47 protein-coding genes, 2 tRNA genes and 2 pseudogenes (1 of these 51 running past the window's edge) are annotated in these 57671 nt (G+C 57.8%); 34 read left to right on the top strand and 17 right to left on the bottom strand.

The genetic code is table 11. From position 1 onward, the window contains the following. Nucleotides 1-471: pseudogene (locus LAP85_10480) on the top strand (site-specific integrase) (it extends 410 nt beyond the left edge of the window). Beyond that, nucleotides 471-1645: pseudogene (locus LAP85_10475) on the top strand (IS91 family transposase). Before LAP85_10480 ends, LAP85_10475 begins: the two co-directional pseudogenes overlap by 1 nt. A gap of 935 nt (nucleotides 1646-2580) precedes the next feature. Here the strand turns inward: LAP85_10475 and LAP85_10470 are convergent. Beyond that, nucleotides 2581-3117, bottom strand: coding sequence for a hypothetical protein (locus LAP85_10470; GenBank protein MBZ5496817.1), 537 nt, complete (start codon nucleotides 3115-3117; stop codon nucleotides 2581-2583). A 364-nt stretch (nucleotides 3118-3481) separates the two neighbouring features. Here LAP85_10470 and LAP85_10465 point away from each other — a divergent pair, with 364 nt between their 5' ends. Continuing rightward, entirely contained in the window at nucleotides 3482-5203 is a 1722-nt protein-coding gene (locus tag LAP85_10465) for a winged helix-turn-helix domain-containing protein (GenBank protein MBZ5496816.1), read from the top strand. Between the two features lie 633 nt (nucleotides 5204-5836). On the opposite strand, the gene LAP85_10460 is transcribed toward LAP85_10465, so the two are convergent. The 3 genes from LAP85_10460 to LAP85_10450 all read right to left on the bottom strand — a co-directional run bounded on the left by LAP85_10460 (nucleotide 5837) and on the right by LAP85_10450 (nucleotide 12599). Next, a complete protein-coding gene (locus tag LAP85_10460) occupies nucleotides 5837-7042 on the bottom strand; it encodes an IS91 family transposase (protein MBZ5496815.1) in 1206 nt (401 codons plus the stop codon). 15 nt (nucleotides 7043-7057) lie between these two features. Next, nucleotides 7058-7951 (bottom strand): site-specific integrase, encoded by an 894-nt coding sequence (locus LAP85_10455; protein ID MBZ5496814.1) that lies wholly within the window; start codon nucleotides 7949-7951, stop codon nucleotides 7058-7060. 466 nt (nucleotides 7952-8417) lie between these two features. After that, nucleotides 8418-12599 carry a DUF1186 domain-containing protein gene (locus tag LAP85_10450; protein ID MBZ5496813.1) on the bottom strand — a complete coding sequence of 1394 codons (4182 nt, stop codon included), beginning with the start codon at nucleotides 12597-12599 and terminating at the stop codon, nucleotides 8418-8420. Between the two features lie 261 nt (nucleotides 12600-12860). Here LAP85_10450 and LAP85_10445 point away from each other — a divergent pair, with 261 nt between their 5' ends. Continuing rightward, nucleotides 12861-13127: a toxin gene (locus tag LAP85_10445; GenBank protein ID MBZ5496812.1), complete on the top strand. Its 267-nt coding sequence runs from the start codon at nucleotides 12861-12863 to the stop codon at nucleotides 13125-13127. Beyond that, on the top strand, nucleotides 13108-13404 hold the full coding sequence (locus tag LAP85_10440; protein MBZ5496811.1) for a hypothetical protein: 297 nt from the start codon (nucleotides 13108-13110) through the stop codon (nucleotides 13402-13404). The genes LAP85_10445 and LAP85_10440 overlap by 20 nt, the downstream gene beginning before the upstream one ends. Nucleotides 13405-13521: 117 nt before the next feature. Here the strand turns inward: LAP85_10440 and LAP85_10435 are convergent, their stop codons facing one another. Then, nucleotides 13522-14784 (bottom strand): hypothetical protein, encoded by a 1263-nt coding sequence (locus LAP85_10435; GenBank protein MBZ5496810.1) that lies wholly within the window; start codon nucleotides 14782-14784, stop codon nucleotides 13522-13524. Between the two features lie 1365 nt (nucleotides 14785-16149). Between LAP85_10435 and LAP85_10430 the strand changes: the two genes are divergently transcribed. From LAP85_10430 to LAP85_10415, 4 genes are all read left to right on the top strand, one after another. Beyond that, nucleotides 16150-18423 carry a tetratricopeptide repeat protein gene (locus LAP85_10430; protein ID MBZ5496809.1) on the top strand — a complete coding sequence of 758 codons (2274 nt, stop codon included), beginning with the start codon at nucleotides 16150-16152 and terminating at the stop codon, nucleotides 18421-18423. A gap of 58 nt (nucleotides 18424-18481) precedes the next feature. Then, complete coding sequence (locus LAP85_10425) at nucleotides 18482-19093, top strand: DUF3137 domain-containing protein (protein MBZ5496808.1); 612 nt, start codon at nucleotides 18482-18484, stop codon at nucleotides 19091-19093. A gap of 140 nt (nucleotides 19094-19233) precedes the next feature. Then, on the top strand, nucleotides 19234-19470 hold the full coding sequence (locus LAP85_10420) for a hypothetical protein (protein ID MBZ5496807.1): 237 nt from the start codon (nucleotides 19234-19236) through the stop codon (nucleotides 19468-19470). A gap of 28 nt (nucleotides 19471-19498) precedes the next feature. Then, complete coding sequence (locus tag LAP85_10415) at nucleotides 19499-19687, top strand: hypothetical protein (protein ID MBZ5496806.1); 189 nt, start codon at nucleotides 19499-19501, stop codon at nucleotides 19685-19687. 51 nt (nucleotides 19688-19738) lie between these two features. On the opposite strand, the gene LAP85_10410 is transcribed toward LAP85_10415, so the two are convergent. Then, a tRNA-Val gene (locus tag LAP85_10410) sits at nucleotides 19739-19814 on the bottom strand. Nucleotides 19815-19877: 63 nt separating this feature from the next. Here LAP85_10410 and LAP85_10405 point away from each other — a divergent pair. From LAP85_10405 to LAP85_10395, 3 genes are all read left to right on the top strand, one after another. Continuing rightward, entirely contained in the window at nucleotides 19878-20414 is a 537-nt protein-coding gene (locus tag LAP85_10405; GenBank protein ID MBZ5496805.1) for a hypothetical protein, read from the top strand. 360 nt (nucleotides 20415-20774) lie between these two features. Beyond that, the gene (locus LAP85_10400) at nucleotides 20775-21359 is read left to right on the top strand and encodes an energy transducer TonB (protein ID MBZ5496804.1); all 585 of its coding nucleotides are present in this window, start codon (nucleotides 20775-20777) and stop codon (nucleotides 21357-21359) included. Between the two features lie 128 nt (nucleotides 21360-21487). After that, complete coding sequence (locus LAP85_10395) at nucleotides 21488-21964, top strand: hypothetical protein (GenBank protein ID MBZ5496803.1); 477 nt, start codon at nucleotides 21488-21490, stop codon at nucleotides 21962-21964. Between the two features lie 357 nt (nucleotides 21965-22321). On the opposite strand, the gene LAP85_10390 is transcribed toward LAP85_10395, so the two are convergent. The 3 genes from LAP85_10390 to LAP85_10380 all read right to left on the bottom strand — a co-directional run bounded on the left by LAP85_10390 (nucleotide 22322) and on the right by LAP85_10380 (nucleotide 23894). After that, nucleotides 22322-22397: transfer RNA gene (locus tag LAP85_10390), tRNA-Ala, on the bottom strand. A 169-nt stretch (nucleotides 22398-22566) separates the two neighbouring features. After that, on the bottom strand, nucleotides 22567-23472 hold the full coding sequence (locus tag LAP85_10385; protein MBZ5496802.1) for a site-2 protease family protein: 906 nt from the start codon (nucleotides 23470-23472) through the stop codon (nucleotides 22567-22569). Nucleotides 23473-23618: 146 nt separating this feature from the next. Then, nucleotides 23619-23894 (bottom strand): integration host factor subunit beta, encoded by a 276-nt coding sequence (locus tag LAP85_10380; protein MBZ5496801.1) that lies wholly within the window; start codon nucleotides 23892-23894, stop codon nucleotides 23619-23621. A 135-nt stretch (nucleotides 23895-24029) separates the two neighbouring features. On the opposite strand from LAP85_10380, the gene dcd reads away from it, so the two are divergent. The 3 genes from dcd to holA all read left to right on the top strand — a co-directional run bounded on the left by dcd (nucleotide 24030) and on the right by holA (nucleotide 26364). Beyond that, the gene (gene dcd / locus LAP85_10375; protein MBZ5496800.1) at nucleotides 24030-24584 is read left to right on the top strand and encodes a dCTP deaminase; all 555 of its coding nucleotides are present in this window, start codon (nucleotides 24030-24032) and stop codon (nucleotides 24582-24584) included. A 237-nt stretch (nucleotides 24585-24821) separates the two neighbouring features. Further along, nucleotides 24822-25367 carry a hypothetical protein gene (locus tag LAP85_10370; protein ID MBZ5496799.1) on the top strand — a complete coding sequence of 182 codons (546 nt, stop codon included), beginning with the start codon at nucleotides 24822-24824 and terminating at the stop codon, nucleotides 25365-25367. 4 nt (nucleotides 25368-25371) lie between these two features. Next, nucleotides 25372-26364 carry a DNA polymerase III subunit delta gene (gene holA / locus LAP85_10365; protein ID MBZ5496798.1) on the top strand — a complete coding sequence of 331 codons (993 nt, stop codon included), beginning with the start codon at nucleotides 25372-25374 and terminating at the stop codon, nucleotides 26362-26364. Nucleotides 26365-26452: 88 nt separating this feature from the next. On the opposite strand, the gene rpsT is transcribed toward holA, so the two are convergent. Continuing rightward, entirely contained in the window at nucleotides 26453-26731 is a 279-nt protein-coding gene (rpsT, locus tag LAP85_10360) for a 30S ribosomal protein S20 (GenBank protein MBZ5496797.1), read from the bottom strand. 248 nt (nucleotides 26732-26979) lie between these two features. On the opposite strand from rpsT, the gene LAP85_10355 reads away from it, so the two are divergent. The 10 genes from LAP85_10355 to LAP85_10310 all read left to right on the top strand — a co-directional run bounded on the left by LAP85_10355 (nucleotide 26980) and on the right by LAP85_10310 (nucleotide 36916). Further along, entirely contained in the window at nucleotides 26980-27966 is a 987-nt protein-coding gene (locus LAP85_10355; GenBank protein ID MBZ5496796.1) for a PhoH family protein, read from the top strand. Continuing rightward, on the top strand, nucleotides 27947-29083 hold the full coding sequence (locus tag LAP85_10350) for a D-alanine--D-alanine ligase (GenBank protein MBZ5496795.1): 1137 nt from the start codon (nucleotides 27947-27949) through the stop codon (nucleotides 29081-29083). Before LAP85_10355 ends, LAP85_10350 begins: the two co-directional genes overlap by 20 nt. Before the next feature lie 178 nt (nucleotides 29084-29261). Continuing rightward, entirely contained in the window at nucleotides 29262-29507 is a 246-nt protein-coding gene (locus LAP85_10345) for a DUF465 domain-containing protein (protein MBZ5496794.1), read from the top strand. A gap of 102 nt (nucleotides 29508-29609) precedes the next feature. Then, nucleotides 29610-30230: a phosphatidylserine decarboxylase gene (locus LAP85_10340; GenBank protein ID MBZ5496793.1), complete on the top strand. Its 621-nt coding sequence runs from the start codon at nucleotides 29610-29612 to the stop codon at nucleotides 30228-30230. Continuing rightward, entirely contained in the window at nucleotides 30231-31028 is a 798-nt protein-coding gene (gene pssA / locus LAP85_10335) for a CDP-diacylglycerol--serine O-phosphatidyltransferase (protein MBZ5496792.1), read from the top strand. Nucleotides 31029-31177: 149 nt separating this feature from the next. Beyond that, nucleotides 31178-31789, top strand: a complete 612-nt coding sequence (locus LAP85_10330) for a hypothetical protein (protein ID MBZ5496791.1) — start codon at nucleotides 31178-31180, stop codon at nucleotides 31787-31789. Then, nucleotides 31776-32528, top strand: coding sequence for a DNA repair protein RecO (gene recO / locus LAP85_10325; GenBank protein ID MBZ5496790.1), 753 nt, complete (start codon nucleotides 31776-31778; stop codon nucleotides 32526-32528). The genes LAP85_10330 and recO overlap by 14 nt, the downstream gene beginning before the upstream one ends. Nucleotides 32529-32533: 5 nt before the next feature. Then, nucleotides 32534-33442 (top strand): glycine--tRNA ligase subunit alpha, encoded by a 909-nt coding sequence (locus tag LAP85_10320; GenBank protein MBZ5496789.1) that lies wholly within the window; start codon nucleotides 32534-32536, stop codon nucleotides 33440-33442. An 18-nt stretch (nucleotides 33443-33460) separates the two neighbouring features. After that, nucleotides 33461-35539, top strand: a complete 2079-nt coding sequence (glyS, locus tag LAP85_10315; protein ID MBZ5496788.1) for a glycine--tRNA ligase subunit beta — start codon at nucleotides 33461-33463, stop codon at nucleotides 35537-35539. A gap of 60 nt (nucleotides 35540-35599) precedes the next feature. Beyond that, nucleotides 35600-36916: an inositol-3-phosphate synthase gene (locus LAP85_10310; protein MBZ5496787.1), complete on the top strand. Its 1317-nt coding sequence runs from the start codon at nucleotides 35600-35602 to the stop codon at nucleotides 36914-36916. Nucleotides 36917-36989: 73 nt separating this feature from the next. Here LAP85_10310 and ppdK read toward each other — a convergent pair whose 3' ends face one another. Both ppdK and lpxD read right to left on the bottom strand, forming a co-directional pair. Next, nucleotides 36990-39764 (bottom strand): pyruvate, phosphate dikinase, encoded by a 2775-nt coding sequence (ppdK, locus tag LAP85_10305; GenBank protein ID MBZ5496786.1) that lies wholly within the window; start codon nucleotides 39762-39764, stop codon nucleotides 36990-36992. 388 nt (nucleotides 39765-40152) lie between these two features. Then, a complete protein-coding gene (gene lpxD / locus LAP85_10300) occupies nucleotides 40153-41193 on the bottom strand; it encodes a UDP-3-O-(3-hydroxymyristoyl)glucosamine N-acyltransferase (protein MBZ5496785.1) in 1041 nt (346 codons plus the stop codon). A gap of 169 nt (nucleotides 41194-41362) precedes the next feature. Between lpxD and murJ the strand changes: the two genes are divergently transcribed. Together murJ and xerD are read left to right on the top strand one after the other, a co-directional pair. After that, nucleotides 41363-43003, top strand: a complete 1641-nt coding sequence (gene murJ, locus LAP85_10295; protein MBZ5496784.1) for a murein biosynthesis integral membrane protein MurJ — start codon at nucleotides 41363-41365, stop codon at nucleotides 43001-43003. Then, nucleotides 43000-43887 carry a site-specific tyrosine recombinase XerD gene (gene xerD / locus LAP85_10290; GenBank protein ID MBZ5496783.1) on the top strand — a complete coding sequence of 296 codons (888 nt, stop codon included), beginning with the start codon at nucleotides 43000-43002 and terminating at the stop codon, nucleotides 43885-43887. The genes murJ and xerD overlap by 4 nt, the downstream gene beginning before the upstream one ends. Nucleotides 43888-43952: 65 nt before the next feature. Here the strand turns inward: xerD and LAP85_10285 are convergent, their stop codons facing one another. The 4 genes from LAP85_10285 to recN all read right to left on the bottom strand — a co-directional run bounded on the left by LAP85_10285 (nucleotide 43953) and on the right by recN (nucleotide 50286). Then, nucleotides 43953-46289: an LptF/LptG family permease gene (locus tag LAP85_10285; protein MBZ5496782.1), complete on the bottom strand. Its 2337-nt coding sequence runs from the start codon at nucleotides 46287-46289 to the stop codon at nucleotides 43953-43955. Between the two features lie 442 nt (nucleotides 46290-46731). After that, nucleotides 46732-47229, bottom strand: a complete 498-nt coding sequence (locus tag LAP85_10280; GenBank protein MBZ5496781.1) for a bifunctional nuclease family protein — start codon at nucleotides 47227-47229, stop codon at nucleotides 46732-46734. A gap of 13 nt (nucleotides 47230-47242) precedes the next feature. Next, on the bottom strand, nucleotides 47243-48520 hold the full coding sequence (gene miaB / locus LAP85_10275) for a tRNA (N6-isopentenyl adenosine(37)-C2)-methylthiotransferase MiaB (GenBank protein MBZ5496780.1): 1278 nt from the start codon (nucleotides 48518-48520) through the stop codon (nucleotides 47243-47245). 41 nt (nucleotides 48521-48561) lie between these two features. Then, the gene (recN, locus tag LAP85_10270) at nucleotides 48562-50286 is read right to left on the bottom strand and encodes a DNA repair protein RecN (protein ID MBZ5496779.1); all 1725 of its coding nucleotides are present in this window, start codon (nucleotides 50284-50286) and stop codon (nucleotides 48562-48564) included. Between the two features lie 553 nt (nucleotides 50287-50839). On the opposite strand from recN, the gene LAP85_10265 reads away from it, so the two are divergent. From LAP85_10265 to LAP85_10235, 7 genes are all read left to right on the top strand, one after another. After that, on the top strand, nucleotides 50840-51433 hold the full coding sequence (locus LAP85_10265; GenBank protein MBZ5496778.1) for a MotA/TolQ/ExbB proton channel family protein: 594 nt from the start codon (nucleotides 50840-50842) through the stop codon (nucleotides 51431-51433). After that, nucleotides 51433-51855 carry a biopolymer transporter ExbD gene (locus LAP85_10260; protein MBZ5496777.1) on the top strand — a complete coding sequence of 141 codons (423 nt, stop codon included), beginning with the start codon at nucleotides 51433-51435 and terminating at the stop codon, nucleotides 51853-51855. Before LAP85_10265 ends, LAP85_10260 begins: the two co-directional genes overlap by 1 nt. Nucleotides 51856-51865: 10 nt before the next feature. Then, a complete protein-coding gene (locus tag LAP85_10255) occupies nucleotides 51866-52675 on the top strand; it encodes a TonB C-terminal domain-containing protein (protein ID MBZ5496776.1) in 810 nt (269 codons plus the stop codon). Between the two features lie 22 nt (nucleotides 52676-52697). Further along, the gene (locus LAP85_10250; GenBank protein ID MBZ5496775.1) at nucleotides 52698-54038 is read left to right on the top strand and encodes a DPP IV N-terminal domain-containing protein; all 1341 of its coding nucleotides are present in this window, start codon (nucleotides 52698-52700) and stop codon (nucleotides 54036-54038) included. Between the two features lie 139 nt (nucleotides 54039-54177). Further along, entirely contained in the window at nucleotides 54178-54951 is a 774-nt protein-coding gene (gene pal, locus LAP85_10245) for a peptidoglycan-associated lipoprotein Pal (GenBank protein MBZ5496774.1), read from the top strand. A 135-nt stretch (nucleotides 54952-55086) separates the two neighbouring features. Continuing rightward, nucleotides 55087-55956, top strand: a complete 870-nt coding sequence (bamD, locus tag LAP85_10240; GenBank protein ID MBZ5496773.1) for an outer membrane protein assembly factor BamD — start codon at nucleotides 55087-55089, stop codon at nucleotides 55954-55956. 12 nt (nucleotides 55957-55968) lie between these two features. Continuing rightward, nucleotides 55969-56421, top strand: a complete 453-nt coding sequence (locus LAP85_10235) for a single-stranded DNA-binding protein (protein ID MBZ5496772.1) — start codon at nucleotides 55969-55971, stop codon at nucleotides 56419-56421. A gap of 111 nt (nucleotides 56422-56532) precedes the next feature. Here LAP85_10235 and LAP85_10230 read toward each other — a convergent pair whose 3' ends face one another. Beyond that, nucleotides 56533-57417, bottom strand: a complete 885-nt coding sequence (locus LAP85_10230; protein ID MBZ5496771.1) for a DUF58 domain-containing protein — start codon at nucleotides 57415-57417, stop codon at nucleotides 56533-56535. Between the last annotated feature and the right edge of the window lie 254 nt (nucleotides 57418-57671).

Below are 57671 nucleotides of genomic sequence, written 5' to 3'. Positions count from 1 at the left end.
GGCTCCGCTTGTCAAACTGGCTGACATTGACAGTCAGCGCATGATCATCCATATCCGGCAGGGCAAAGGTTCACGCGATCGCGCTCTGCCGATGTCTCCCAAACTTCTCGATGCGCTGCGTGAGTACTATCGTTCGAAGCGGCCGAAGATCTATCTGTTCCCCAGCACCGCAGGACGTCTCGGTGTTGAGAAGCCGATGTCGGACAAAACCGTCTGGCACGCCGTTCGTGGTGCGGCAAAACGCGCGGGCTTGACTAAGACCATCGGTCCGCACACGCTGAGACACACCTTTGCGAAGCGGGAGCCGACCTGAGAACCATTCAGCTTCTCCTGGGGCATTCCTGCCTGAAAGAAACCGCGATCTATTTGCATCTGTCGCAGCGTCATCTTCGTGCGGTTATCAATCCTCTTGAGCAGATCACGCTTCGCAGCCATTCCGAACTGCACTACCCACCGGAGGACAATCACTAATGGCTCGGCCCCTCTGGGAGGTGGCCGATGTCATTCGCATGGCGGGCAGCAAACTGTGGGAGCGCCTCGGGGAGACGCTGAGCTGTGGGGACAGCTCAAGGTGCTCCATGCCATCGTGAGCTGCCGCACCGCCGCTCTTGGTGGGCATCGTGATCGATGTGCCAGTTGCGGGTATCAGGCTATCTCGTTCTTTTCCTGTCGCAATCGCCACTGCCCGAAGTGTCAAGTCAATGCACGCGAGAAGTGGCTCCGCAAACGGCAACAAGAGTTGCTGCCCGTCGGGTACTACGACATCGTTTTCAGCATCCCGCACCGCCTGGTCCCGTTGATCTGGCAAAACAAGAAACTCCTGCTTTCGCTTTTCTTCCAGGCTACCGCGGCTACTCTCCTGGAAGTGGCTTCCGATCATAAGCGTCGAGGTATGGAAATCGGCTTTCTCTGCATTTTGCATACCTGGGGGCAGACTCTACAGAGGCATCCGCACATTCATTGCGTGGTGCCCGGTGGCGGTCTGTCCCCGGATCACAGCCGCTGGATCTCGTCGCATCCCCGTTACTTCGTGCCGGTCAAGGTTCTCAGCCGTACCTTTCGCGACAAGTTTGTGGATGGACTGAGGCAGGCGCATCTGGCAGACAAACTGTCCTTTTACGGAAAGTGCGAGCCGTTAGCCAATGGGGAAGCGTTTGCCGCGTTTTTGAAACCTCTGTCGGAACAGGACTGGGTCGTCTACTCCAAGCCGCCCTTCGGCGGCCCCGAGCACGTGCTTCAGTATCTGGCTCGCTACACCCATCGTGTTGCCATATCCAACCATCGAATCGCCTCCGTTGATGAGTCCCATGTGACCTTTCAATGGAAGGATTACGCCCATAACGGCGTGCAACGCACCAAGACACTCACCCACGAGAAGTTTTTGCGCCGCTTCCTGCAGCATGTGCTACCGAAGGGGCTGCCACGCATTCGCTATTTTGGCTGGCTTGCCAATCGCCGGTGCGGAGAACTGCTGCCGATTTGCCGAACCTTACTCCATCACCCGGCGCCAACGGCCGAACCCGATGAACCGCAGGTTGCCAAGTGCCCTCGCTGTCACGGGACCATGTGCATCATCGAACGTCTGACCGCCGCACAGATCCGGTCCGTGCTAAATAGGATGGAATATGCCGCTGACAGCTCTTGATGTTCGACCCGGCCCGGCCTCGTCTGTGCCGAATGTTCCGTATCTGCCGGAGGCTTGCCCAAACCACGAAAAATCGCCCTTTTCCTGGGTAATTGACCCCGTTTTAGAACACAATTTCTCCGTGCTGTTTATGAAGCACCGCCGAAAAGAGCCAAATCGGAGTTCTCAGCCACGATTTCTTTCATCCCCCGCGATGATAGAAAACCCATAGGGAGCGCCCTGTCGGACGCTGCGCCAGCGGCTCACTTCAAACGTCTCTATCAAAAGTGCTCCGGACGCGACCTCGTGCCACGATCGTGGATTATCCGCCGGAGCACTTCCGATAGAGATCTAACGTTAACCGCCCGCGTGGAACCAAAGTTGCCGCGAAGCTCGTGTATTGTCGTACGCCGTTCTGCACGTTGTAGGCCAGCGAAGCATCAGCACCTCGCTCCGTGGTGCGGTGTGTCCCCTCGTACCACGCTGCCTCAAGGCAGCGCGTTCCTCCCGCTCTGATGAGGTTGCAGTGGGGCGTGGTCCTACTGCAGCAAATTGTCCCTTCCAGTGGGGAGCAAATCCCGACCTCTGGGTCATTGCGTTAGAGCTACACTGGAGCCTTCACTAGAGAAACACCTTAAATACGTCAAAGACCTCGATCCTCCGCCGTTCTACGCGCCCACCCCCCAGAGAGGGTATGGGCCATGCGGCACACCTCCACGGATATGTGCGCAGCAAAACTTTGAACGCGTTCTCCGATGGACGTCTGTCGACAAAGGAGCCAGATCAATGGTTTGAACTGAAAAGGCCGCCCCGAAAAGCGGCCCTCGCCAGTCTGACAGACTCAGCCGACAGAGATGATCTGGATCAAGACCGGCCCTGCCGAATTCGAGTTCCCCGTGTCAGCAACAAGCAGCGGCAGCCCATACGTGGGTTGGCGTTACCTGCATGATTCTGCCCTACTGCTCAAAGGTGATCTCGATCCGTGTCGAATGCAGGGTGCCAGTGAACAGCGGCGTGAACGGGGTGCCATTGGGCAAATAGTACTGTGCGTTCATCGTACCCGTATATTCGTTATCCGAAATGGGGGTGATGGTCCCCCAGAATTTCGCCCAGCCGAACAACTTCCCGGTCTCATCGAAAACCGTCCTCACGGCTGTGAATGCGTACTTGTTCGTGCCGATTCGCACCCAGTTGCCGTGTCCCGAGGCAGTCGTACCCAGCCATCCATTCGCATTCATAGGGTTCGGCATCTTGCCAACTGCGGGGATGGTGCAAATAAACGTGCCTTCGACGGCGCGCCTCTGAGAGTTTGAGGTGAAAGTGTCGAGGGACGGCGTAGACATGGCCGTCGGACTTGTGATCGAAACTATTCCGTACCAAGACCCTTCCATCGAGTAGACCGGTCCGGTCTCCTGAGCGATGGATGCGCTAACCCCGGCGGTGATGAGCACTGCCAGGATGGCGACGGAGAATCGCATGTTTCTGGTCGTCATTCCACACCTCTTTTCTGGTTGCGTAGCCCTTGCGGCCAAGCCCTCAGGGCCGACGTTGGGCTACAAAGTAATTTGCGAATGGGGATCGGCAAGTGTTGGGTAGGATGCGCCCAGCAGTGCCGCCGCCTTAACGTGTTGCACTGCCAGCTGGATTCACAGGAGAAGAACGCGCATCTGAAGTATGTGCCGCTTGGGGCCGTATCCGGCATTCTGCGCTTCATATGGAACGTCTTACCGAGACCGATTTTGCGCCACAATCCTTGGCTGTGATTCTTGTTTCCTTCTTGAATGTTTCTCACGACGCAAGACGATGATTTCAGGAGGCTTGACTCCGGATTGCGGTGGGCGCTATGGTGAATCCACTGTGAGTCAGGCAAAAACCCGTGTCAAACGGTTTACCTTCGGCCCCTACAAGGTCGATGTGCCTGCGGGTGAGCTGCGTAAAAACGGCCTGCGGATCCAAGTCCAGGGCAAATCTTTCGAGGCGCTCGTGGCACTGCTGGAGCATCCCGACGAACTTGTGACGCGCCAGGATTTGAGGCAGCGGCTCTGGCCGGACGGCGTTTCCGTCGACTTCGACAACAGCCTGAACAGCGCGGTGAATCGGTTGAGGGATGCGCTTCGGGATGGTGCCCGCAAACCCAGGTATATCGAGACGCTGCATCACCGTGGCTATCGCTTCATCGCGCCGGTCGAGCAGGTGCTCATCGTTCCACCCAGGCTCGCAGTGCTGCCGTTCGAGAATCTGAACCGTCATCCGGAACAGGATTTCTTCGGCGACGCTGTGGCCGACGCGCTGACCACGGAGCTGGGAAACGTGAGCACGTTGCGCGTGATTTCCCGCCAATCCGTGCTCCATCTCAAGGGCACGCGCAAGACGCTTGCGGAAATCGCCTGTGATTTAAAGGCAGACCTTGTCGTCGAGGGATGCGTGCTCGTGGATGGGGACAGCATCCGCATTACTGCCCAGCTCGTGCAAACCATGCCCGAGCAGCACCTCTGGTCCAAAGCCTACTCATGCCGGATGGGTGACATCCTCACTATGGAGGGGCAGGTCGCGCGGGACATTGCTGAGGCGGCGCAGGTGACCTTGAGCACGGCCGAGGTCGGGCGGCTCTCTCGCCAGCGCCCCGTGAACCCGGAAGCACAAGTAGCCTATCTCAAGGCCCGCCATTACCTGGGCCAGCGCTCACTGGACGGGTTTCACAAAGGCCTGCAATGTCTCCACCTGGCGCTGGAAAAGGATCCCACCCACGCACCGGCGTATGCTCACATGGCCCTATGCTACTCTCTCCTGGGCTTCTGGGGACACCTGCCCGGCCCCGAGGCCTATCCCCGGGCCCAGAAGGCGTCCCTGAAGGCCATCGCTCTGGATGATGCCCTGAGCGTTGCTCATTGGGTTCTGGGGTGGGTCAGTTGGCTGCACGATTGGGACTTGGCCACCTGCAAGGCGGAGACCCTCCGCGCCATTGACTTGAATCCGAGCGATGAAGGCGCTCACGTAAACTATGCCGTGTTTCTGGCGATAGTCGCGGGAGATCGTGCCAAAGCTATTGCGGAGGCGAAGCTTGCCTTGGATTTGGATCCGCTATCTCTCGACGTCAACGCGGATGCGGCTTGGATCCATCTGTTTGTGGAGGAGTACGAGTGGGCCCGACAACAGGCACGCACCACGCTGGATCTGTTCCCGGACGCTCTCCAGGCCTGGTACGTCCTGGGGTGGTCGGAACTGATGCACTCACGATTTGACTCGGCGGTTCAGGCTTTCGAAAAGGCCGCTGCGATTTCCCCGGATGCGCTTTCCATTGGATATCTGGGACATGCGCACGCCAGGGCGGGCCACCTGGACACCGCGACCTCTATGCTCCACGGGTTGCTGGCGAGACTCGAGCGGGGATATGTGCCGGCAAAAAGCCTAATCTGCATGTACGCAGGCCTCGGAGAACGAGACCGGGTCATCGACTGGCTGGAGAAAGCCTACCAGGATCGCGACCCCCAACTCTTCTTTATGGGGGCGGTTCGCATCTTTGGGCCACTGGCGGAACTGATTCAGACCTGGACCCGGGAGCGGCTTCCGCACCTCTGAATTCCGGTCGTCTGGTCAGCAAAGTAATGCTTCACATTGCACACAGATGGTACGGGTCTGTGTCGCCATGGACATTTACATCCGCTATCAACATCCGCGTCCGCACTTCATTCGAGGAACTTGAAGATAATCTATCCTGACGGAGGACTGAAGTCAAAACAGACGATGAGCAACATATTCGGCATGTCCTTTGAAAAGCTGAATTCATATCCCCAGATATCCGGCATCAGCGCAGAAATTTCCGCTCATGTCGGCCAACAGAGGAGAGGTTTTTAGAAGGAAAAGAAACACAAATCCGTCGGCAAAGATGGTTTCATAGATTTCAGCTTTTCGTCCTCATAACGGCTTATTATCCAAGTGCTTGAGCCAAAGGCTTCAATACAAAGTAATTATTGCGAGCGTATAGTTGTTAGCGTTCATCGGAAATGCCTCGGCGCAGAAAACGATGGGATACGAGCAAAGAGAAGTTGCCGAGGCATTTCCGATAACGACCACTTGAAGGAAGCCGCTGTCTGCTTGCGGCGGACGCTTATGGGTTTTGAATGAATCCAGGATGCAGGAGAGGTTGAACCAGAATCGTCGGAATGTTGGCACAAATGCGGTTCAGAGCCGAAGGTTCGGCACAAATAGCGGTCAATAAGCTGAACACATTTGTCCATCAGTAAAGCCTCCTCGGGAAGACCAATCTCCGGCCGTGAATATCCGCACCCTGATGACTCTGGTGCCGCACCGCGGGCATCTCCAGGCAGTTGGTTCTGGAAGCTCGGGATCAGGTTCCGGTTCCAGGGTCTGGCTGGGCTCCACGGGATCGCCAAGCAGCTCGGGGCAAAGCGTAACGCGTTTGACACGGAAACGATTCGCCAGAAACCCGAACTGCCGAATGCGAACGAATCCTTTCGGCAGTACATGCGAAAAGAACCGGCGCAAAAACTCGGTCGCCTCCAACGTCATCGCCCCTTGCCTGCTTTCATGGGCATAGTCTTTCCAGAGAAACGTCACCTTTTCGCCGTCAAAGTTTACAATGCGGTGATTGGAAATCGCGACGCGGTGGGTATAGCGTCCGAGATCCCGGATCACCTGCACGGGGCCGCCGAATGCCGGCTTGGCGTACACGACCCATGACTTTTTGTATAACCGTCGGATCAGTGCCGCAAAACACTTCGGATCCTCCAGACAGGCTGCGGGGCCGACCAATCGCAATTTCTTCTTGCGGTAGAGGCGCCTCAAAGCATGAAGGAATTTGCCGCGGAACACCTTGGACAAGACCTTGACGGGAAGAAAGAATCGGTAGCGCGGATGGATCCAGCTTTTGTGGTCCGGCGCAAGTCCGCCTTGCGGAATCACGCAGTGGATGTCGGGATGCGTCGTCAGGTTCTGGCCCCAAGTGTGCAAGGTGCTGAGAATGCCAATCTGGGCGCCGAGCCACTTGGGGTCGGCCGCAAGCTCCACGGCGGCCTTCGAACTTGCCGAAAACAGAAGACTGTAAAACAGTCGATGATTATCCCGCACCAAGACATTGAGTTCGTGCGGCACGGAAAAGACTACATGAAAATAGGGAACGCCCAGGACTTCGCGTTCCCGTTCTGCAATCCAGCGCTGACGCAATCCCGCCTGGCATTTTGGGCAATTGCGATTGCGGCAGCTATTGAAGGAGTTCTTCTCGTAGCTACCGCAACCGGGACAATAATCAATGTGGCCCCCGAGCGCTGCCGTGCGGCAAGCCTTGATGGCGCGGAACGCTTTCACCTGCTCGAAATCCATGCCGGAGCCATGTTTCTCGAGGAATCGATGGCCTTGAACCCGGACAATGTCGGCAACCTCAAATGGGGGTTTCGTCATGGCGTCGCAGTGTGTTCAGCTTTTGTCCACAGGCGAAAGCGGAAGCGAGTCGAGCGGATTCACGATACTTTGCAGATGTTTTTGCGATATGTGCAGATATCTGGCGGTGGTTGCCAGGTCTCCATGGCCCAGAATCTCCTGGATTCTCCTGATATCCGTTCCGTTTTCGAGCATATGGGTAGCAAAGGTGTGACGCAGCAGATGCGGGGTGACTTTCTTCCGGATGCCAGCGCGATGCGCAGCTGTGACACAGGCATGATAGACAGTCTTATCCGAGATCGGCATGATCTTGCCGTTCCGGATCCGTGTGCCGGGAAACAGATATTCTTTGGGCTTTTTCCAACGCCAGTACTCGCGCAGCGTGTTCAGCAGCACGGGGCTGAGCGGAACAAACCGTTGCTTGCCTCCCTTGCCGAATTGGACATGGATCGTCATTCGGGAACTATCGATATTGTCAACTCTTAACAGGGAAACTTCCTCCCGGCGCAGGCCTGTACCGTAAAGCACCATCAACCGAGCGCGGTGCATCAGACTTCGAGCGGCATTGATCACCTTTGCCACTTCCTCAGGGCTGAGAACGATCGGATGCTTCCTGTGCCGTTTGGGATACGGCAAATCGTCTCGGAACTCTGGACGCTTTAGGGTGCGGATAAAAAAGAAACGCAGTGCGGCTACACGTCCGACAACAGATTCGACCGCCAATTTGCGGTCTCTGAGAAGATAGGCGTGGTACGAACGCAAGTGATCCGGACCAAGTTTGTCCGGAGATTTCTTAAAGTGTCTGGCGAAATCCTCGACCGTACTCAAATAGTAGCGGATTGTGTTCGGTGAGTAGTTGCGGCGCTGGATGGCAGGACCGGAGACTCCTGTTGACGCAGCTCTGAGAGATGAGTCGTATCGCGCCAACATCAGTGCCAAAATGCAGAAGCAGAAAACGATCACCACGAAGATTCGGTATCGCATATTGATCCGTTTTCGGTTTCAATCAAGAACTGCATTCATGACTGAGGACGACAAAGCCCTCTTTATTGTCTGACAATCTTAGACGCCCGCCGCTTCAAAATGTTCCCATCATGGTGCAGTAGCACTGGAGGAAGTCATGAAGATATGGTCGGTAATTATGAGAATGAAAAGCGCTTACAGCATCATTTCGGATAGAAGTGGATGTCGGGGGCGAGTGGTGGGGATATCGTACATAACCAGGTGGCGATTGACGGATTGACGCAGCCAGCAAATCAGCTTGACGGCTCGCCGAGGTTGGGACCTTTGGGGAATTTCTTCAGAGGTGGACGACCAGAACTGAGGGCATATTTTTCGTCAATTGGGGGCTGTGTCACTGCTGGGCCGGCTCGGCTGACCAATGTGGCCATAGACATTACCCTGCGCCGCAACATTTCTTGAACTTGCGCCCGCTCCCACAGGGACATGGATCATTCCGGCCTGTCTTCGGTGCCGCGTGGATAGGCTCGGCTTCTTTGATATCGCATTCCTCTTCACGGGAGCGCCCGCCCTCAAGCCCGATCTCGGCAAAGTCCTCCCAACCCCGGATCGGTCCGGCGGCGGCGGCGCGTGAGTCGGCTAGCACCCTATCCATTGGCACCAAGTTCATATTCTCGAGGTCCGCGCGACTCACTTCAAGTCCGCGACAAACAGCTGGAGACAACTGCCGCCGGAGATAGCCCATCATCTCGTGCGGATGCACGGTACAGCAGACATCCAGGACGACGTCCCAGAGATCGAGATCCGATGCTGGAATCCCGACATCGAAGGTTTGCCGGAGGGTTTGGACTACACTCTCACGCGATGTGCGCTTCCAGAAGAAAAGAAAGGCCAAGGTTCTGAGGATCAAGCCACGGGAAGCGCCCGGAAGCGGCCGCCACGCGCCGAGACGCATGATGGGTGCGAGATCTTGCGGTGCCACGGTGGCCAGGATGCGAGGCAAGTCCAGCCATTTTTCGTAGCGCAGGTGGAAAGGGGCGAGGTCCGGATCGATCGTCACCCTCAGCAATAGCGGCCAAAGCGCCTGATCCCGGGCGCCCGCGAGGATATAGATCGCGGCAGCATACCCCATGTGGTTGTGCCGGCCGGCAATTACCTCCTGCTTTATTTGCGGATCGAGCATCCCTCGGACTATGCCAAGAAGCGCGGGGCGAAAACGATCTTGATTCGCGGCCACCTGACGTGCGTCCGCCTCGGGAAATGGGTACGACGGGAACTCGAATCGCCGCAGCATCTGCTGTTCGCGCTGCGTGTACGCCGGCATGGCAATGTCAAGGAGCGGAGGCAGTGGTGGAGGCATGTCGGCGCCTTCCGCGCCGCGCGGTGTCACACGGGATTGGGGAATCGCCGCGACGCGTTGGGGCAGTGCGTCCGCCACGCGGGGGCGCGCGGGTTCCGACGGTGAGACTGTCAGCGGGTCCGCCGCCACGGGAACCACATCGGGAGCGTCGATAGGTTCGGGTTCTGACGGCTCGGCGGGTGATGCTGCCACTGCCGCCGGTTCCGCCACGGCATCCTCCAAGGGCAATTCATATTGGGTGGGCACGCATGGCGCCGGCTCCGGCTGCCATTCGGCGGGGGTGGCTACGGAAACGGTCTCTACAGCCGGTTCCTGCCGGAACGGAACGTCGGGAGCCGTAGCACCGGATCGTGGATCCGCCGCTTCCCATTCATCTTCCCAAGCCACGTCTTCACCACGCACTTTGCGGGCAATACTATCGAGGGTACGCGCAACGGGTGTGCTATGAAACGGAGAAAATCGCAGACGGCTTGAGTCTTCGAGCCGCCCCTGTTTTCGGACGTGCCGCATCACATCCAGGAGATCTTTCAGGCGCTTTTCGGCGCCTTCGTCCATGGTGTCCAGGTGCAGCAGGTCGCACACATTGATCCAGGCGTTCTCGATCTCGATATCCATCGCCGGATTCGGTACATAGAACCCGTGGCTGACCCGCAGGAAGAGCTGGCGGTTGCCGGGATCGCCGCGGTGCAGTTCGTTGCGCGCGAGCACACCGCTCAAATAAGGACGGCGGCGGCGATGCTCCGGGATGACGTTTACGGGGAACGGCTCCAGGGCGGACACAAAATCACCCGTCTCGAAGGCGGGAAAGGCAACCTGCACCTTGCGTCGAACCACGTCTTCAAACAGCGCCAACATGGAGTGCAGGAGGAAGAACTCCATGACATGGCTGTCGAGTTTCACGAGCCGCCCACCCGTCCGCACCTTGAGCGCGGACGGCGCAAGCAGTGGGTAGACCTCGCCGATAGCCGACCGTGCGTATTCGGGCCGGCTATACGCCTGGCGTAGCGCGATCTGCAGCGGCACCCGTCCCCAGTTATCCCGGGCTTGGGTGTTGGCTCCCTGCGCAACCAAGTCGCGCACCAGGTCTTTCCGCCCCAGTCGCGCGGCCACCATGAGCGGCGTCTGGTTGAGCGGGTTGCGAAAATCAACACCATAGCGTTCGATCTTCTGATTCAGAACCGGATGTGCCCCCTGGCAGTCCTGGCTGTACTTGTTCTCGATCGCGGCCCGCTCGGAATCAGCACGGAACGCCGGGTTGAACTGCAACGCCGCCAGTTTCGGGAAGAGGCGGGGCACCGAATACATCACCGCATACTCGAACAGCAGCAGTTTTGCCTGCCGGTTGTAGGCTTGCGGATTGAGTGCCTCAAACTCCAGTTGCGCCAGTCCATCCGGCGTAATTACGGGCCAAGGCACAGGCTGCGTCTCGAGAATGCGCCGCCGAATCGCTTCCGCCTGCTCTTGTTTGCCCTGCATTTCGAGGCGGTGCGCTTCGGCCTGCCATTCCTCAGCCGAGGAATCCTGGGTCTTGAGCTTCACTTCGCGGCCGGGCAGATCGAGCCCCAGCAGACGGAAAAGGCGGTGCCCGGTGTCCTGCTCGATGATGTATAGATTCCGCACGGCCCGGGTCATGGCCACGTAGAGCGAGTTGATATAAAACTTGAAACCTTCCAGCGACTTGTCGGTCTTGTCTTTCGCCCTGGCATACGAGAAGTCCGCTTTCAAATCCGCGGGTTCTACTCCCTCGGTGACCTCCTTGAACACGGCAGCTGATCCTGAGACGAAGTTGAAGAGAATGATGTTCTCGTATTCGAGGCCCTTGGCTTCCTGGATGGAGAAAAGCAGCGGAGTCCGGAAGCAGCGGCCGGCAGCTTCCTTGTCCTCCGGGCGCATCACGAGCACGGCGAAGCGCGTGGAACGGGATGTGCGTGCGTCGAACTCGCGCTTCACCGCGTCCGTATCGGCGAGGAATTCCACGCGCCCCTGGTTTTCCGAGATCGGCCGGACCAGGTAGTGGCTTTCCCGATCGATCGATCCGAAGCGCGCATTCTTCAGGAGCAGCAGCCGATTGGCCAGGCGCGTAACTTCCGGCGTGTTACGATAGTTGGTATTGAGAAGCCGTATGATCTCGCCGCTGGTCTTCAGGCGGTTCTCGTAGAACAGGGTCTTGAGCGCGGCCCACGAGAAAAAATTCGGATGAACAATCTGGTTGGAATCGCCGCAAAGAATGAATTTTTCCGGATGGCGGAGCGTCCTGAGAATCAGGCTGAGCTGAACATTGGTCAGATCCTGCACTTCGTCCACGACGATCGCGTCATAGGACGGGCGGCAGGCCTCGTGATACTGGAAACACAGCAGGTTGAGGTCCGCGAGTTCCTCCTGTTTGAGGAAGTCGAGATATTTGAGGAACAGGTCGTACACCAGCGGCCGTTCGTCGCCGGTGAAAATGGAACGGCGCACGCCCAGGGCCAGGTAGTCCGCGCGCGACAGATACGGGGTCGTGACCGGCGAACCGGTCAACACGCCGTTGAATTCCTCGAAAAGCTGATGGGCGTCGCGCAGGCCCGAAGCCTGCCGATGCCGGGCAAACCAGCGTGCGAAAATCCGGAAATCCACCACGCTCCCCGGCGGCACATGGATGGTTTCCACGAACTCGCGAAACGACAGGAAGCTGAGGTTCTGCGCCTCGTTCTCGTAGCCCGAGGCGTAGTACAGCCTGCGGGCATTCTCCGCCAGGTAGGCGGAATGCGTGACGTACAGCAAATCGCCGGACATCTGCTTCATCTTCTCCAGCGTCAGTACCGTCTTGCCGCTCCCCGCCGAACCGATCAGTATCAATGGCAGCCGCTGCACATACGCAGCCTCCTGCCAGTCGTCGAGTGATAGGATCTTGTCCAGCACATGGACGCGCTGGATTTTCGGATTGATGAAACTCAACGGCAGGAGATCGCCCGCCGGAACCTGCGCGGCGTCCGGGATCGGCACCAATTTATTTTCATCAACCACGGCGCCGTTGAGAAAGCGGGATTTTTCGTACGCATGATTCCGGATCACCTCGAGCAGCACGAGATGGGATTTCCCGCCGTGAGCGACGAAGCGGAACAACAGGCGGTCCCTGTCGTTCAACCGCGCCCTATAAAACGGCGAACCAACCATTTTGCGGGCGTCTGCGCCGCGGAAGTCGCCTTCCCGAAGAAGCGCCGTGGCGTGCTCCACGTACTGCTCCAGCCCTCGCGTATCCAGGTCGCTGTATCTCAATATCTCCATCGCGCGGCCATAGTACCGTCAGGCACCAGTCAGCGTCAAATCCGACGCACGGCCGTGGGCCGACCGGCGATTTGTTGCCTGGATGTGCATCTGTATGTGCTCCGATTCAATTAGCATAGCAACCCGATACATGCGTGCACAGCGCATAGGTTTCATCTAGAGCCCGAACAAACGTACTCGTGGTTGGATCGCCTGGGCCGATACGTCCCGAACATCGTTGACAATGTATATACATATGGGCACAATTAGCATGTGATCGTCTGGGACGAAGCCAAGAATGAAAAACTGGCAGCCGCAAGGGACGTTCGTTTTGAGGATGTTATCGTCGAAATTGTGTCCGGGCGCGTTCTTGATATTCTCGAGCACCGCGTGAGAAAGAATCAAAAAATACTCGTCGTCAACCTGGGCGAGCGGGTTCATGCGGTGCCGTTTCTTTGGGATTCCGACGGCAACATGATCCTCAAAACGATCTATCCCACTCGCAAGCTTCAGAGGCGTTATGGCAAAAAAGCGAAGTAGGCCAAAACTTGACAGGTATGAACAAAAAATAGAAGACTCTTTAGAAGAGTTTTTGCCGGTAGAGCCCGCCGAGAAAGAGCGAATTCTGCGGGCCGCAGGAAAGACGAAAACCATCAGCCTGCGGCTCAGTGAGGTTGTGCTCGAAAACCTGAGGAAAAGAGCCGCCGATGAGGGGCTTCCGTATCAAACATTAATTTCGAGCATCCTCTATCGGTTCAGCTCAGGCCGGTTGGTCGATGTTCAGGCAATCCGTCAGGCATTGCATGCGATAAAGTAAGGGATTGCCCAAATCGACATCCGTTTGGCACAGCGAAAGTGGTTTCCGGCATTCCTGGATCTCGGGTGATCTCAAACGCAGAAAAACACTACGCTCCAGTCAAATGCTCCCATGCCATCAGCCCAGGAGATCGAAGATCGAGCGCAGCTTTCGCCGGCGCGCCAGCGGTGGCCAGATTCTGGCGAATCTCTTTTCGATGGCTACGCGACGGTCCCGCAGGAAGGCAAAACTCAGAGGGGAAAACCGTTCCATGTGGTGCACATAATCGGCGGAATAGTAGCCTGCGCTTTCTGCCATGGCCCGTAGCAACAGTATCGTGCTGTTGCGGCGGATCAGATCTCGCAGTTCGAGACCGTGGGAATCGGCGAGGCAGCCCCTTGAATCGAGCACGTTGTGTACGAAATGCCAGAGCTGGCTGGTGTGACGGTCCAGGCATTCCGCCGAGGCCGTGCGCGTGAATAAAGTCCAGTGCCCGGCATTGCGGTCATCGGGTAGGTCCTGCAGGTCGTCGAGCAGCTGAAGCATGACGCCGAAACCAAAGAAGAAATCGGCCTCCGCTCTCCTCATTTCGCCCCCCACAAGCCAGCCGTCGGCGAGGACAGAGGAGCCTCCTTTCTCAACGCTGATCCGCAGGAGGGTTGTTTCATCCGGAGCGAAGGGCGTGTGCTGCTGGCCCAGGCTTTTCACCTGCCCGGCATGGATCGCCAGAAGACTCGAGTAGACCTCCGGGGAAGTAGCGCGCGGGTATTCGCCTTCGATCATCTCAACGAGCCGGAAAACGGCAGCTTCATGCGCATCGCAAGGCTCGATATTCCGGCCTGAAAGACGAAGTCCCAAGCGCCGGCACGCCATCCGTTTCGTCTCGTAGGGCAGTTTCGGCTGGTCGAGGTGGTTATCGGTGTATGGATAGAGCATGCTGTAAGCGAAAACTGATGGCGAAAGCGAAGGCCGCCGGCCCAGGAACATCTGCAAACAGTTCATGACCCAGACGTTGCGAAGCGCTTGAGCGAGCGCGTCGGTCTCGATGCTCTCGTCAAATGCGCGGGCCTGGCGGGCGAAAGCCCTGGTAACCGCAAAATAGTCAGGAGAGAAGATAACGTCAAAATGGCTGTCGGGAAACCGGAAGGATTTCGTGCCGAACTGGCGCAGTGTTACGAAAATGCGCTCACGCCAGCCTGACTGCTCCCGCGGCCGTGACGGGTAGTTCCGCAATTCCTTTTCCATGGAGTCGATCAAGAGGTCTGTATTGCGCTCGTTTCTGCGCTGCGCCGAAGCGGTATATGTCATTGCTGAGGTGGGAGTCCCTACGGCTGAGCTCAGCCACACTGCCGTATATTTGCCGACAAAGCTTCGAAGGTCACATTCAAATCTCGCATCCATTTGGGGCGACTCGACAGCTGGATACACAGACACCTCGCTGGCACAGAGATGCATATAGATACGAGGCTCGCATTCAATTTGTTCAATTGATGCTATCCCCATCACTCCCTCTTTCGACCCACCACCACGTAGGAAACACGCCGGAGCTTTTACCAATCCACCTCAGGATTTTCTCGGCTCAAAAGCAGGAATAAACCTATCCCTTACCCACCAGCCTGAGTAGAAACTGCTCGAGAGAGGATTCCCCGGCTGGGGTTGGCGTGAATCACAACAGGAGGGGCGCTTTGTGATGTTAATTGCCGTAACCGCAAAAGGTCGGAGCAATCGGCTGATTAATGAAACCAAGGTGATTCTGAGGCAACTGACAGGGACAGATCCCGATTGGCGCACGCCGGCGCCGACACCCCGTCATTCCGAATAGGGAGGACAAGCCGCGTATTCGATCAATGCCCGCGCCAAGCCTCCGCTCGTCTGCCCTCCTCCCGGGTCCTCAGGTCCGTACGTAAAATCCCTAAGTCTTTTTGCTCACTTTCTGGAAGTTGGGCCGCACGGGCAACTTGTCTGGCCTGCCGACTGACCATCCGAGTGGACGCGTCCCGGGCTTCGACGGCGCTCATGGTAGGTGGTGAAATGGCCTGTTATCAAAAGCAATCCGGGGGGTTTTATTCAATCCCAAGATTCAAAGTTCTCGGTCTGCTCGACCCCAGCTCTCCGCAACTCTGCCATGAAGGCAAGCGGATCTACCGCATCAGCCAAAAAGTGGACGCCAGCCTGGACGCCTTTGCGCTCAGAAACCAAGCGGGCAACAGTTCAGCTCGGTCACAGGCTGTATAACGCATTCGTAGATATAAATTCCGCGAAGCGGGTCAGAGGTCCCGTCCGTGGAGATGTCGCCCAACTCTGCGCTTGGCGCGCCCTGCGATGTGAATCGTGACACGGGCGACATACAAGATCGCGGCAGCCTCGACAGACTGTATCCCCTCTGGAAGCAGGCCACAGCCGCTAACGTTTCTCTTGCGATCGCAATTAGTGTTCTATGCGAATCCTGTCAGTTTGGGTAGCGCGGGGGTTGCGTTTCCGCTACTTTTTTGCGAGCTTGTTGTGTCTTATGAAACACAAGTGTTGTAGATTCAATGGCTGCATTCGTTAAAAGGGAATTCTCGAGCTGGACGTCGCGGGATCGTTCCCCGTCTCCCGCTCCAACCGGAAATGAGCAATCCGAAGAGATTCCAGAAAATTAAGACAAACGTGACCGGCAAGAGACGCAAGCCATTTCAGTCGGCGGGCAGCCCGGGCAGGGAGCAGCAACGGCCAGCGGAGCAAGTTACTGCCCGTCGCGCAACTCGCGGGTGGGGAGCGTGGCTATTGCTGCTGGGATTGCTGCTGGCGACCTTGGCGGCCTATCATCCGGCCTGGCGTGGCAGGATGCTCTGGGATGACGACCGCCATATCACCCGCAGCGATTTGCGCCCCGCAGAAGGTCTGTGGCGCATCTGGTTCGATCTCGGCGCGACCCAGCAATACTATCCGGTCACCCATTCGGCTTTCTGGCTCCTGCATAGACTCTGGGGCGACGCCATGCTGGGCTACCACCTGGTCAACATCATCCTGCACGCGCTTGCGGCGTTTCTGGTGGCGGTGATCCTGCGGCGCCTGGGCGTGCCGGGGGCTTGGCTGGCGGCGGTGATCTTCGCCCTGCATCCCATTCAGGTGGAGTCCGTGGCGTGGATCAGCGAGCTGAAGAACACGCTCTCGGGCGTGCTCTATCTGGTTGCGGTGTTGGCCTATCTCCACTTCGACAAAACCAGGCAAAAACGCATTTATGCGCTGGCGCTGGCCCTCTTCGTTCTGGCCTTGCTAAGCAAGACCGTCACGGCCACCTTACCGGCGGCGCTGCTGGTGATCTTCTGGTGGCAACGCGGGCATCTGAGCGGGCGCCGCGACGTGGCGCCGCTGATGCCGTGGTTCGTGATCGGCGCGGCCGGGGGCCTCCTTACCGCCCTGGTCGAGCGCACGCTGATCGGAGCCCAGGGTGCGGAATTCCAGTTCACGCTGATCGAACGAGGCCTGATTGCCGGGCGGGTGGTCTGTTTCTATCTCGGCAAGCTGTTTTGGCCGGCGAACCTGACCTTCATTTACCCGCGGTGGCAGATCAGCCAGGGCGTGTGGTGGCAATATCTCTACCCGCTGGTTGTGGCCGTGTTGCTGGCGGCACTGTGGCGGATGCGTTCCCGGGCGCCGCTGGCGGCGATGCTGTTTTTCTGCGGGACGCTTTTTCCGGCGCTGGGCTTTTTCAACGTGTATCCGTTCCGATACTCGTTCGTAGCGGATCACTTCCAGTATCTGGCGAGCATAGGGATCATAGCCCTGTTTACCGCCGGCCTGGCGAGCCTTCTCCGACGATGGAGCTTCCAGCCCAAGCCGGCCGCGGCAGTCATGACAGTTGTTTTGGGAGGCGCGCTTGCTTTTCCCACCTGGAGCCAGAGCCGTCAGTACGCCAACGCTGAAACACTCTATCGCGTCACGATCAGCCGCAATCCGTCGTGCTGGATGGCCTACAACAATCTGGGCAACGCCCTGCAGGCAAGGGGACAGGTAGAGAAGGCGCTGGCACAATATCAAGAGGCCTTGCGGCTGAAACCGGACTACGCCGAGGCCCATAACAACCTGGGTGATGCCTTGCAGGGGCTCGGCAGGCTCGACGAGGCCATAACCCAATACCAGGCAGCCCTGCGGCTCAAGCCGGACTTTGGGGGGGCCTATTACAACCTCGGCAACGCCCTGCAGGGACAGGGCAGGCTCGAAGAGGCGGCGGCGCAGTACCGGGAGGCGCTCCGACACGAGCCGGGTTCCGCAGAGGCTCAGGGCAATCTGGGATCAGCTCTCCAGGGGTTGGGCCGGCTTGACGAGGCAGTAATTCACCTCAGGGAGGCTGTGAAGCTCAAGCCCGATTACGCCACGGCCTACAACAATCTCGGCAGCGCCTTGCAGCAGATGGGTCGTCTCGACGAGGCGGCGGCACAACACATGGAGGCTGTCCGGCTCAAGCCGGATTTTGCAGAGGCTTACAACTGCCTGGGCAGCGCGTTGCAGCGCATGGGGCGTGTCAATGAGGCAGTAACGCGATACCGTGAGGCCTTGCGACTCAAGCCGGACTACGCCGAGGCTCATAACAACCTGGGCAACGCACTGCTGGCTTTGGGCCGTCAAAGCGATGCGATCAAGGAATACAACGAGGCTTTGCGGCTCAAGCCGGATATCGCCGGGGTCTACTTCAACCTGGGCAATGCCCTGCAGGCGTTGGGCCGCCATGAAGAAGCGGTGACACAGTATAACGCGGCCTTGCGGCTCAAGCCGGACTTCACCGGGGCTCGCTACAACCTCGGACAGGTTCTGCAGGGGCTGGGACGGCTCGACGAAGCGGCCTTGCAGTACAGGGAGGTGCTCAAAGCGGAGCCGGGATCCGCGGAGGCCCACAATAATCTGGGAGTCGCGCTCGCAGGCCGGGGCCGGCTCGAGGAGGCTGCGACGCACTTCAGAGAGGCTCTCCGCATTAAGCCCGACTTCAGCGACGCGCGCGCTAACCTCAGCAGAGCCTTGACGCTGCTCGGCAAGCTCCATGGGCCGAGCGGACGCTGACGCGCGGCAGCGTTCACGAAGCGTGTGGAGAACGGCGGCGTCACCGCAATGGAGGATTATGAGCCTGTTACGCGGGTTTTTCAGTCCCAACAAGGAGGAAATCTGGCGGCAGCTGTCTGCAGAGATCGGCGCAAAATATGTCGAGGGCAGTCTATGGCGCGGCGCCAAGGTGCAGGCCCGCGTAAAGCCCTGGACTGTGACTCTCGACATCTACACCGTTTCGACGGGCCATACTCATATCCCTTACACACGAATTCGGGCGCCCTTTGTCAATGCCGACGGTTTCAGATTCCTGGTCTATCGCGCCGGTCTTTTCTCAGAACTGGGCAAGCATCTCGGGATGCAGGATGTCGAGGTTGGTTTTCCTGAATTCGATCGCGACTTCATCATAAAAGGAAATGACGAGGGCCGCCTGCGCCAGTTCTTTGCGAATGAAAAGATCAGGATGCTTCTCCAGTCGCAGCGCGACGTTCGTTTCGAAGTGGTGGACGATGAAGGCTGGTTTGGGGCTGATTTTCCCGAGGGGACGGATGAGCTGCGATTTCAAGCCAGCGGCATAATCAATGAAATCAGCCGCCTAAAACAGCTCTTTGAGCTTTTTGCTGTTACCCTCGATCAGCTCTGCGCTATGGGCTCCGCATATCTGAACAGCCCCGAAATCGAGCTGTAGGGTCGCCTGAGGAAGTTAGCGCGCAGACAGTCAATTTTAAATGCCGCCGCAACAGCAATTTTGATAAAATCCCATCGTTTCCTGAATTGCCCCTGACACTGCTCTGTGATCGCTGTGCACCGCCGGTGCGCACGCGACACATGCGGATCGACCTGATGGCGCACAATTACAGGATCATGGTTCGATGTCCGTCAACCGGGAAGATGATCGACAGCGGCATCCTCACTTCGGGCAGGGAAGCGATCAGCAGCGGACTCTTCCAGAATGGACTGGTTAGCTGTCCGTACTGCAGTCAAATGCATTCTTTCGAAGACAACAGCTTTCTCGACATGGACAAGGCGTCAGCCGCCGGCGGGCTGTGGCGACCCAACCGGTAGGCCGGTGCGGGCGGGGAAGATTCCCGAAATGTCTGCATGCGCCGCTTTCGACACTCAGAACCCGGAGTGGGGACCTGATAAGCTCGTGGACAAGACCTATTGCGAGTATTTGCTCGATGCGTTGGCCCTTGTTGCCGATCCCGCCGCGAAAGAGCTTTTCGTAAAGGAAAGACGGAATCCCGATATGGACGCATGGCACAGAAATAGATTCATGTAGGCGCATTGGTGCCCGCTTCAAAAGAAACAAAGTACTTGAAGGACGAAGGGGTGGTGGGCGCCACAGGACTCGAACCTGTGACCCCTGCGGTGTGATCGCAGTGCTCTACCAGCTGAGCTAGGCGCCCTTTGGTGCGGCATTATTTTACATGTTACTGAATATTTGTAAATAGCGATCAAGGAGATGACTCATGCGTATTGCAAAGAAGTTGCTTCCTCTGCTTGGAGTCGTTCTTTGGTTTGGGACTGCTCAACTCCGGGCGCAGGAAGATGAAACTCCGGCACAGAAGCAGTATCGCGATGACTATGAGCAATTTCAGAAAATCCAGGCGGTGAAGGAGCCGCTCAAGCGGGCTGACGAGTGGTTGAAGTTTTTGCAGGAACGGCCCAAATCCCAGCTGCTGCCCAATGTCCAGGCCGACCTGTTGATTATCTTGAACGACCTCGGGAATCAAAGCAGGTGGGACACGATGGTGCCGCTGGCAGAGCGTTTTATCAAGCTGCGCCCGAGAGTCGGCGAGACATATTACTATTATGGGCAGGCGCTAAACGGCCAGAAGAAATACGATGATGCCATGAGTGCTCTAGCGAAATGTTACATTTTGAAAAATCCGGGGTCCGATAAGGCGAAGAGATTTCTAGATGCGATCTATAAGAGTCAACATCAGGGAAAAACCGACGGCTTGGACGCCCTGATTCGGAAGATCAGGAGCGAAATCGGCATCTGAAAAACCAGCAGGTGTGAAAATAGCTGACGCAACTTGACGGGCTGAAGCCCGTTTCCACCGGGCTCAACTGTCAGCTAATGTTAAGTGGGTACGGGCTTTAGCCCGTGTTCAGATCCCGGTTTTTCATGCGCCCGGGCGCGCCCCCGGCGCATGAGGGATGGCATTGAGATTATTGAGATACGACTGTGCCACAACGTGCTGTTCGTTGCTGTATTCGCGTGCAGGATTTCAATCGTGGGCTTGTTTGGCTGTTTCTTGAATTTGCTGCGGTCGGAGGTTACCATTACTTATGGATAAGGACGCCTGTCCCGTAACAGGCAGATCATAAAACTTCGCCCCAGGAGCATTGGAGCATCTGACATGCTACCCACTTTTGCTGTACTGATGTTGGCTTTCGCCGAAGCCGTGACAGTCGTGGGACCAGCTTACCCTCCGAACGCGATTGCCGGCGGCAACGTTGTCGCCCTTCTCCACGTGTCGGCAGGTTCTGTCAAACAGGTTGAGATCCTGCAGGGTGATCCGCCATTCGTTGCCCCTGCGCGCGCATCCCTTGGCAGCTGGCGCTTCAAAGCTACCGAAAATAGCAATGTGCTCGTCGTGGTGAATTTTCGTTCGCCCAACCTGTACTCCACTGGGTCGGCAGCCCAGAAATTAGCTGTGTCTCATCCTGTGCCCGGCGCACTCTATCCCACGAACGTGATCGAGCCCGCCTATCCGCCTAACTCCATGGCAGAGGGGAGTGTGGTGTTGCACTTGGATGTCACAGAGGCCGGCTCTGTCTCCAGCGTGAAGGTCGTGCAGGGATTGGGGAGCTTGACAGCAGCCTGCTCCGCAGCTGCACGGCAATGGCGATTCGTGCCTGCCCGAAACCAGAAGGGGATGGTCACCGCCTCTGAAGCGTACGCAGTCTGTGTCGTGCGCCGCCCGATTCTGCTCCGAAAATAGACAAATCGGTATCGCAATCGGAACTCTTAGCCGACAAGAGCCGATGGCGATTGCGATGCCGATCCCGGGATGCGCCCCGACCTCCACGGAGGAATCGGGTGTAGAATGTGTGTCAAGAGGAGATCATCATGAAGGCTTTCGTTAAAGTGATTCTTGCATTTCTTCTGTTGACGCCAACGCTCTGCTCTCAGATCCTGCCCGCCACCGGCGCGGAAATCACCGAGTACTTGCGCGGTTATGCCCGCATCAAGATGGTGAATCTCAGCGCCTACACTTATGGCTGTGCGGTCGGCCAGACTTGGCGTTGGAAGGATGGGCGGGAGGCCGTGCGCATTCTTATTTACCAGGACCCTGATGAGCAGCAGGTCCGTGTGCCGGCGGATGGCTTATTCAGCGTGACCTTTTCCGCGAGGGCCAACGGATCGGAAACGCTATCGATCCAGGGATGGGGCCTCGTCGAACTCTATTCTGCCGATCCAGCGCAACGGACCGTATTTGCCCGCGCGGCTCCGACCAACGCAACAGCCGTTCGGATGATCAGATGGTCCCATTTGCTCGACGGCACGCTGGAAGTGTGGATAGAGCAGGCGCCGGCCAACGGCTAATCTCCGGCTCCCGCCCGTCAACCTCAAAGTCTAAATTTCCTCGAAACGAAGACGGAACCATGCCGACGATCGGCGAGGATAGTGCCATTGGCGGCGAAGAGAACGCCAAACGTGCCTTGTGCTGCCGGGAACCTTGGTAAAAGCATAAGAACGGGGGTGAAGCACCAGGATATGGGCCTGCTGCCGATCGGGGCTTCTGAGCCAGCACAGCGCGGGCCGCTGGGCGACTGGGGGCGCTGGAAGGCGTCAACCGGCACCTACTTCTTCATCGACGCAAGTACCTGCCTTATCCCGTCTCTGACTACCTCTACGCTGGATATGATTTTAGAGGGAATCTTGTCGAACCCGCATGTTTGTTGGTGGATGGTGGGGGGATCGAACCCCCGGCCTCCGCATTGCGAACGCGGCGCTCTCCCAGCTGAGCTAACCACCCACTCCTATCATCGTAGGCTCGGTCTTGAAACCGAGCGGAAATTATCACCGAAGGCCATCAGCCTGTCAAACCTGAAATTGGATGACAGAACGTCAATTCGCTGATTTCAATGACTTGCTGAAACTCTCGAACTGATGAAATCAGGGAATCGATATCCGGTCATCCGTTTTCAAGAGAGGTAGATCGGGATAGGGGTGAAGGACAAAATCAGGATGAACAGCGCCATGATTCCCAGGATCTCGCGTGCGGTGCCGATCCCCTCCTCTTCATAGAGCGTAGGCGGATGATAGAAGCGGAAGCGCATGCCGAAGAAGAAAATCAGACAGGCAAATATCAAGTAGGAGGGAATTGGCCACCCGGCGAAGCTGACCAGCATCAAGGCAATAGATGCACCGATGGACACTTTTTTTTGGCGCTCTCTGCCGAACAAGGCATAAGTGATATGTCCCCCGTCGAGCTGCCAGATCGGGAACAGGTTCAGGCTGGTGGCGAGCAGCCCAAACCAGGCGGCCATGGCAATCGGATCTGCCAGCATGTCCTGCGTCTCGGGCGCATAACCCAGTACGGCCTTGCCCACCAAGCGAAACAGAAGCGGCTCTCCGAAGCCGATGCCGTCGTGAACACTGCCCTTGGGGATCAGCTTCGAAAAGGCGATACCGACAATGAGTGCCGGAACCACAAAGGCAAAGCCCGCGAGCGGTCCCGCAATGCCTACGTCGAAGAGGGCGCGTTTGTGCTGAAAGTGCGATCGGATCCGGATGAACGCGCCCAGCGTGCCTGCATAGGAAACGGGAAAGGGAAGGAAGAAAGGCGGCGTGCAGCGAATGCCGTAGTGGCGACAGGCAAGGAAATGGCCCATCTCATGGGCCAGGAGAATCGCGATCAAGGTGAAGGAAAAGGGTATCCCTTCCAGCAAGAGCGAGGGATGCACAAAAACCGCCCACGCCATTCGCATGATCCCTGTGTTATCGCCGTAGACATAGAACAGGCCGGCGAACATAGTGCTCAAAAGCGTTGTCAGAAAAAGAAAAGCGGGGAAACGCCACTCGCGCCAACCGGGCGGGCTCACGTTCACGGCCGGACCTTCTTGTTCAGTCGCACCTGCAAGCCGGGGTTCCGGGGTTTGTCCGGATGAGTCCAGGGTAAAGTCGCTGCTCACAGAATCAGAGCTCTCTCAAAACTCGCAGAGCGGCCAGAGCGCTGGCGGCGTATCTGTCGATGTCAGTAAATCTTGTCGGCACGAATTTCCTTGCCCGGCTTGAAACGGATGGTCTTTCCGGGGGGGATAGCGACTTCCTCGCCGGTCCTGGGGTTTCGGCCGACGCCGCTCTTACGCGGCTTTACGATGAAGACCCCGAAACCGCGCAGCTCGATCCTCTCTCCTCGCTTAAGCGCGTTCTTGAGCGAGTTGAAGACAGATTCCACCGCAATTTCCGCTTTAACCTTTGTGATATTCAACTGGTCGGCGACACGGTTCACGATGTCCTGTTTTATCACGCTGATCCTCCATAAATTGGTGCAAACATATTATTTGTGGTCGTAAATGCTGTCAAGCCAATTCTATTTACGCGCTTTACACACCCGGGACCCGATGTTAGACTCGCGCCTTGTTCACTAATCGGAGGACCTCAAATGGGAGTGATGCCCGATCGCTGGATTGCAGAAATGGCGCGAAAGCACGGCATGATCCGTCCTTTTGCCGCAAACCGAACCCGTAGCGGCAGGATCTCTTACGGCGTCAGCTCTTACGGCTATGATTTCCGTCTTTCGCGTGAATTCAAGATACCGGCCTTGGGTACCGCTAAGCGTTGGGATCCCAAAAAGATGGGTCAGGCTCCCTGGATCGATCACAACAGTTCCTCCTGCTGGATTGCGTCGAACTCCTACGTGCTCGGACGATCTCTGGAGTACTTCCGAATTCCACGGGACATCCTTGTAATCTGTCAGGGGAAATCCACTTATGCGCGTTGCGGTCTGATCGTAAACGTTACGCCGTTCGAACCGGAGTGGGAAGGATTTGTCACCGTCTCCCTTGTCAATGCCGCACCCATCCCCGTCCGGGTTTTTGCCGGGGAAGGAATCGCCCAGCTCGTGTTTCTCAAAGCCGAGAGCGAGTGCGAAACGTCTTACGCCGATCGCAAAGGCAAGTACCAAGCACAGAAGAAGATCCAGATTGCGCGCCTCTAGCAATGAAAAGCAAAAGATCAACGCAGGGGCCGTGCAGAGCGACGGAGCGCGCGGAGAGTTTCACCCGGTCGAGGCTGAGAGTGCTTTGCATTCTCCGTCGCTCTCCACGGCCTCCGCGTTGAGTTGTCGCGGCTCGTCACGAGTTGCGCCGCTCGTGAAATTCGTTCCGTCGGTTCGGAACTTGCATGGTAGTTCGGCTTCCCCTATCATTCGGGTGTCGATCCCAGGTACTACCAAGTGAAACGATCCGGCATATTCCACATCAAGCAGCTACCAATTCTCCGCGGGCTCGTATTGAGCGCAATGTTGCTCTCTGCCGCGTGTGGTTACCACATCGCTGGTTCCGTCAGGAATCTGCCTGGTGGAGTGCACTCCATCGGCATCCCGACTTTTAAGAACGACACGCGCGAATACAAGCTCGAGCAGCAGATCACCGCGGCCGTGCTGAAGGAGTTCACCTTGCGGACACGGGTCCCTGTGAGCTCTCGATCCGAGGGAGTGGATGCGGTGCTGGAGGGCGAAATTCACGCCCTGAATTCCAGCCCCGTCACGTTCGGCGCCGACGGCTTCGCGTCTGAGTTTCTGGTAACAGTGGCAATCTCGGCGAGGCTCGTGCGCGTCAAGGATGGCGCTGTTATCTGGGAGAATCCCGGATTCAGCTTCCGCGCGACGTACGTACTAAATACAAAAGTCACCCGATTCTTCTCGGAAGAGAATGCTGCGGTGGACCGTCTGGCTCGCGACCTTGCTGCCAGTCTGGCCAGTTCCATTCTCACACGCTAATCCGTTGCCTACACTGACCTCCGACGAACTTGATTTCGACCTTGACCGTGGCCGGTTCTGCCCCGTCTACTTCTTCCTCGGAAAAGAAGAGTATCTCTTGCGCACGGCAATCTCAACGCTCAAGGCCAAAGCCATCGCTCCTGAAGCGCTGGCCTTCAACTTTGTAGAGTGCAGCGGGCGTAGCACGGAGGGCGCGAAGATTGTGGAGGAAGCGAATACCTTCCCGATGATGTCGCCTCGCCGGCTCGTGCTGGTCACAGATGTCGACGAGATGCCGGCAGCCGGGCTGGAAGCACTCGCTGCATATGCGGGAGGGCCACACGAGAAGACCGTACTGGTCCTCACAGCCGCTGATTTCGATCGGCGAACTTCGTTCTATAAGCGCATGGCCGACTGCGCTTGCGTTGTCGAATTTGCGAAACTGAAGGAAGCCGCATTGGAAAGATGGGCGGGAAACTTCGTATCACGCCGTGGCTATCGGATCGCCCCGGCCGCGCTGAGGCGACTGGTGGATCTGGCCGGTTCCGATCTGCTCACTCTGATCAACGAGATCGAAAAACTCATCCTGTATGCCGGCAAGGAAAAGGAGATTCAGGAATCGGCCGTCGACACCCTGGTCCCGGCGAGCCGTGAGCACGGGATTTTCGAGCTCACTGCCGCTCTGGGGAGGCGAGACCGCAAGGCCGCGCTCCGGCTGCTGGGGAATCTGCTGGAGGCTGGGGAAGCGCCTCTGGTCATCGTTTCCATGATGGCCAGGCATTTTCGGCAAATACTTATCGCCAAAGAACTTTTAGCGGAAGGGTGCGGGCCGCGCGAGATCAGCCGCGCCGCCCAGGTGCCGGAATTCATCTTGAGTGATTTTCTGCGGCAGGCCAAAGCCTTGGAGCCGGAAATGGCCCGCAACATGTATCAACGGCTTGCCCACATTGATCGCAGCTTCAAATCCTCCCGCCCGGACGAGAGATTGCTTCTGGAGCAACTGGTCTGCTCGCTTTGACGAAAAAAGAAAAGCAGCCATGAACCGCATCCACAGACACAAACTCGTAGTTCGTGGTCGTCAGTGCTTATGTGGGGCTGCATCTTCGCTACTTTGCGGCGGGCGACGCAGCGGCATTCAAGTGTTTAGAAAGCCGCGATTTATGACGGGCTGCCGCGTTGCTGCTCAGAACGCCCTCGTCGACGGCGCTATCGATATCCGAGTAAAGCTGCGGCAGAGAAGCCTTGGCGTCCTCGATTTTGCCTGCCGTGAGTTTCTCGGAAAACGTCTTCAAAGATGTTCTGAAAGCGCTGCGATTGCTGCGATTTCTGTTCTTTCGCCTGATGCTTTGCCGGTGTGCCTTAAGCGCCGACGCGTGATTTGCCATTCCTGCCACTCCTCACTATGGTCAAAGTCCGTTCGGATCAATGAGAGCCTCTGGCCAAAACTCTTATGCTACAATAACTTATCAAATCAGTCAAATGGTATTTTGACATTGACTTGGGGGGATCGCGAGCCTAAGATATTTTTAGACATGCGAAGAAAGCCTTTTGAGGTATGCCCTGCCATCAAGTGGAGCGGACGCGAGGTTTTTCGCCCCTTCAAAATCCCGTTTGAGGTCAAATCAGTCCTGAGATGAAAAAAGTCCTTCTCTCGGATCGCAGTCTGCAACTGCTTTTTGGCCCTCTCGACGAAAACATCAGATTCCTGGAAAACCTTTTTGCCGTGACGATTCAGGCCCGGGATTCCAGTCTGACTATTGATGGGGAGGAAGACAACGTCAGCCTTCTCGAGCGCATTCTCCTCGATTTTTCCGGCCTGGTGGACAAGGGGCACAACATCAGCAACGGCGACCTCAAGTCGGCGTTCAAGCAGATCGCCGAAGATGCGGCGCTGTCCCTGCACGATTTCTTCCCAAAGATGCAGCTGCTGGCGGCCGGCAAGAGGCAGGTGACGCCCAAGAGCTTGAATCAACGGCGCTACGTTGAGGCGATTCGCCAGAACGATATCGTGTTCGGCATCGGCCCGGGCGGAACAGGCAAGACCTTCCTGGCCGTGGCGATGGCACTCACCTATCTCTTGGAAAAGGGTGTGTCGCGCATTATCCTGACCCGTCCGGCAGTCGAGGCCGGCGAAAAACTCGGTTTTCTTCCGGGTGATCTGGAGGCCAAGATCAATCCGTATCTGAGGCCGCTCTACGATGCGCTTTATATTCTCATGGAGTCGGAGAAGATCCAGCGTTACATGGAGACGGGAGTGATCGAGATCGCCCCCCTGGCTTTTATGCGGGGCAGGACTCTCAACGATGCCTTCATCATACTGGATGAAGCACAGAATACGACTTCCGAGCAGATGAAGATGTTCCTGACTCGAATTGGCCTGCACTCCAAAGCCGTGATTACCGGAGATATCACACAGATCGACCTCCCGTTCGGGCGCAGTTCCGGGCTGGTGGAGGCCAGAAATATTCTCAGTGACGTAGAGGGACTGGCTTTCTGTTATTTCAACGAAAGCGATGTGGTCAGACACCATCTGGTACGCTTGATCATCAAGGCGTACCAGCAGCACGCCCAGAATGGGATGAGCGCTGGTGGCGATGGGAATGGCGAAAGAGAAACATAGGATACGCCTCGGCATTCTGTTCGGGGGCAGATCCAGCGAACATGAGGTCTCGCTGTCGTCGGCCGCATCGGTGATCGGCGCGCTGGATCCGAGCGAATTCGAAGTGACGGCCATCGGCATTACCAGGAGCGGCAAGCTCGCCAGTAGCGCCGAGGTGCGAGCCATGCTCCCGGCCGAGCTTCTGGATCGGGTCAGGTTGGGTGGGGGCAGCGAAGAGGTTCTGCCCTGGACGGGTGGATTTGATGCGCAACGCGAAGAAACGAATCGGCGCCCTGAGATCATCTTTCCTCTGCTGCACGGCCCTTACGGCGAAGATGGAACGATCCAAGGGTTGCTGGAAATCGCCGGTGTGCCTTACGTGGGTTGCGGTGTGCTTGCGTCTGCCGTCGGGATGGATAAGGATGCGATGAAGCGCCTCTTTGCGCAGGCGCGGCTGCCGATCGTCCCGTTTCGGGTGGAATCCTCGCGCGGCCTGGAACAGAGGCTGGATAGCCTTCGGCACGAGATCGAGGTTCAATTCGGCTACCCGGTCTTTTCGAAACCTGCCAATCTTGGCTCCTCGGTCGGTGTCTGCAAGATCCATCATGCAGGCGAATTTGATGATGCGATCCTTTCCTCGGCGCAGTTCGACCACAAGATTATCATCGAGAAGGGGATTGATGCCAGAGAGCTGGAATGTGCCGTGCTCGGCAACAACACTCCCGAAGCCTCCGTGGTCGGCGAAGTGGTTCCGGCTTGCGAGTTTTACAATTATGAGGCCAAGTACGCCAATCCCGACAGCCGGGTTCAGATTCCCGCCGACATCGTCGACGACAAGGCCAAAGCCGTCAGGGATCTGGCGCTGCGCGCCTTCCGGACGATCGACGGGTCAGGATTGGCACGCGTGGATTTTTTCCTGGATCGCAAATCGGGCGCTGTCTGGCTCAACGAGATCAATACCATGCCGGGATTTACCAGCATCAGCATGTATCCCAAGTTGTGGAACGCCTGCGGTGTGCCTTTTGACCGGCTGATCCGGCGTCTCGTGGATCTGGGATTTGAGCGCTATCGGGAGCGCATGGACCTATCGCATGAATCGTCTGCTGGCGGCATGGTCGCAAAACCGCAAAAGGCGTGACATCATCCTATGGCCGACTGCAATTTTGAATGTTGGATGTGGTGCCAGGACGCCGGGGCAAGAGTGATTTTGAGCGTGTCGGCGCCTGGCGGTTTGATTCACTTCGGGATTGACCTTTGGAGCTTATGATCTTATGAACCTGACGAATTTTCAGAGAGACGAAAGGAGGGGAACCGATATGAACGTTCCGATTGGTGAGGCAGAACTCCGTCAACAGTTGCTTGCGAGGGACGAGGAATTCAAGAAGCTTGCCGCTGAGCACCAGTCCTACGACGAGCAACTGGCATTGTTAAGCCACCGTCACCACCTGAGTGATGAAGAGAGAATTCAGGAAATCAGGCTCAAGAAGAAGAAACTGCTGCTGAAGGATCAGATGTACTCCATCGTTCAGCGATATCGAAGGGAAATGAATTCCGGTTCCTGACCCTTCTGCGTTTCCAATCAGGCCAGTTTTGACGGGCATTCGGAGTTCTCGCATCACACCAGGAGGGGGATTCCAGTCTCTAGAATCGGCCCCCAAGCCCCGATGATCAACGACGCATATCGATTCATCCTTCCTCTGTTAGCGCTGGCGGCGCTCTGCGCCTATCTCAGGCTGGGCGTGGCGGTGGCGGTGCTGCTCCTTCTGGCAGTATTTGTCGGTTACTTTTTTCGAAATCCCACCCGTGAAATCCCCGCAGACGACAAAAAGATCGTTTCACCCGCGGATGGAAGAGTCGTCCGTGTGGTGTCGATGCCGCGGGGCGAAGGTGAACTGCCCGGCGGGCGGAGCCTCAGCATCTTTCTCAACATTTTCGATGTTCACGTCAACCGCGCCCCCATTCGCGGCGAACTCGAGCGCCTGGAGTACAAGCGGGGTAAGTTCAAGGTCGCGTATGACGAGGAAGCGTCGCGTGTTAACGAGCAGAACATCCTGACCATCCGCGGGCCACGTACTCGTGTCGTGGTCAAGCAAATTGCAGGATTGGTGGCCCGCCGCGTGGTATGCTGGAAGCGGCCCGGGAATACTCTGGAGCGTGGGGAGCTCTTCGGGCTGATCCGCTTTGGATCGCGCGTTGATGTTCTTCTTCCAGCTGAGGTCAAGATTCTGGTCAAGGAAGGCGACCGCGTCAAAGGCGGAAGTTCGGTGATCGGAGAGGTCCTCTGAATGAGGTCACAGGCACAGATTGCTGAAGGCGATATGGAAGAGCGGCCCAGGCATCGCCTGGGCCGCTCCGTATTCATCCTTCCCAGCCTGTTTACAGTCGGCAACATCTTTTGCGGCTACTATGCCATCATCTCGACCATGCACGGCAACTACGATCGTGCCGCGGAAGCCATCGGAGTAGCAATCATACTCGATGCGCTCGACGGCAAGATCGCTCGGCTCACGAACTCGACCTCGGGTTTCGGCCTCCAGCTCGACTCGCTGGCGGATGTGATTTCCTTCGGCATCGCCCCCTCCATTCTGGCGTTTTTCTGGGGGCTGCAGAGCGTGGACTACCGGCTTGGCTGGACCGCTGCCTTCACGTTCACCATTTGCGGAGCGATGCGACTGGCCCGCTTTAATGTTCAGGCGGGGCGTTTCAAGCACTTTGTCGGTCTGCCGATTCCTGCGGGCGGGGGCACAATAGCGGCCATCGTCTATTTCTTCGGCGCACCAGTCACCGGCAGAATCAGCGCCGGCATTCTGGTAGCGGCTGTCTTCGGGCTGGCGCTGCTGATGATCAGCACGTTCAAATACAGCAGCCTGAAGAATCTCACGCTCGGGAGGAAGTCGCACTTCGCGGTTCTGATCATCGCCCTTTTGGTCGCTTTGATTTACAGCTTCTCCGAATGGACGCTGCTGGTGGTTGCACTGGGATACTCGCTGTCGGGGCCGGTGCTGCGAATTTATTCACTCCTGCAGCACAGGAAGAGAACACCCGTGGAGATTCACCTCCCGGACACTGGTGAACCTCACTGATCGCGTCGCTTTTGAACTGCCTCAATCCGGTGCCATCCTGGACGGGCGACGCACCATTGGCGAAAACCAGCCGCAAGCGTGCCCGGCCACGCCGGGAACTTTGTCGCGGATTTGTCGCTGTTCCTGAGAAATCGTATACTGAGCAAGCTATGTCGGCTACGGGCGTAGGGTGCCGTTTTCTGACCTACCTGGCAGTTGCCGGTTTCGGGATCTGCATGACTTCGTGCGCGACTCTGCAGGTACCGCTCTCTCCGCCGGCGTTTCCGCCCGGGGAAGTGCTGCACTCGAGCCTGCAGGGAATTGATATCGGGGTGAGTCCGATTGCGGGGAAGGACGCGTATCTCCAGCTCTTTGATGAATATCTTCCCGGGGATGGCGTTGCAGCCCTCTGGGTAGAAATTCACAACACGCGCCCTTCGGCCATCGAGCTTCGGCCGGGGAACTGGTATCTTCGGATCGGCAACCAGACCTTTCCCGCCCTGCGCGTCTCGGAAGTCTTCGAGCGATACTACCGAGGCAACCGGATCCGGATGTATTCCGTCCGGACCGACGGGACCGCCCGGCTCGACATGGAGAGGGTTACTTTCCCGCCGGGCTCGCTTCCGCAGTCTCAGAAGCGTGGCGGATTCCTTTTTTTCCGCATCGATCCGGCCATGGGGGCCGACTGGAACCGCGAAGCCACGTTGTGTATGCATGACGTCCGGCTCGACCGGCGTTTGAAAACAAACCTCGAAGTCGCACTCAACCATGCCAACCCGTGAAGTAGAGGCCATCGTTCTGCGGCAGTACCCGCTTTCCGAAGCGGATCGGATCGTCGTCCTCCTGACACGCGAACATGGAACGCTGCGAGGCGTGGCTCAAGGCGCCAAGAAGATGCGCAGCCGCCTGGGCGGATGCCTGGAGCCCATGAATCACGTGCGGCTGCAATACTATATCAAGGAAGGCGCCGATCTCTCCCGCATCTGGCAGTGCGAAATCATTCACTCCTACCTGGGCAAGAATCCGACGCCGGACCGGGTCTTCGGATTCGGTTACCTTGCCGAACTGGCGCAGGAACTGGTGCCCGAGAACAATCCGAATGCGCTGCTGTTCCGCCTTTTCCTCGCAGTGCTCGCAGCGGGAGAACGCATGGGCGCCAACGAAGCGCTGTTGCGCTATTTCGAGCTCTGGGCCCTCAAGCTCAACGGCTGGCTTCCCAATTATGACTATTGCTCGGGTTGCGGCAGATGTGTTAAAGATGATGGGTTCTACGCATGGCCCGAAGCCGGCCAGGGGCGCTGCGGTGCCTGCGCGGAGAATCGGGGTGTAAGGATCAGCTCGGATGCCGCCCGTTCGTTGCACGAGGTTCTGGAGCTTTCACCGGAGCAGTACGCTTCCCGCGCTCAACCCGGCTCGGCAGCGCGTGGTCTGGAGCGCCTGACGCAAACATTGATCGAATGGCATCTGGAGAAGCGGCTCAAGTCATACCATAACTTGAAAGAAATGCTGCGCGGCAGTTAGGGGCTATGCAACAGAAGAACTTTCAACAGATAATTCTGACGCTCGAGCAGTACTGGGATCGCGAGGGCTGCGCGCTGCAGCAGCCATACGATCTCGAAGTCGGAGCAGGCACGATGGCCCCGGAGACATTCCTGAGAGTGCTCGGGCCGGAGCCGTACCGCGTGGGATACGTAATGCCGTCGCGCAGGCCTGCGGATGGACGCTATGGAGACAATCCCAATCGCGTTCAGAAACACTACCAGTATCAAGTGATCCTCAAGCCTGCCCCGCAAGATTCGCAGGACCTTTACCTCAGGAGTCTGCAAGCGCTCGGGATTGACCTGCGGGAACACGATCTGCGGTTCGAGGAGGACAACTGGGAGTCGCCGACGCTGGGAGCGTGGGGCATCGGCTGGCAAGTGCTGCTTGATGGGCTCGAAATCACCCAGTTTACCTACTTTCAGCAGGCGGGCGGAATCGACCTCGATCCGGTGAGCTGCGAGATCACTTACGGACTCGAGCGCATCGGCACGTTCATCGCCGAGGTTGACAGCATCTACGATCTGGTCTGGACGAAGGGGCTGAGCTATCGCGATGTCCGCCATCGGGAGGAGGTCGAATTCTCCAAGTACAATTTCGAAGTCGCGAACGTGCCCATGCTCTTCAGCTTGTTCAACCTCTTCGAGGAAGAGTGCAACCGTCTGCTGGCGCTCGATCTGGTGTTACCCGCATACGACTACTGCTTGAAATGCTCCCACACTTTCAACCTGCTTGATTCACGGGGGGCCATCAGCGTGACCGAACGCGTCGGCCTGATCGCACGCGTGCGGCAACTTGCCTGCGAAGTGGCCCGCCGATACGTTGCCGGCCGCAGGCAGCAGGAGTTTCCGCTGCTGCAGGCAACCGGCGCCGATACTGCGCCCGGGCCAGCGTAGTGTCCCAGAGATCTACTTATGGATAAAGCGGAATTGGTTGTCGAGATTGGTACTGAAGAAATTCCTGCTTCCATGCTCGAAAGCGCCACGCATCAGCTTGCCCGGCATCTCATCGAAGACTTGCGCACGGAGCGGCTGGGGGCTGATCTGGACACGGTGTGGTATACGCCGCGACGCATGATTGTCGGTGTGCGTGACATTCCCCGCCGTCAGGAAGATCTTATCGAAACGATCCTGGGGCCTCCCCGCCGAGTGGCTTACGATGCCGAAGGCAAGCCGACCCGGGCGGCTTTGGCTTTTGCAGAGAAGAGCGCCATTCCTCTCTCCAAAATCAAGATCGTGGAGACACCGAAAGGCGAGTATCTCTCTGCGGTGCGCAGGCAGAAGGGAGAGCAGGCCGCCAGGGTTCTGGCACGCCTGATCCCGGCAGCGATTGCGAAGATCGAGTTCCCAAAGGCCATGTATTGGACCCCGGACAAATTTCGCTTTGCGCGACCCCTGCGGTGGATTGTTGCGCTCTATGCAGGCAAGGTGGTCAGGTTTGCGCTTGCCGATGTCGAATCGTCCCGCTACACCGCGGGTCATCGTTTCACCGGCAAACCCAGAATCGCCGTTCGGGATCTGACTTCCCTTAGAGACTCTCTGCGGGAAAACGGTGTGATCGTCGATCCCGCGGAGCGGCGGGCCACGATCCAGACGGGCCTGGATCAAGCGGCTGAGGCCGCCGGCGGCCGCCTGCTCGCCGACGACAGCCTGCTCGAAACGGTGGTCAACCTCAATGAGAATCCCTCAGTTGTCTGCGGAGCCTTCGACCGGAGATTTCTCAACCTTCCCGAGGAGATTCTGGTCACCGTCATGAAGGAGCACCAGAAATACTTCTCAATCGTGAATTCAGAGGGCCGCCTCCTTCCTGTTTTTCTCGCCGTGATCAATCTCAGCGCCGATCCTGGTGCGAAAATCCGCGGCGGGCACGAACGTGTTTTGCGCGCTCGCTTCGCCGACGCTGAGTTTTTCTGGAACAGCGATCGCAAGACCAAACTCGCGGACCGCGAAGCCTCGCTCAAGAGCGTGCTGTTTCAGCAAAAGCTCGGCTCGTATTATGCCAAGACCCAGCGCGTGTTGGCGCTGCTGCCGAAGACGGCAGCGGCCGCCGCCTGTGCCGGCGAGTTGCCGGACTTGGAGACGGCCGCGCACCTGCTCAAATGTGATCTCGTGACCGAGATGGTGAAGGAGTTTACCGATCTCCAGGGGATCGTCGGGGGCCTGTATGCTCGTGCCGAGGGTTATCCTGAAAAGGTCTGGCGCCCCGTATACGAACATTACATGCCTAAGGCCTCCACTTCTCCGTCCCCATCCAGCTTGGGCGGCGCAGTGCTCGCCCTGACCGACCGGCTCGACACCGTGTGCGGCTGCTTCTCGGTTGGACTGATTCCGACGGGTTCCAAGGATCCGTTCGCCGTGCGCAGGCAGGGCAACGGCATCCTGAAGATCCTGCTGGATCATCGTATCCGCACCTCGCTCGAGCAGCTCATCACCTGGAGCCTGGAAGCCCTGGCGGCACCGTCCAGCGAGACCGCCGCCGAGCTCAAGAAGTTTTTCGAGGGGCGGCTGCGCTTTTTATTCGAGGAGATGGGCTACTCCTATGATTGCATCAACGCCGCGCTGGCCGTGGGATTTGACGATCCCGCCGACGCCGCGGAGCGAGCGCGCGCGCTGCAGGCAATGCGAACGGAGCAGGACTTTCTGGCGCTGGCTTCGAGTTTCAAGAGGGTGATGAACATCCTCGCACAGTCCGGATCGTCCGCAGAAGAGCCCGACGCGGCTCTGATGACCGATGCGGCAGAGACTACCCTGTGGCAGCGCTATCTGGAGACGCGGCCCGAAGTCGAGGCGGCGGGCAGGGACGGCCGGTACGGCGACGCTTTGCGCCGGATGGCTTCGCTGCGCGGCGTCGTCGATGCATTTTTCGAGCAGGTATTGGTCATGGCGGAAGATCCGGGACTCCGCAGGAATCGTCTCGCCCTTCTCGGCCGGCTGGCGCAACTATTCCTCAGAGTGGCCGACATTTCGCAGATTGTATTTGAACGAGCTGGTTGAATCATATCAGAAACCTGGATTGCGCATTCCTGAGCGTGGTCCCTGCAGAGGAACACGAAAATGATCTCAAAGGGAATCAAGATCAAGCCCGCCCGCGGCCGGCTGGGTGTTGTGCTGCCCGGAATGGGTGCTGTCAGCTCAACCTTTATCGCGGGCGTAGAGGCCGTCCGGAGAGGATTGGCCAAACCAATCGGGTCGCTCACCCAGATGGGTACGATTCGCCTGGGCAAGCGTACCGAACGCCGCGTTCCGGCAATCAAGGACTTCGTTCCGCTCGCCTCCTTGAAGGACCTGGTGTTCGGCGGGTGGGACATCTTCACGGAGGACGTCTATTCCGCCGGCCTCAATGCGGGAGTGCTGGAAAAAAGCCTGCTGGATGCGGTCAAGCCGGCGCTCAAGAAGATCCGGCCTTGGCCCGCGGCGTTCGACAACTATTATGTCAAACGCCTGCACGGGCCAAACGTCAAGAAGGCCGCAAACAAGATGGAGCTGGCCGAGCAGTTGCAGGAAGACATCATCAACTTCAAGAAGAAAAACAAACTCGACCGTGTCGTCATGGTGTGGTGCGGCAGCACCGAGATTTTCCTCAGGAAAAAGCCTGTTCACCAGACGATCGCAAGTTTCGAGAAAGGGCTGGCGGCGAACGACGTCGCGATCGCACCGAGCATGATCTATGCCTACGCGGCTCTGAAGGTCGGAATCCCGTATGCCAACGGGGCGCCCAATCTGAGTGCCGACATCCCCGCGCTGCTGCAACTTGCCAATGAGCGTTGCGTGCCGATCTGCGGGAAGGATTTCAAGACCGGCCAGACCCTGATGAAGACGATTCTGGCGCCGGGCCTGAAATCACGCCTCCTGGGCTTGAACGGTTGGTTCTCCACCAACATCCTGGGCAACCGCGACGGCGAAGTGCTCGACGACCCCGAATCGTTTAAAACCAAAGAAGAGAGCAAGCTTTCGGTCCTGTCGCAGATTCTGCAACCCAGTGTCTACCCCGACCTCTACTCCAATTTCACCCACCGCGTGCGCATCAACTATTATCCGCCGCGCGGCGATAACAAAGAGGGCTGGGACAACATCGACATCTTTGGCTGGCTCGGCTACCCGATGCAGATCAAGGTGGACTTCCTCTGTCGGGATTCGATCCTGGCCGCACCGCTGGTCCTTGATCTGGTCCTGTTCCTTGATCTGGCCCATCGCTGCGGCATGAAGGGGATCCAGGAATGGCTCTCCTTCTACTTCAAGAGCCCGATGTGCGCTCCGGAACTCTACCCTGAGCATGACCTTTTCATCCAGCTCATGAAGCTGAAAAACACGCTGCGCTACCTGCGCGGCGAGGAAATGATCACGCATCTGGGCCTGGAGTATTACGACTAGCCGAACGACGTAGTGCTGAGTACTGAGTTCCGGGTCACGAGCATCGCAGGAGACTCGGAACTCAGTACTCGTTTCAAGCAGTGCGCGAGACACTTTCTTGCGTGCCGAGCGCGGCGTGCGCGGCCGCGAGCCGCGCGATCGGTACGCGATAAGGGGAGCAGGAGACGTAATTCAGCCCCACCTCGTGACAGAAGATGACGGACGAAGGCTCGCCGCCGTGCTCGCCGCAAATCCCCACCTTCAGATTGCTCCGGGTGCTTCGTCCTCTCTCCGTGCCCATCCTCACCAATTGACCGACCCCCTCACGATCGAGAACCTGGAACGGGTCATACTCGAAGATCCGGTGCTCGATGTAGTAAGGCAGAAACTTGCCCGAATCGTCGCGCGATAGACCGAAGGTGGTTTGGGTCAGATCGTTGGTGCCGAAGGAGAAGAATTCGGCTACTTCGGCAACCTTGTCCGCGGTGAGCGCCGCCCGAGGCAGCTCGATCATGGTCCCGACCAGAAAATCAACACTTTCTTTGGCTTTGGCGAAGATCTCGCCTGCCACGCGGCGGACCACGTCGGCCTGCAGCTTGAGCTCCGCCTGATCGGCGACCAGCGGAATCATGATTTCGGGATGAACCTTGACGCCCCGCTTCTTGACGTTGACCGCTGCCTCAAATATGGCGCGTGCCTGCATCTCCGTGATTTCGGGGAAGACAATTCCCAGGCGGCAGCCGCGGTGTCCCAGCATCGGGTTGGCTTCATGGAGCGATTGCACGCGTTCCCACAGGTGCTGCGGGCGCACCTTGAGCTTGCGCGCGAGCTTGCGCGTATCTTCCTCCGTGTGGGGAAGGAACTCGTGAAGGGGCGGATCTAGGGTACGAATGGTGACCGGGTAGCCATCCATTGCGGTGAGGATGCCCTCGAAATCTTTGCGCTGGAGCTTCAGCAGCTGATCCAGGCCGCCCTTGTAGAGCTTTCTGGGCTCGGCGATCTGCTTTTGCAGCTGTCTGCGGACCTGGAGCAGATCCTTGCGCCGCTTGGCAGAAATGCCGCGCTTGAGCTCTTCTGCGATGGCATCCAGACCCTTCTCGATCCGCTTGTAATCCAGGGAGCCGAGAATCATCTGGCGCATGAAGTCGATGCGGTTTCCCTCGAAGAACATATGCTCGGTGCGGCAGAGGCCGATCCCCTCGGCGCCGAAGCCGCGGGCCACCTTGGCATCGGTGGGCGTATCGGCGTTGGTGCGCACGCCAAGCCGGCGATATTTGTCGGCCCATTCCATTAATTGCTTGAAATCGCCTCCGAGTTCCGGATCGACCAGGGAGGCCTGGCCGAGGATCACACGCCCCGTAGTTCCGTCCACCGTGATCCAGTCGCCGCGGCGCACGCGGGTTCCGTCTACCGTGAACTCGTTTTTGGCATAATCGATGTTGAGCGCGCCGGCGCCCACGATGCAGGGCTTGCCCCAACCGCGCGCCACGACTGCCGCATGACTCGTTGGCCCGCCCGTGGAGGTCAGAATCCCCTGCGCCGCATCCATCCCGCGCACGTCCTCCGGGGAGGTCTCACTACGCACCAGAATGACCTTTTCCTTTCTTTCCGCCATTGCTTCGGCTTCCTCCGGTGTGAACACTACCTGGCCGAATGCGGCGCCCGGGCTGGCGTTGATGCCGGTCGTCAGGACGTTGAGCTTCGCCTTGGGATCGATCATCTTGTGCAGAAGCTGATCGAGATCGCTGGGCGGAACACGCAGGACGGCGGTTGGTTCGTCGATCAGCCCTTCCCGCGCCATATCCACGGCGATCTTCACGGCCGCAGGGCCGGTGCGCTTGCCGTTCCTGGTCTGCAGCATCCAGAGTTTGCCCCGCTCGACAGTGAATTCCATGTCCTGAATATCGCGGTAATGCCGTTCGAGCTTGTCGGCCACCGCCTCGAATTGCGCGTAAATCCCGGGCATCTCGTGCTTGAGCTCGCTGATGTGCTTGGGTGTGCGGATGCCGGCCACCACGTCCTCGCCCTGCGCGTTGGTGAGGTAGTCGCCGAAAAGTTCCTTGGCTCCCGTGGCGGGATTGCGCGTGAATGCCACGCCCGTGCCCGAGTCGTTCCCCATGTTGCCGAACACCATGGTCACAATGTTCACGGCCGTGCCCAGATCGTCAGGGATTCTCTCACGGTGCCGATAGGCCTTGGCGCGATCACCGTTCCAGGAGCGGAAAACCGCTTTGATCGCCAATTCGAGCTGCAGATGCGGGTCGGCAGGGAACTCGGATCCCGTTTCCTGACGGATGATCTTTTGGAACTCCTCACACACGCCCTTGAGATCGTTCGCCGTGAGATCGGTGTCCAGCCTGGCTCGCGCTTTGCGTTTGGCCTTTGACAGGGCCTGTTCAAACAACTCTGCATCGATGCCCAGGACAATCTTGCCCAGCATCTGGATGAAGCGTCGATAGGCGTCGAAGGCAAAACGCTCGTTGGAGGTCAAACGGGCAAGGCCCTGAAGGGTCCCCTCATTGAGGCCCAGGTTCAGGACGGTATCCATCATGCCGGGCATGGAGAACTTTGCGCCTGAACGCACCGAGATCAGGAGGGGATTGGAAGGGTCGCCGAATCTCTTGCCTGTGGCGGCTTCGACCTGAGCGAGGGCCGCAAGGACCTGAGCCCACATTTCTTCAGGAAACTTCTCGCCTGAAGCGAGGTAGGCGTTGCAGGCCTCAGTGGTAATCGTGAATCCCGGAGGCACCGGCAGCCCTGCGTTGGTCATCTCGGCCAGGCCCGCGCCTTTGCCTCCCAACAGGTCCTTCATGTCGCCGCGCCCGTCGGCTTTTCCGTCCGCAAAAATGAATACGTATTTATGAGTCATCCAAGGGTCTCCTGAATCGAAGTGAGGCTGTATGCCGCTCAGCAAAAGCCGGTCAATCCGGCTGTGAAATCTAACGGCGCCACAAACAAGACAATATTACGAAAACAAGCCTAATCGAATACTGGAAATGAGTGCCAAAAGTCAAGGCAACTATGGCGGCCCACTGCGGCGCAGACACTGCGGGCAAAAAACAGCCCCGAATGAAACGGAGAACACGAATGCGTTTGCTTACGGGAGTCCGGTTGATCCTGGGAGGAGCGCTGGCAGCCTATCTCGCAGCCCGGGGCCGCGAAACCATGGCGAACCATAGGCGCGACCCCAGGCTGTGAGTCAGCTTCTCGAATAGCCTACGGTTCTCATCGGCCCGAGCTCGTTTTACTCCAGCGCTTTATTTGCCGTTCTTCTGGATTATCTGTGCCTTCAACAATTCGAGTTCCTTCTCCAGGGACTGAACGCGGCGCTGCAAGTCAGGCAGTCTGGGAAAGGCGGTAACGCAGCGGCGCCAGACGCTGTTGTCGAATCCCGGAGACCCTGACAGCACCGAACCGGCTTTGATTTCACCGTGCACACCGCTTTGAGCGGTGATGACGGCACCATCGCCGACCTCCTGGTGCCCGGCAAAGCCCGCTTGCCCTCCGGCCTGAACGTTGCGTCCCAGCTTCGTGGAGCCCGCCAACCCGACTTGAGCGGCGAGCACCGAGTTCTCACCCACCTGCGAGCCATGACCGATCTGCACCAGATTGTCCAATTTGGCGCCTCTGCCGATTCTGGTCTCACCAACCGCAGCACGGTCAATGGTGGTATTGGCTCCGATCTCCACGTCGTCTTCGATGACCACGCGGCCCGTCTGGCGAATCTTATAATAGGTTCCGTCGCCCACCGGGGCGAAGCCAAATCCGTCGCAACCCAGTATGCTGCCGTTTTGAATTATCACTCGGTGACCGATCAGGCACTGTTCGCGCACCACAACCCCGGCGTGCAGGATCACATCATCGCCTATACACACTTCGGGATAGAGAACTACATGCGGGTGGAGAATGGCGCGGGCCCCGAGTTTGCAGCCGCTGCCGATGACAACCTGGGCGCCGATGCTCGCATCAGGACCGATCTTTACGTCGCCGGCGATGATGGCGGAAGGGTGGATGCCCGGTCCGGGCACGATCGGCGTGTGAAACAGTTCAAGAGCGCGCGCAAATGCGAGGTAGGGATTTGCTGTCCTTAAGCTCGGGATAGGAACCACCGGCTGATCGAGGCCCAGAATGATCGCCGAGGCTTTGGTGTCTTTTATGTGCCGGACATACTTCCGATTGGCGACAAAGGTAAGGTGCCCTGGCCCCGCATCTTCGATGCCGGCGACTCCCAGTATTTCAATATCGTTCTCGGCGTGCATCCGGCAGGCCAGCTTGCGGGCGATTTCCGATAGTTTCATAGTCTCACGAGTGATTCCTGGCAGCAGGTGAGTTGTTATGCGAGCGCACGAATTCCACGCGCGCTCCGATGCCTGTGTCGAGGAAAGTCATACAAATCAATGTATTGCCGCATTGCGCACCTATGGTAGTATAGGTGCTCCAGGCAGTCAAGAAACAGGCTGCGGATTGATGCCCATTCCAACCCAAAACGAGTCGACGCCAAGCAAGTCCGTGCAAGCACTCCCTGAAAAAGGTCGAAGCCTCGCCACAGCGGCAGGATCGATCAGTGTGGCGACCATGATCAGCCGCGTTCTGGCTATGGGACGCGAGATGGTCATGTCCAAATACTTCGGCGCCGGTTACTATACCGATGCGTTCAACGCCGCTTTTCGAGTTCCCAACCTCTTGCGCGACCTCTTTGCCGAAGGGGCTCTGAGTTCGGCTTTCGTTCCCACTTTCATCCGGTATATGACGGACAAGGGGGAGGCGGAAGCCTGGCTCCTCGCCAACAGGGTCATCAATGCTCTGGTCGTGGTTCTCGCCGGGATCACGCTGTTGTTCTACTTTGGGGCGTCATGGTTTGTTTATCTCCTTGCAGCACCATTTGCTTCCATCCCCGGTAAGTTCGAGTTGACGGTTCAGATGACGCGCATCATGTCGCCGTTTCTGTTGTGCGTCGCTCTTGCCGCTGCCGTCATGGGTATGCTCAACGCCAGCGGCAGGTTCTTCGTCCCGGCGCTCGCCCCCTCTGCGTTCAACGTTTGCGCGATCCTGGGAGGGATTTTTCTCCGTGAGCCCTTGCAGCAGGTCGGGATCGCTCCCGTGGTGTCCATGGCGATCGGAGCCTTGGTCGGAGGGGCAAGCCAGCTGTTTGTGCAGGTGCCTTCAGCCTATCGGATCGGATTTCACTACCGCCTCATTCTCGACTTCAAAGACCCAGGCGTCCGGCAGATAGCGATGCTTATGCTGCCGGCAATCGTCGGCTTGTCGGCTACTCAGATCAACATCGCCGTGGACACCCAACTGGCGGGACACTACGGCAATGGCCCGGTGTCCTATCTCAATTATGCATTTCGACTCATGCAACTTCCCATCGGGCTGTTCGGGGTCGCAATTGCCACCACGACGTTGGCGACGGTCTCCCTTCACGCCGCCCGGAATGACATCGAACGACTCAGGAACACCGTCTCGAGCAGCTTGCGCCTGGCGGCCTGTTTGACTTTTCCCGCTACCGCGGGATTGATCCTGTTCCGCCGCGAGGTGATCGAATTGCTGTATGAACGTGGGGCTTTTCTTCCAAGCGATACTGTGAAAACGAGCCAAGTACTGTTTCTTTACGCTTTGGCTCTGTTTGCTTATTCGGGGGTGAAGATACTCGTCCCGACTTTCTACGCTTTGAACGACACCAAGACCCCGGTGCGGTTGAGCGTAACGACGGTAGCAGTAAAAATCGCGGTCAACTTCCTTCTCATTATACCGATGGGATTTCTGGGGCTTGCGATGGCGACGGCGGTCGCATCCTGGCTCAACTTCGCACTGCTGTGCAGGAGCTTTCTAAAACGAACCGGCGCCCATTGGGGCTTGAGTGAGCTGGTCGCCTACATGCGCATAGCGGCCGCCTCGATCGTGATGGGCCTGGTCGCTCTCCTGGCTTTCCATGCCTGCCGGCAAGGGCTGCCGATGCACGGCACATGGGGGCTGATCCTGCATCTCGGCACAGCTATTGCCGTAGCCATGATCACCATTTTGCCTTTGCTGCGCCTGTTCAAGGTGGAGGAGGAACGTGACCTGTCCGCCATCGTGGTGCGGCTGGCAGGCAAGCTGTTATGAATCGCGACTGGTTGGCAGAATACGAGGTCTATCTGCGGGTCGAAAAGGGGCTGGCCCGGAATTCCATCACCGCCTATATGCATGACCTGAAAAAGCTCGAGGACTTCGCGGGCAACCGGAACACGCCGCTGGCCGGAATTACGCGCGATGACATCCTGCTTTGGAATGGGGTCCTGCGGCGCAGTGGACTCTCCGCTCGCTCCGTGGCACGAGCCATGAATGCGGTGCGCGGATTCTTCCGCTTCCTGGTGGGTGATCGGGCCATGGCTTCAGACCCGACGGAAAATCTCGAGTCCGCACATCCACTCAAGCCGCTGCCGCGTTTTTTATCCAAGGAGGAGGTCGAGCGCCTGTTGCGCGCGCCCGATGGGTCGGTTGCAAGAGGGAACCGCGATCGAGCCATGATCGAAGTGCTGTACGCATCCGGTCTGCGCGTCAGCGAACTCGTCAGCCTGAACATCACGCAGGTGAATCTACAGCTGGGAGTGCTCTCGTGCATGGGAAAGGGGAGCAAGGAACGGATCGTGCCCCTGGGCGCCGAGGCAATGCGGCGGGTGCAGGAATATCTGCGGAAAGCCCGGCCACTGCTGCTGAAACGGCGACAGAGCAATTTCCTGTTTGTAACGCGGCTGGGCTCGTGCATGACGCGCCAGGGATTCTGGAAGATTCTGCGTGCCTATGGCAGAGAAGCAGGAATTCGCAAGCCGCTGACACCTCACATGCTCAGGCACTCCTTTGCTACACACCTGCTGGAGAACGGGGCCGACCTACGTTCCGTCCAGGCAATGCTCGGGCATGCCGATATCTCAACGACCCAGATCTATACCCATGTCACCCGCGAACGCCTGCGGCAGATCTACCAGAAATTCCATCCCCGCGCATAGGTGCGACTTCGGACCTCGGGGCTAAAACTTGTTTTGGGAAAAACGTCGGAAGTCGGAAATCGGTTTCAAGTCTTTATGGTAAACAACAGGGCGAGGCCAGCCGCCCCAAACATCAGGTTGGGTGCCCAGGCGGCAAGCACGGGAGTGAGCAGACCATAAGCTCCCATCTGCTCGAAGATGCGAAAGATCCCCCAATAGGACATCGCGATTGCCACACTGGCCGTAATTCCGAAAAAGGCTCCCCGCTTTCCCATGAAAAAAGAGAAGGGGACACCGATCAGAGCCATGACGAAGCAGCTCAGCGGAAACGAGATTTTCATGTGAAGCTGAACCTGCAATTCTGTAGCGTTATAGCCGGATTGCTTGAGATAGTCAATGTAATCCTTTAATTCAAAATATGTCAGCTTCGCCGATTCTCTGGGCTCAAAAATCTCTTTCTTGAAATAGCTCGCCTTTTCGGGAAAAGCAAAATTCGCCTTGCTGATGGGTTGGAATCCCATGTGAGCCGGCTGAAAGTCCCGAACCCAGCCGTCTTCGAGGACCCAACTACCCTGTGCGTCGATGGTGGCTTGCCGGGCGTGGATTCGGCGCTTGATCGCCAGTTGATGAAGGTCGACTTCATAGACGTTAAGGCCGACAAAAACGTCCTTATTGGGGTCAAAGTAGTCGTAATTAAAAATACGATCGGAATCGTTGGACTCGCCAAAGATCCATTTGCGTGGCCGAGCGGTGGTCTGTGGTGGTCTTGCTTTGATCAGGTTCCTCAGTTCGTCCTGACGCTTGTTTGCGGAAGGGAGGACGTAGTCCTGCATGAAATAGACGCCGGCGCAAATAACGGCGGAGACCAGAATAACAGGGAGCGCGATCCGGTACAGGCTCCAGCCGCCGGCTTTCATCGCCGTCACCTCGGAGCCCTTTTCGAGAATTCCGAACAAGATCAGGATGGCCAGGAGCACCGCCATCGGAATGACCAGAAGGAGAATGTGCGGGGTCAGGAATGTGAAGTAGCGCACGACTATGGCTACGGCAATCTTGTGCCGGATGATCTCATCAAGAAGATCAAAAAGTGTGAGCACGACAAAGAGCGAGTAGCAAATCAGGATTGACCAGAAGAAGTAACCGAGAAATCCCTTATAAATATAAGAGTCAAGAACCTTCGGAAACCACTTGCGTGCGGTAGCGGCGGCGAAGCCATTGGATCTCTCGAAAGCGGGCCGTATTAATCTGAGATGCAATCTTCTGGCGAGGGCTTCCAGTCTGGGTTTCCAGCGCCAATTGGCAGCGCACTGGGCAAGCCAACCGTTTTGTTCGGCATTTATCAGCATGACGACTCCAATACCGAGCAAAATGATGTCGGCTCCCCAGAGACCGAGCCAGGGAGGCACCGTGTCAGTCTTGGCAAGCCTTATGCCGTTGAAAAACATTACGTAAAAAAGGAGCGCGAGCACCAGGCTAAGCACGGAGCCGGAGGTTCGGCCGCCTCCGCGCGTGCAGGCTCCCAAGGAGAGTCCGACGAAAGCAAAACCCAGGACCGAGCAGGGAAGTGCGAGCCGCTTATGGAGCTCGATCAGTTCGTCGCGACGTTGGGCAGAGTTGATCCCCTGAGAACCGCGCCACAGGTCGAGCGTGGATTGTTCGGGTGGATCCTTGGTCCGCTGCTGGTTAGCCCCCTCAGAACTGATTCCGCTATCACGATTTATCGGGATATCCGTCGCGGCAAACTCACTGATGTTGTCTTTGCTTGGATCCTGAGGATTGACCTCATAAACGGTGCCCCGCACCAGGTGCATCTGCAGACGCAACCCGGCGTTATCGCTTACCCAGGTCCCCTCGCGGGCCATCACGATTCTGGGGGTTTGCGGATCGGAGTTGTCGGCAAGAAAAACCCGATCCCAATGTTGCCGGTCAATGGAAAGATCGTCGAGATAAAACACGACATTGGGAAACTCGTTAAAAGCACGCGGTACGATCTGCGATGTTGCCTGCCGTATGCTGATAAGATCCTTTAAGCTGTCGAGGATATCGTTGGTCTCCGGCAGAACAATTACGGACATGATAGCAGTTGCCAATCCCACCAGCACTCCCAGTGCGACTACCGGTTGCAGCATCCGCCGTAGAGGAACTCCGCAAGCGCGCAGGGCGGTAACCTGATACTCGCCGGAGAGGCCGCTCAAACCGATCAAGGTGCCAATCAGAAATGACAGAGGCAAAGAGAAGATGAGTACGCCGGGAGCGACGGACCCGGCGATGATCAGGACAGCCTCAGGCGAGGCGTTCCGCGTAATCAGGAGTTCCGACAGCCGGCCAAGCTCCTGCATGAAGACGACAAAGGTCAGGACAGCCAATGCAATGAGGAAAGGCGGGACCATCGAGATATGCAGCAGCTTGTCGATCTTACGCATCGCGCGAAAGCCTAGCATAAGGGCAGATGCCAGTAAAGAATCCGTGGAACCAGCAAACCAGTGGATGCAACGAATCTAAAGAGTCAAACACTCAGCGAAAGGATCAAATTTAGGGATCCGGGTGTTGGAGGGAAGCGGCGCGGGCCCACGGGCAAGGATGTTCCGAGAACCCCGGCGCGCACCCGTTCAACTTCTGATAAGATATCTTATGTCAACTAGAAACTATGGTGCGATCGGGTCCTCGGACCCCAGGCCATCCTGGCAGAGGCCTCTTCCCTGCATCTGGATTCTCATGATAAACGGTTGAAATACTGGAGGTTGCAATAGGATAAGATGGATTTTATTTTGGAGATCGGGACCCTGCTCCCGCTCGATCTCTTATGGCTTGAGGGGGGTTCGCCATGAAAGAGCGGGCTGAGAGTGGGCCCCGGCAAGAGTTCCCTCACATTTTGTACTTCCCCAGATCTTCGGGATTGAGGTTCTCAAGCCATTGGCGAATTTCTTCAGGAGTACTGCGCTCTGCGGACAGTGTGGTTGAGGATGCACTTGCGGATTTTGAAATTACCTCATCGGTTACATAAATGGGAGAGTCGGTACGAAGTGCCAGTGCGATGGCATCGGAGGGGCGTGAATCAACGGTGACCGTCTTCCCCGCAACATCCAGAAAGATCAAGGCATAAAACGTATTGTCCTTGAGTTCAGTAACGACGATCTTGGTTACGTGCGCATCCAGGTGATTTAGGAGGCCCTTAATCAGGTCATGGGTCATGGGTCGGGGCGTATCTACTTTCTCGATTTGCAATGCGATGGCGTTAGCTTCGAAGATTCCGACCCAGATTGGAAGCAGCGTGTCGCTGGTGGTGTCCTGAAGCACAACGATCGGAGAGTTGGTCAACGGGTCCATCATCAGGCCTTTAATCTTAAACTCGATCTCTTTCATGCTGCCTCCGTCGTCACTGAACCCAGACACCCTTGAGACTGTGGGCACCGAAACCCGAGATTTCCACCTTCGCCATGCGACCCATGAGACTATTCGGGCCGTCGAAGTTTACGATCTTGTTGTTGCTCAAACGACCTGTGAGTTTGAAAGTGCTTCGGGCGCTGCCGTCGACCAGGACGTCGACAATCTGTCCCAGGTAGGCGGCGTTCTTGTTGTATTGAATCAGTTTCTGTTGCTCCTGCAAAGTCTTCAATCTCGCCCTCTTTTCCGCATCCGGGACGTCGTCGTGTAGCTCTAGAGCCGCGGTGTTGGGTCGGGGTGAGTACTTAAAGGAGAAAACACAATCATATTGTACCTCATCGAGTAATCGAAGAGTATGCCGAAAGTCCCCCTCCGTCTCACCTGGAAATCCTACTATGATATCGGTGGAAATGGCGATGGAACGGGGCGCCCGGCGAATTCTCGCCACCGTCTCGAGATATTTTCCCCTGGTATATCCCCGGCGCATGGCGCGCAGTATTTTCGTCGAACCGGACTGAACCGGAAGGTGCACCTGGCTACAAATCCGGGGGCACGTAACAATGGCGTCGATAAGGTCGTCGCTGAACTCATTCGGATGCGGGGAGGTAAAGCGGATGCGGGCGAGGCCCTCGATCCCCGACAACCGCCGCAGTAACCCGGCGAATGTCAGACGGGCTGGAGATGGATCCCGGTAGGCGTTCACCGTCTGTCCGAGGAGCACAATCTCGATGTAGCCCTCGGTCACAAGCTTCTCCACCTCCCGAATGATGTTGGCGCTCACCCGGTTGCGCTGCCTGCCTCTCGTGAATGGCACCACGCAGAAGCTGCAGCGCCGGTTGCACCCTTCGCTGATCGTAACGCCTGCTCGCCAGCGGCTCTCCCGCAGAACGTAGGCATTTTCGAGCGGCTCAGGATCATCATCCATGCGCAAGTCGATGGCGGGTCTCCGGGTTGCCTGCGCCCGGTCGACCAGATCGCCCATTACGTGGCCTTTCTGAGGACCGGCAAGAAGATTCACGAATGGCACTTTTTTTAGAACCCGCTCGCCTTCAAGCTGCGCCATGCATCCGACGACGCCAACGACGAGGTCCTGACGCTCATCTTTTATCTTCTTGATCTCACCTAAACGCGCGTAGACTTTCTGCACTGCTTTCTCGCGCACGCTGCAGGTGTTGAGAATGATGACATCCGCGGCGGCGGCATCGCCCGCCGGCTCCATGCCGCCGTGCTGCAGGTTGCCGGCTATTTTTTCGGAATCCAGTTCGTTCATCTGGCATCCGAATGTTTCGATGAAGAACTTCCTCGCCATACTTAAGCCCGCAGTTCCTTCCTGCTTCCTTTGGCTGCGTGGTCGAGCATTTCCCGGGCGTGGCGGCGTGTGGTTTCAGTGATCACTTCGCCCCCCATCATGCGCGCCAACTCTCCTGCCCGGGCTGCTTCGTCGAGACGCTCGACGGTCGTTTCGGTCCGTGCACCTATTGTTTCCTTGCGCACGCTAAAATGGTTCCGAGCATAAGCAGCGATCTGAGGCAGGTGTGTCACGCAGAGCACCTGGTTCTGAGACGACACTTCACGCAGCCTCCTTCCAACCACCTCGGCGACGCGTCCTCCGATTCCGGCATCGATCTCGTCGAATACCAGGGTCTTGCCTGTCTCGCCCCCGCCGCACAAAGCCTTGATGGAAAGCATGATGCGAGATAATTCCCCTCCGGAAGCGATTTTCGCCAGGGGTCTCATCTCCTCACCGGCATTGGGCGCCAACAGAAACTCTATCTGATCTACGCCATTGGGTCCACAGTGGGCAGGTATGCGTCCCTGCGTGGCCACACCGGACCTTTCCCTGGGCCGAAAGCGGACGCCGAGATCCATCCGTTCCATTGCCAGGGCGTGAAACTCCTTGCGAATCTCGCGTTCGAGTCGCGCCCCATCCTTATGCCGCTTTGAAGACAGATTCTCCGACAACGCTAGATAGTGCTTCAGGCCGGCATCAAGTTCTCCTGAGAGCCGGATCGAGATATCATTGGAAGAAACGAGTTCCTCCAGTCGCCTCTCGCACTGATCTGCAAAGGCAAGGACTTCTTCCATGGACTTCCCGTACTTGGCTGAAAGCCGATCCAGATCGGAGAGCCGTCGTTGGACCTGATCGAGTCGTTCCGGGCTGAAATCGATGTTCCCCGTGTAGTCACGCGCCAGGTAGGCCAAATCCTCCAGCCGGTAGACGCTTTCGCGCAGGGATTCCAGATGGGTATTCCAGCTGGAATCGAATTCTGCGAGTTGCTGCAGCACTCGGGTAAGACGGTCCACCTGGCCCGTGACCGAGTGCTCGCTCTCATATAACAGCGCGTAGGCCTCGTTTGCCAGGGCGAAGACCTTTTCCCGATTGGCAAGGACCGACCGTTCGTTCTCCAATTCTTGTTTCTCGCCCGGATGGATGGCTGCGCGGCGGATCTCGTCGACCTGAAAACGCAAGATGTCCAGGAGTCGCTGCCGCTCCTGCTCATCCATGGCCAGGGCATCCAGCCGCAACGCGATATCGCGCATCCGCCCGTACTGGTCGCGCAACTCGCGAGCCGCCGATTCATTTCCGCCGAACCGGTCGAGCCATTGCAGGTGTGCAGAGAGGTCGAGCAGTGCCTGATGATCCTGCTGGCCGTGAATGTCTGCCAGAATGCCGCCAATCGATCGGAGCAGCGTCAGTGTGGCCAGACTGTTGTTGATGAAGACGCGCCCGCGCCCGCTCGAGGAAATCTCGCGGCGAACCAGAATCGAGTCGTCATCCGCATCGATCCCGGCTTCGGTCAACTGCCCGGTCACAGACTTGTTGTCTGCCGAGAAAACGCCCTCCAGAACTGCGACATCACAGTTTGACCGCACCATTTCCTGAGAGGAACGGGCTCCAACCAGGAGCCCGAAGGCATCCACGATAATCGACTTGCCTGAGCCGGTCTCTCCGGTCAGCACAGTGAGGCCATCTCCGAACTCGATTTCAAGGTTCCGGATCAGCGCAAAATCCCTTATTCTCAAAAATCGGAGCATGAGCTTTTGCCTCCAGGAGTCCTGTTCTGACGGAGAACCCGTGCCGGTTTAGTCTAACACAGGTGAAGGGCCGCTGAGGCACCCGTTGGACCACCGGGAAATCGCCCGGCGGCTGTCTTCGTTCAGGTTAGATTCGATAGACAATTCAGGCGTGCGGCACGTCTAAAGACGAGGTACAAGCTGCGCCGCAGACAGTGGGAAAATGCCGGCGACGAATGGCACGGCGGTCGCAGCCGCATCCAGAGAATCTCAACGCAGGGGTGCACTGAGATTGCAAAACATCTACGATTCTTGCCCGCAGTGCCTGAGTCGCAGAGGTGCGAGAAGAGTGTTTGACTTCGCCTGTAAGCTATGGTATTTCTATATTTTATGGCCCTATTAATCCAGTTTTGATTAGGAGGAAGGGATTATTTTGCACTTCACCTGGACATTGGCATTTCAGGCGGGTGCGCCGGAGGCCGGAGGTTTCCTCGGCCAGGCCATTCCGACCCGCGAATTTGCATACGTTATTCTGCTTCTCCTGCTGCTCTTTTCCCTCGTCTCCTGGACCATCATGGTGCGGAAGTGGCTCACTTTTCGCCAGATTGAACGTCAAAGCCGCGGATTTGTCGCGATTTTCCGCAAGAGTTCACGTCTGAGCGAGGTAAGCCAGGCTTGTGAACACTATCGCGGAACTCCGTTGTCAGGCATTTTCACTGCGGGTTATCAAGAGTTAAATGCCCAGCTTCAAAGTTCGAAAACCAAGGATGTGCCCGGCAATCCCGGCCACCCGGTGTTGAGCGAAAGGAACCTGGCCGGCATCCAACGTTCGCTGCAGCGGGCGGCGTCAGCAGAACTCTCCGTCCTGGAGCGAAGCATGAGCTGGTTGGCTACCACGGCGTCGGTTACTCCGTTCATCGGGCTGCTCGGCACGGTAGTCGGCATCATCAGCGCTTTTAACGGACTGGGGCTCGAAAAGACGGCATCCATTCAGGCGGTGGCCCCGGGGATCGCCGATGCTCTGTTCGCGACGGCAGCCGGCTTGTTTGCCGCGATCCCGGCAGTGATCGGCTACAATCAGTTTGTGCACCGGATCAAGAACGTCGCCTCCGAGATGGACGATTTCTCGACTGAACTTCTGAACCTGGTCGAGAGGAGTTTCAGCTAATGGCTTTCACGACGCAGCAGGGCAGAACGGCTACTTCCCTGTCGGAGATCAACGTCACACCGCTCGTGGATGTCATGCTCGTCCTGCTCGTCATTTTCATGGTTACCGCACCGATCCTCCAGACCGGGATCGACGTCCAGTTGCCGGAAACCAAAGCTGCCACGGACACGAATCCTGCGGACAATGTTGTGCTTTCAATCAGCAAAGAAACTCTTCTCTATTACGGCTCGGATTTGATCACCCTCGCGGCCCTGCCGGAGCGCCTCAAGAAGGACAGGAAGGGACCCAAGGATCCGATCTATCTGAGAGCGGACGTGGCTGTGAAGTGGGCGTCGATTGTGTCGGTGATCGACACGGTGCGCAGCGCCGGCTTCAGCGAAATCAAGCTGGTCACCAAGCCTTACCAGTCGCCCAAGAAATAGTCGTGCACCCATGACCCATACGCCGCCGCGAGGAACCCTGCTGGAGTTGCCGCTCATCGAGGAGCGGTATGGGCGGGCATTTCTCACGTCGGTCGCCTTTCACGGTCTTTTGCTGATTTTCTTTTTGGTCGCGCCATTTATCATGCCAAAGGCATCGCCGATCCGAATCGGGACTGGTCCGGGCGGAGGAAGCGGGAGCGAATCCTACACCGTGGGTATTGCGGACGACCTGGGTGGAGGGGCGGGGCTGATCAAACCGGCGACGACCCCTCAGCCTCCCGTGCTGCCGGTGGAAAAGCCAGCCAAAAAAGAAGTCAAGAAAGAAGATACCAATGTAAAGGCGGTGCCCCTGCCCGATGCGGCGACTGCCAGGAAAAAGGCCGCCAAACCCGTGCCCGCGGCGGCTTCAAACCAAATCCCGGTTGCAGACGCGAAGGGGGCGGGAGGCGCCGGCGGAGTCGCCGGCGGTTCCGGTGGCGGCATCGGCAGCGGCGTTGGAGTCTCGATCGGGGCCGGATCGGGCGGAGTGGGGGATTCCTGGTACGCTCGCGTCGTGGAACAGCGAATCGGCGCCAACTGGAGCAAGCCTGTCGGCCCGCAGCAGCGCATTGAAATCGTCTACAGCTTCATAGTCGGCAGCGACGGGCGCATTGACATTGACAAGATCACGCTCGAGAAGTCCTCAGGCAACGATGCGCTGGATCTCACTGCCAAGCGCGCAATCTACGCTTCGAATCCGCTCGCGCAACCGCCTCCGGAATTGCGCGGCAGGCCTTTGCAGTTTGTATGCCAGTTTGTTTATCCTCCGGATAAGAAGTGATCATTCATGTCTAAGGAGTGAGATGCTCGCCAGAAAACTGCTGTTGCCGGCGTTATTACTGTTGATTTCACTGCCCTCACTCGGTGTGCAGGATAAGCCGCAGATCGTGATCCGCCCCGCACCGCAGGAAGAGATGATCCTGGCCTTGCCTGATGTGCAACCTCTCAGGTCCGAGCAGGCGGCCGCCCTGGCTCCGGCTCTGAAGACCCTGAACGAGGTGCTCTGGGACGACCTGAAATTTTCGGGATTTTTCACCCTGGCCGGCAAGAGCTTCTATCCACCCCAAGCGATTCTGCGCGAGGCGGATATCAACTACGATGCCTGGGGTGCGCTCCCCTTCAGAGTGAGCTTTCTGTCAGCCGGCACGCTCCAACTCGACGGCGGCGTTCTGATGGCGGAGTTGAACATTTATGACATGAAGCAGCAGCTGAGAAGTTTCGGCAAGCGCTTCACCGGCGACATCGATCAGGCGCGCTCGATCGCTCATCTCTGGGCCGACGAGATCGTCAACAGGCTGACTGCCGGAGCGTCGCGCGGGATTGCGTCCACGAGGATCGCCTACTCATCACGCCGCGGGGGGGCGAAAGAGATATATGTGATGGATTATGATGGCAACGACCAGCGCCCGTTCACGCGCAATGGATCGCTGAACCTGTTCCCCTCGTGGGCCCCTGACAGCTCGAAGCTCGCCTTTATCAGCTACAAGACGGGAAAACCCGAGATCAACATCTATTCGTATCTGGACGGCTCGCGCCTTCCCTTCCCGGTATTCAACTCCTTGACCGCCAATCCCAAGATCTCGCCCGACGGCAGTCGACTGGTTTTCACAATGACGGACCCCAGAGGCAACATCGACATCTACGTTTCGAAGCTGGATGGCACCGACCGGCGGAATCTCACAAACAGCCCTGCGATCAACTCCACTCCCACGTGGTCTCCCTCCGGCAGCCAGATCGCTTTTATTTCAAACCGTGACAGCACGCCCCAGATCTATATCTGCGATACGGATGGTGCGAATGTCAGACGCATCGTGAAGGAAGGGGGTGAAGCGGATTGGCCCGCATGGTCCCCCGACGGGCGCTGGATTGCATTCCACTGGAAGCCGCGCATGGCAGAGAGCTTTGACATCTATATCGCAGAGGTCAGCACCGGACAGATTCGCCAGCTTACAAGCGATTCGGGAAGCAACGAGTGTCCGTCCTGGGCGCCGGACGGGCGGCACCTGGCGTTTCAATCCAATCGCACCGGCAGCGACCAGATCTTCATCATGCTTGCCGATACCAACAATCCCGAGCTGCGCATGGTAACCAGTCAGGGCGCAAACACCTGCCCGGCATGGGGCGGATACCTGCGGAAAAACTGAGAGGCAGCGGAAGATTGGCGTTTTTTCCGGACACGCCGAAGCGTATGCTATAGGAGATTTTGATTTTACGGGATGACCAGTGACCGCGCAACCACACGATATTGATGACCAATTCAGGACAACGAAGGAGGCCCATTTCATGAGAAAATCTCTGTACCCGCTAGCCGTCATTGCTCTCCTGCTGGTAGGCATAGCCGTTACGGGGACCGGATGTGGAGGAAGGAAGGCTGGACCTACGCCTGCGGGCGCGACCACGCCGCCGCCCGCGGTCGAGCCGACCCCTGCGCCGCCGGCGCCAACGATCACCCTGACCGCATCGCCGGCAGCAATTGTGAAGGGACAGACCGCAACGCTGTCCTGGCGCACCAGTAACGCAACCGAGGTCACGATCGATGGCGGTATCGGGACTGTAGAGGGTTCCGGCAGCCGCACGGTGTCGCCTTCTGCTTCAACGACGTATCGGGCCCGGGCAACGGGCCCGGGCGGTGTAGCCGACGCAGAGGTGCGCCTGACTGTAAGTGCTGAGGAGCCGGGAGTCATCGTCCCGACGGAGCGCCGGGTGAGCGACAGTGAGCTTTTCACTGAAAGAGTCAAGGACGCTTTCTTCGATTACGACAAATACGACATCCGTGACGACGCGCGCGAGGCATTGCTTCAGGATGTGCAGCTCCTGAAGGAACGCTCCAACATCCGTATCACGATCGAAGGTCACTGCGACGAGCGAGGCTCCGAAGCCTACAACCTCGCCTTGGGCGACAAACGTGCCAATGCGGCCAGGGATTTTCTCATAGCGCAAGGCATCAGTGCGGCCCGCATCGACACAATCAGCTACGGCGAGGAAAAGCCTTTCGCTCCGGGCCACGATGAGGAAGCCTGGAAGCAGAACCGGCGGGCTCACCTCGTCATGCGTTGAGTTTTCATCTTGCGAATTGGAAGTCAGCCGGAGGGCGAGGCACGACATCGAACTCCGGCCTTTTCTTGTCCGGCTGATTGAAGCCTGCCAACGCCTATGAAATAATGCATGTAAACCTTCACGGGAGAAAACCCCATGAAACGAATCCCTTATCTTGTAGTCATGGTTTTGCTCGGGGTCGCTTCGACGGCCCAGGCTGGTGTCAAAGAGGAGTTGGTCCGCCTTCAGACGGACGTGCTTGCGCTCAAGAATCAGATACTTCTGATCGAGAAGACCTTCAACGAGCGCACCGACGGCATCCGGAGCCTGGTGGTGCAGCTCAACGACCAGGTGGGAAAGACATCCCTGGTTCTCGGAAGGATATTGAATGCGCTGGAAACACAGTCCTCCGGCGATACCACCACGCTGCAGGCCGTGCTGAAAGAGGTCAAGGAGTTATCGAACAAGATGGATGAGACGAACACGCGCATGTCCGCGCTGGCACAGCAGATTGCCGACATGAAGGTGCAGTCGAAGCCGGTCGCGCAACGCGCCTTTCAGGCCGCCGCAGATAATCCCGACGCGCTCGCAATTTCCGCGGACCAGATTTACAGCGAGGCTTATAACGACCTCGTCCAGGGCAACCTTGACCTGGCAATCCAGGGTTTCAATGCCTTTCTCAAGAGTTTTCCCACCAACGATAAAGCGGACGATGCGCAGTACAACATAGGAGAAGCCTTCTACAACGACAACAAATATCCGCAAGCGATCGCGGCATTCACCAAGGTCGTGACGGATTATGCGGGGGGAGGCAAGGTGGCCTCCGCCCTCTTCAAGAGGGGCAAGTCGGAATTGGCGCTGCGGCAGAAGGACGCCGCGGTTGCGGACTTCAGAACCCTGGTCGACAAGTTCTCAACCGCGCCCGAAGCCAGCCTTGCACGGGCCGAATTGCAGAAACTGGGGATCGATCCGTCCAAGCCGGGTAAAACGGTCATCAAGAAACGCGGAGAAGGAATCGCACACTGAAAGGGAGATCGTATGAGCTCGTTGAACAAGGTCATGCTTATCGGCCGCCTCGGCAAGGACCCGGAGATTCGCTATACGCCCGATGGGGCTCCGGTGGCCAACTTCAGTCTGGCCACCGGTGAATTCTGGACGGATAAGAGCGGGACGCGCCAGGAGCGGACCGAGTGGCACAATATTGTTGCCTGGAATAAACTGGCCGACCTGAGCAAGCGCTATCTGGCCAAGGGACGCCAGGTCTATATCGAAGGGCGTCTCCGCACGCGCGAGTGGGACGACAAGGACGGAAACAAACGCCGCACCACGGAGGTTGTCGCGAATCAGATGGTGCTGTTGGGAAGCCGCCCCGAAGGAATGGAAGCCGGCACCGCCCCCATGCAGCGAAGCGCACCCGGACCCGAGCCCGGGATGGCGCCATCCCCTGGTCCGGCGGATGTGGAAATCACCGACGACGACATTCCATTCTGAGCGCACCGCAATCGGGAATCTCGAAACACATGAAAACCTTATTCGTGTGTTTCGGGGTTCCCTGCGGAGAAGCCGCACATTTTCCCCACTCCCCACCACGCCGCGATCTCATCACCGGGGATGCCGGCTCGCGCGTGCTAGAAGGAAGCGGCGCAGCGATGACTCATAGCCTGCACCGGTGCTGAGCTCGACCCACTCCGCTCCGTTGCCGCGCAGCAGGTGCAGGAGCGCTGCCCTCCTTTCGCCGGCGCTGCGCTCATATTCCCGGCGCACAGCGTTGCTGCCGCTGTTGATCACCATCACCTGGCCTGTTTCGGGGTGCCTGACGCGAATGCGCCCGACGGCCGGCAGCACCCATTCTCGGGGGTCCAACGCCAGTATGAAGACCATTTCATGCTTGCGGCCGGCAGCTGAGAAACTGCGGCTCGCCTGCAAAGGCGCCTGAAAGTCCGTCAGGAACACCATCAGGCTCCGGGGCACGCCCGGAGAATTGACGAAGTTCCAGACAGGATCCAGGCCGGGAGCTGCCCCGCCGGGCGTGATCGATACCAGTTCGCGAATCAGGCGCGCCGCATGATTCCAGCCTTTGGCTGCAGGAACGAACAACTCCACGCCTGCCCGAACCAAAGCCAGGCTCACCCGGTCCCTGGCAAAAAATCCTGACAACACCAGCAGCGCGCCGACCTCGAGCAGGAGGTCGAACTTCGTGCGCTGCACGCTCCCGAACGCCAGGGAACCGGACGTGTCGAGTATCAACAGGACATTGCGTTCACGCTCTTCCACCATGCGCTTTACATAAAGCGACTGATGGCGTGCCGACACATTCCAGTCGATGAGGCGTACCTCATCCCCTTCCGCATACTCACGCACTTCAGCAAATTCCATTCCCTGGCCGCGAAAGGCGCTGCGATAAAGGCCCGCATATTGAGAGCGGGCCAGGAACCGGCTCTTCAGCTCGAGTCGTCGCGCGCGGGCAAGCAAAGTGTCGAAATCCATAAGTGCTACCAGGATCTCAACGCAGAAGCCGCAAAGATCGCAAAGAATATCCGCTCAGATCTAAAAAGGCTGCCGATAATCGCCGGATGTGTTCTGCGCCCCTCTGCATTGAGGTTCTTAGCCCCAATACTGTTCACTTAACAAACGAACTGTGGTATCCTGTGGTAAATTTTCACAGGAGGACCGCATATGGCACGTACCGTTGCTGAGCTTCCAAGCGGCTCCCGCATTACGGATTACATCAGTCTGGGCGT

Source organism: Terriglobia bacterium, assembly GCA_020072565.1.
GTDB lineage: Bacteria > Acidobacteriota > UBA6911 > UBA6911 > UBA6911 > JAFNAG01.
The sequence above is the reverse complement of the archived record's forward strand: the minus strand, read 5'-3'. Positions and strand labels throughout refer to the sequence as shown.

Coding starts and splice junctions, on each gene's coding strand:
- LAP85_10455 (MBZ5496814.1), bottom strand. CDS start 7,951: ATGTTGGCGCGATACGACTCATCTCTCAGAGCTGCGTCAACAGGAGTC.
- LAP85_10395 (MBZ5496803.1), top strand. CDS start 21,488: ATGAAGGCTTTCGTTAAAGTGATTCTTGCATTTCTTCTGTTGACGCCA.
- LAP85_10265 (MBZ5496778.1), top strand. CDS start 50,840: ATGGTGCGGAAGTGGCTCACTTTTCGCCAGATTGAACGTCAAAGCCGC.
- recN (MBZ5496779.1), bottom strand. CDS start 50,286: ATGCTCCGATTTTTGAGAATAAGGGATTTTGCGCTGATCCGGAACCTT.
- xerD (MBZ5496783.1), top strand. CDS start 43,000: ATGAATCGCGACTGGTTGGCAGAATACGAGGTCTATCTGCGGGTCGAA.
- LAP85_10250 (MBZ5496775.1), top strand. CDS start 52,698: ATGCTCGCCAGAAAACTGCTGTTGCCGGCGTTATTACTGTTGATTTCA.
- LAP85_10310 (MBZ5496787.1), top strand. CDS start 35,600: ATGATCTCAAAGGGAATCAAGATCAAGCCCGCCCGCGGCCGGCTGGGT.
- LAP85_10405 (MBZ5496805.1), top strand. CDS start 19,878: ATGCGTATTGCAAAGAAGTTGCTTCCTCTGCTTGGAGTCGTTCTTTGG.
- LAP85_10230 (MBZ5496771.1), bottom strand. CDS start 57,417: ATGGATTTCGACACTTTGCTTGCCCGCGCGCGACGACTCGAGCTGAAG.
- LAP85_10400 (MBZ5496804.1), top strand. CDS start 20,775: ATGCTACCCACTTTTGCTGTACTGATGTTGGCTTTCGCCGAAGCCGTG.
- LAP85_10425 (MBZ5496808.1), top strand. CDS start 18,482: ATGAGCCTGTTACGCGGGTTTTTCAGTCCCAACAAGGAGGAAATCTGG.
- LAP85_10460 (MBZ5496815.1), bottom strand. CDS start 7,042: ATGACGAAACCCCCATTTGAGGTTGCCGACATTGTCCGGGTTCAAGGC.
- LAP85_10440 (MBZ5496811.1), top strand. CDS start 13,108: ATGGCAAAAAAGCGAAGTAGGCCAAAACTTGACAGGTATGAACAAAAA.
- LAP85_10285 (MBZ5496782.1), bottom strand. CDS start 46,289: ATGCGTAAGATCGACAAGCTGCTGCATATCTCGATGGTCCCGCCTTTC.
- recO (MBZ5496790.1), top strand. CDS start 31,776: ATGCCAACCCGTGAAGTAGAGGCCATCGTTCTGCGGCAGTACCCGCTT.
- LAP85_10340 (MBZ5496793.1), top strand. CDS start 29,610: ATGATCAACGACGCATATCGATTCATCCTTCCTCTGTTAGCGCTGGCG.
- LAP85_10260 (MBZ5496777.1), top strand. CDS start 51,433: ATGGCTTTCACGACGCAGCAGGGCAGAACGGCTACTTCCCTGTCGGAG.
- LAP85_10345 (MBZ5496794.1), top strand. CDS start 29,262: ATGAACGTTCCGATTGGTGAGGCAGAACTCCGTCAACAGTTGCTTGCG.
- LAP85_10435 (MBZ5496810.1), bottom strand. CDS start 14,784: ATGGATGCGAGATTTGAATGTGACCTTCGAAGCTTTGTCGGCAAATAT.
- LAP85_10350 (MBZ5496795.1), top strand. CDS start 27,947: ATGGCGAAAGAGAAACATAGGATACGCCTCGGCATTCTGTTCGGGGGC.
- pal (MBZ5496774.1), top strand. CDS start 54,178: ATGAGAAAATCTCTGTACCCGCTAGCCGTCATTGCTCTCCTGCTGGTA.
- LAP85_10415 (MBZ5496806.1), top strand. CDS start 19,499: ATGTCTGCATGCGCCGCTTTCGACACTCAGAACCCGGAGTGGGGACCT.
- LAP85_10320 (MBZ5496789.1), top strand. CDS start 32,534: ATGCAACAGAAGAACTTTCAACAGATAATTCTGACGCTCGAGCAGTAC.
- miaB (MBZ5496780.1), bottom strand. CDS start 48,520: ATGAACGAACTGGATTCCGAAAAAATAGCCGGCAACCTGCAGCACGGC.
- rpsT (MBZ5496797.1), bottom strand. CDS start 26,731: ATGGCAAATCACGCGTCGGCGCTTAAGGCACACCGGCAAAGCATCAGG.
- ppdK (MBZ5496786.1), bottom strand. CDS start 39,764: ATGACTCATAAATACGTATTCATTTTTGCGGACGGAAAAGCCGACGGG.
- LAP85_10235 (MBZ5496772.1), top strand. CDS start 55,969: ATGAGCTCGTTGAACAAGGTCATGCTTATCGGCCGCCTCGGCAAGGAC.
- LAP85_10330 (MBZ5496791.1), top strand. CDS start 31,178: ATGTCGGCTACGGGCGTAGGGTGCCGTTTTCTGACCTACCTGGCAGTT.
- dcd (MBZ5496800.1), top strand. CDS start 24,030: ATGGGAGTGATGCCCGATCGCTGGATTGCAGAAATGGCGCGAAAGCAC.
- lpxD (MBZ5496785.1), bottom strand. CDS start 41,193: ATGAAACTATCGGAAATCGCCCGCAAGCTGGCCTGCCGGATGCACGCC.
- LAP85_10470 (MBZ5496817.1), bottom strand. CDS start 3,117: ATGACGACCAGAAACATGCGATTCTCCGTCGCCATCCTGGCAGTGCTC.
- LAP85_10355 (MBZ5496796.1), top strand. CDS start 26,980: ATGAAAAAAGTCCTTCTCTCGGATCGCAGTCTGCAACTGCTTTTTGGC.
- LAP85_10280 (MBZ5496781.1), bottom strand. CDS start 47,229: ATGAAAGAGATCGAGTTTAAGATTAAAGGCCTGATGATGGACCCGTTG.
- LAP85_10420 (MBZ5496807.1), top strand. CDS start 19,234: ATGCGGATCGACCTGATGGCGCACAATTACAGGATCATGGTTCGATGT.
- glyS (MBZ5496788.1), top strand. CDS start 33,461: ATGGATAAAGCGGAATTGGTTGTCGAGATTGGTACTGAAGAAATTCCT.
- murJ (MBZ5496784.1), top strand. CDS start 41,363: ATGCCCATTCCAACCCAAAACGAGTCGACGCCAAGCAAGTCCGTGCAA.
- bamD (MBZ5496773.1), top strand. CDS start 55,087: ATGAAACGAATCCCTTATCTTGTAGTCATGGTTTTGCTCGGGGTCGCT.
- pssA (MBZ5496792.1), top strand. CDS start 30,231: ATGAGGTCACAGGCACAGATTGCTGAAGGCGATATGGAAGAGCGGCCC.
- LAP85_10255 (MBZ5496776.1), top strand. CDS start 51,866: ATGACCCATACGCCGCCGCGAGGAACCCTGCTGGAGTTGCCGCTCATC.